The 57,671-nt window shown below is 50.7% G+C and carries 54 protein-coding genes; 9 read left to right on the top strand and 45 right to left on the bottom strand.

Going from position 1 to position 57,671, the window contains the following annotated elements:
• Positions 1-15: 15 nt before the first annotated feature.
• Together gltB and ACTRXH_RS07590 are read right to left on the bottom strand one after the other, a co-directional pair.
• Positions 16-4,623 (bottom strand): glutamate synthase large subunit, encoded by a 4,608-nt coding sequence (gene gltB, locus ACTRXH_RS07595; protein ID WP_474262090.1) that lies wholly within the window; start codon positions 4,621-4,623, stop codon positions 16-18.
• A 191-nt stretch (positions 4,624-4,814) separates the two neighbouring features.
• Entirely contained in the window at positions 4,815-5,567 is a 753-nt protein-coding gene (locus ACTRXH_RS07590; protein WP_474281463.1) for an NRDE family protein, read from the bottom strand.
• A gap of 392 nt (positions 5,568-5,959) precedes the next feature.
• Between ACTRXH_RS07590 and ACTRXH_RS07585 the strand changes: the two genes are divergently transcribed.
• From ACTRXH_RS07585 to ACTRXH_RS07575, 3 genes are read left to right on the top strand one after another with little or no spacing between them, the layout of a single operon-like run.
• The gene (locus tag ACTRXH_RS07585; RefSeq protein WP_474262092.1) at positions 5,960-7,015 is read left to right on the top strand and encodes a toxic anion resistance protein; all 1,056 of its coding nucleotides are present in this window, start codon (positions 5,960-5,962) and stop codon (positions 7,013-7,015) included.
• Positions 7,016-7,045: 30 nt separating this feature from the next.
• Entirely contained in the window at positions 7,046-7,957 is a 912-nt protein-coding gene (locus tag ACTRXH_RS07580) for a hypothetical protein (protein ID WP_474281461.1), read from the top strand.
• A 20-nt stretch (positions 7,958-7,977) separates the two neighbouring features.
• On the top strand, positions 7,978-8,940 hold the full coding sequence (locus ACTRXH_RS07575; protein WP_474262094.1) for a DUF2777 family protein: 963 nt from the start codon (positions 7,978-7,980) through the stop codon (positions 8,938-8,940).
• A gap of 35 nt (positions 8,941-8,975) precedes the next feature.
• Here ACTRXH_RS07575 and ACTRXH_RS07570 read toward each other — a convergent pair whose 3' ends face one another.
• Genes ACTRXH_RS07570 through ACTRXH_RS07555 form a run of 4 tightly spaced genes read right to left on the bottom strand, consistent with a single transcriptional unit; the run spans position 8,976 to position 12,335 of the window.
• Positions 8,976-10,460, bottom strand: a complete 1,485-nt coding sequence (locus ACTRXH_RS07570) for a PH domain-containing protein (RefSeq protein WP_474281459.1) — start codon at positions 10,458-10,460, stop codon at positions 8,976-8,978.
• Positions 10,444-10,965, bottom strand: a complete 522-nt coding sequence (locus tag ACTRXH_RS07565; RefSeq protein ID WP_474262096.1) for a PH domain-containing protein — start codon at positions 10,963-10,965, stop codon at positions 10,444-10,446. Before ACTRXH_RS07565 ends, ACTRXH_RS07570 begins: the two co-directional genes overlap by 17 nt.
• Positions 10,962-11,171, bottom strand: coding sequence for a hypothetical protein (locus ACTRXH_RS07560; protein ID WP_322525099.1), 210 nt, complete (start codon positions 11,169-11,171; stop codon positions 10,962-10,964). Before ACTRXH_RS07560 ends, ACTRXH_RS07565 begins: the two co-directional genes overlap by 4 nt.
• Before the next feature lie 24 nt (positions 11,172-11,195).
• The gene (locus tag ACTRXH_RS07555) at positions 11,196-12,335 is read right to left on the bottom strand and encodes a conserved virulence factor C family protein (RefSeq protein WP_474262097.1); all 1,140 of its coding nucleotides are present in this window, start codon (positions 12,333-12,335) and stop codon (positions 11,196-11,198) included.
• A 165-nt stretch (positions 12,336-12,500) separates the two neighbouring features.
• On the opposite strand from ACTRXH_RS07555, the gene ACTRXH_RS07550 reads away from it, so the two are divergent.
• Positions 12,501-13,226 carry a metallophosphoesterase family protein gene (locus ACTRXH_RS07550; RefSeq protein ID WP_474262098.1) on the top strand — a complete coding sequence of 242 codons (726 nt, stop codon included), beginning with the start codon at positions 12,501-12,503 and terminating at the stop codon, positions 13,224-13,226.
• A gap of 47 nt (positions 13,227-13,273) precedes the next feature.
• Here ACTRXH_RS07550 and ACTRXH_RS07545 read toward each other — a convergent pair whose 3' ends face one another.
• The 5 genes from ACTRXH_RS07545 to ilvA form a co-directional block, all read right to left on the bottom strand.
• Entirely contained in the window at positions 13,274-13,699 is a 426-nt protein-coding gene (locus tag ACTRXH_RS07545; RefSeq protein ID WP_474262099.1) for a TlpA family protein disulfide reductase, read from the bottom strand.
• Positions 13,653-14,042, bottom strand: coding sequence for a thioredoxin family protein (locus ACTRXH_RS07540; protein ID WP_474262100.1), 390 nt, complete (start codon positions 14,040-14,042; stop codon positions 13,653-13,655). The genes ACTRXH_RS07545 and ACTRXH_RS07540 overlap by 47 nt, the downstream gene beginning before the upstream one ends.
• Before the next feature lie 80 nt (positions 14,043-14,122).
• The gene (locus ACTRXH_RS07535) at positions 14,123-14,647 is read right to left on the bottom strand and encodes a type 1 glutamine amidotransferase domain-containing protein (RefSeq protein ID WP_322525104.1); all 525 of its coding nucleotides are present in this window, start codon (positions 14,645-14,647) and stop codon (positions 14,123-14,125) included.
• A 31-nt stretch (positions 14,648-14,678) separates the two neighbouring features.
• Positions 14,679-15,425, bottom strand: coding sequence for a DUF3891 family protein (locus tag ACTRXH_RS07530; RefSeq protein ID WP_474281457.1), 747 nt, complete (start codon positions 15,423-15,425; stop codon positions 14,679-14,681).
• Between the two features lie 38 nt (positions 15,426-15,463).
• A complete protein-coding gene (gene ilvA, locus ACTRXH_RS07525) occupies positions 15,464-16,711 on the bottom strand; it encodes a threonine ammonia-lyase IlvA (RefSeq protein WP_474262104.1) in 1,248 nt (415 codons plus the stop codon).
• Between the two features lie 287 nt (positions 16,712-16,998).
• On the opposite strand from ilvA, the gene ACTRXH_RS07520 reads away from it, so the two are divergent.
• Both ACTRXH_RS07520 and ACTRXH_RS07515 read left to right on the top strand, forming a co-directional pair.
• Positions 16,999-17,307 carry a phasin family protein gene (locus tag ACTRXH_RS07520; RefSeq protein ID WP_474262105.1) on the top strand — a complete coding sequence of 103 codons (309 nt, stop codon included), beginning with the start codon at positions 16,999-17,001 and terminating at the stop codon, positions 17,305-17,307.
• A 32-nt stretch (positions 17,308-17,339) separates the two neighbouring features.
• Complete coding sequence (locus ACTRXH_RS07515) at positions 17,340-19,016, top strand: ABC1 kinase family protein (RefSeq protein ID WP_474281455.1); 1,677 nt, start codon at positions 17,340-17,342, stop codon at positions 19,014-19,016.
• Positions 19,017-19,070: 54 nt separating this feature from the next.
• On the opposite strand, the gene ACTRXH_RS07510 is transcribed toward ACTRXH_RS07515, so the two are convergent.
• From ACTRXH_RS07510 to ACTRXH_RS07500, 3 genes are read right to left on the bottom strand one after another with little or no spacing between them, the layout of a single operon-like run.
• Entirely contained in the window at positions 19,071-19,913 is an 843-nt protein-coding gene (locus tag ACTRXH_RS07510; protein WP_474281453.1) for a sulfurtransferase, read from the bottom strand.
• Between the two features lie 15 nt (positions 19,914-19,928).
• Positions 19,929-20,288 carry a DUF1798 family protein gene (locus ACTRXH_RS07505; protein ID WP_322525110.1) on the bottom strand — a complete coding sequence of 120 codons (360 nt, stop codon included), beginning with the start codon at positions 20,286-20,288 and terminating at the stop codon, positions 19,929-19,931.
• 54 nt (positions 20,289-20,342) lie between these two features.
• Positions 20,343-20,609 (bottom strand): DUF370 domain-containing protein, encoded by a 267-nt coding sequence (locus ACTRXH_RS07500; protein WP_022792233.1) that lies wholly within the window; start codon positions 20,607-20,609, stop codon positions 20,343-20,345.
• A 146-nt stretch (positions 20,610-20,755) separates the two neighbouring features.
• Here ACTRXH_RS07500 and recU point away from each other — a divergent pair, with 146 nt between their 5' ends.
• Complete coding sequence (recU, locus tag ACTRXH_RS07495; RefSeq protein WP_474262109.1) at positions 20,756-21,358, top strand: Holliday junction resolvase RecU; 603 nt, start codon at positions 20,756-20,758, stop codon at positions 21,356-21,358.
• An 87-nt stretch (positions 21,359-21,445) separates the two neighbouring features.
• The gene (locus tag ACTRXH_RS07490) at positions 21,446-23,986 is read left to right on the top strand and encodes a transglycosylase domain-containing protein (RefSeq protein WP_474281451.1); all 2,541 of its coding nucleotides are present in this window, start codon (positions 21,446-21,448) and stop codon (positions 23,984-23,986) included.
• Positions 23,987-24,022: 36 nt separating this feature from the next.
• Here ACTRXH_RS07490 and ACTRXH_RS07485 read toward each other — a convergent pair whose 3' ends face one another.
• From ACTRXH_RS07485 to ACTRXH_RS07405, 17 genes are all read right to left on the bottom strand, one after another.
• Positions 24,023-27,565 (bottom strand): dynamin family protein, encoded by a 3,543-nt coding sequence (locus ACTRXH_RS07485; RefSeq protein ID WP_474281449.1) that lies wholly within the window; start codon positions 27,563-27,565, stop codon positions 24,023-24,025.
• Between the two features lie 14 nt (positions 27,566-27,579).
• Positions 27,580-28,104, bottom strand: a complete 525-nt coding sequence (locus ACTRXH_RS07480; RefSeq protein WP_474281447.1) for a YpoC family protein — start codon at positions 28,102-28,104, stop codon at positions 27,580-27,582.
• Positions 28,098-28,760, bottom strand: coding sequence for an endonuclease III (nth, locus tag ACTRXH_RS07475; RefSeq protein ID WP_474281445.1), 663 nt, complete (start codon positions 28,758-28,760; stop codon positions 28,098-28,100). The genes ACTRXH_RS07480 and nth overlap by 7 nt, the downstream gene beginning before the upstream one ends.
• An 11-nt stretch (positions 28,761-28,771) precedes the next feature.
• Positions 28,772-29,464 carry a DnaD domain-containing protein gene (locus ACTRXH_RS07470; RefSeq protein ID WP_474281443.1) on the bottom strand — a complete coding sequence of 231 codons (693 nt, stop codon included), beginning with the start codon at positions 29,462-29,464 and terminating at the stop codon, positions 28,772-28,774.
• A 78-nt stretch (positions 29,465-29,542) separates the two neighbouring features.
• Positions 29,543-30,832, bottom strand: coding sequence for an asparagine--tRNA ligase (gene asnS, locus ACTRXH_RS07465; RefSeq protein ID WP_474281441.1), 1,290 nt, complete (start codon positions 30,830-30,832; stop codon positions 29,543-29,545).
• A 38-nt stretch (positions 30,833-30,870) separates the two neighbouring features.
• Positions 30,871-32,040: a pyridoxal phosphate-dependent aminotransferase gene (locus ACTRXH_RS07460; protein ID WP_474262116.1), complete on the bottom strand. Its 1,170-nt coding sequence runs from the start codon at positions 32,038-32,040 to the stop codon at positions 30,871-30,873.
• Between the two features lie 90 nt (positions 32,041-32,130).
• A complete protein-coding gene (locus ACTRXH_RS07455; protein ID WP_474262117.1) occupies positions 32,131-32,607 on the bottom strand; it encodes a PepSY domain-containing protein in 477 nt (158 codons plus the stop codon).
• Positions 32,608-32,618: 11 nt separating this feature from the next.
• A complete protein-coding gene (locus ACTRXH_RS07450) occupies positions 32,619-32,792 on the bottom strand; it encodes a YpmA family protein (RefSeq protein ID WP_022792243.1) in 174 nt (57 codons plus the stop codon).
• Positions 32,793-32,813: 21 nt separating this feature from the next.
• Positions 32,814-34,121, bottom strand: a complete 1,308-nt coding sequence (locus ACTRXH_RS07445; RefSeq protein ID WP_474281439.1) for an amidohydrolase — start codon at positions 34,119-34,121, stop codon at positions 32,814-32,816.
• Positions 34,122-34,135: 14 nt separating this feature from the next.
• Complete coding sequence (dinG, locus tag ACTRXH_RS07440) at positions 34,136-36,940, bottom strand: ATP-dependent DNA helicase DinG (protein WP_474281437.1); 2,805 nt, start codon at positions 36,938-36,940, stop codon at positions 34,136-34,138.
• Positions 36,941-36,961: 21 nt separating this feature from the next.
• Entirely contained in the window at positions 36,962-37,945 is a 984-nt protein-coding gene (locus ACTRXH_RS07435) for a biotin--[acetyl-CoA-carboxylase] ligase (protein ID WP_474281435.1), read from the bottom strand.
• Positions 37,938-39,095, bottom strand: coding sequence for a tRNA nucleotidyltransferase/poly(A) polymerase-related protein (locus ACTRXH_RS07430; RefSeq protein ID WP_474278934.1), 1,158 nt, complete (start codon positions 39,093-39,095; stop codon positions 37,938-37,940). Before ACTRXH_RS07430 ends, ACTRXH_RS07435 begins: the two co-directional genes overlap by 8 nt.
• Positions 39,095-40,222 (bottom strand): N-acetyl-alpha-D-glucosaminyl L-malate synthase BshA, encoded by a 1,128-nt coding sequence (bshA, locus tag ACTRXH_RS07425; protein ID WP_474278936.1) that lies wholly within the window; start codon positions 40,220-40,222, stop codon positions 39,095-39,097. Before bshA ends, ACTRXH_RS07430 begins: the two co-directional genes overlap by 1 nt.
• Positions 40,223-40,224: 2 nt before the next feature.
• Positions 40,225-40,935 carry a bacillithiol biosynthesis deacetylase BshB1 gene (bshB1, locus tag ACTRXH_RS07420; RefSeq protein ID WP_474262124.1) on the bottom strand — a complete coding sequence of 237 codons (711 nt, stop codon included), beginning with the start codon at positions 40,933-40,935 and terminating at the stop codon, positions 40,225-40,227.
• Position 40,936: 1 nt separating this feature from the next.
• Positions 40,937-41,344 (bottom strand): methylglyoxal synthase, encoded by a 408-nt coding sequence (gene mgsA / locus ACTRXH_RS07415; protein ID WP_322525126.1) that lies wholly within the window; start codon positions 41,342-41,344, stop codon positions 40,937-40,939.
• 12 nt (positions 41,345-41,356) lie between these two features.
• Complete coding sequence (gene dapB, locus ACTRXH_RS07410) at positions 41,357-42,160, bottom strand: 4-hydroxy-tetrahydrodipicolinate reductase (RefSeq protein WP_474281433.1); 804 nt, start codon at positions 42,158-42,160, stop codon at positions 41,357-41,359.
• Positions 42,157-42,498: a nucleotide pyrophosphohydrolase gene (locus ACTRXH_RS07405; RefSeq protein WP_462866500.1), complete on the bottom strand. Its 342-nt coding sequence runs from the start codon at positions 42,496-42,498 to the stop codon at positions 42,157-42,159. The genes dapB and ACTRXH_RS07405 overlap by 4 nt, the downstream gene beginning before the upstream one ends.
• A gap of 127 nt (positions 42,499-42,625) precedes the next feature.
• Between ACTRXH_RS07405 and ACTRXH_RS07400 the strand changes: the two genes are divergently transcribed.
• Positions 42,626-43,495 carry a YitT family protein gene (locus tag ACTRXH_RS07400; protein ID WP_474281431.1) on the top strand — a complete coding sequence of 290 codons (870 nt, stop codon included), beginning with the start codon at positions 42,626-42,628 and terminating at the stop codon, positions 43,493-43,495.
• Positions 43,496-43,571: 76 nt separating this feature from the next.
• Here ACTRXH_RS07400 and ACTRXH_RS07395 read toward each other — a convergent pair whose 3' ends face one another.
• The 14 genes from ACTRXH_RS07395 to aroC form a co-directional block, all read right to left on the bottom strand.
• The gene (locus ACTRXH_RS07395; RefSeq protein ID WP_322525130.1) at positions 43,572-44,249 is read right to left on the bottom strand and encodes a zinc metallopeptidase; all 678 of its coding nucleotides are present in this window, start codon (positions 44,247-44,249) and stop codon (positions 43,572-43,574) included.
• A gap of 71 nt (positions 44,250-44,320) precedes the next feature.
• A complete protein-coding gene (locus tag ACTRXH_RS07390; RefSeq protein ID WP_474281429.1) occupies positions 44,321-44,923 on the bottom strand; it encodes a DUF1405 domain-containing protein in 603 nt (200 codons plus the stop codon).
• 51 nt (positions 44,924-44,974) lie between these two features.
• Positions 44,975-46,234 (bottom strand): tetratricopeptide repeat protein, encoded by a 1,260-nt coding sequence (locus tag ACTRXH_RS07385; RefSeq protein WP_474262129.1) that lies wholly within the window; start codon positions 46,232-46,234, stop codon positions 44,975-44,977.
• A 283-nt stretch (positions 46,235-46,517) separates the two neighbouring features.
• Complete coding sequence (locus tag ACTRXH_RS07380; RefSeq protein WP_474281427.1) at positions 46,518-47,618, bottom strand: prephenate dehydrogenase; 1,101 nt, start codon at positions 47,616-47,618, stop codon at positions 46,518-46,520.
• Positions 47,619-47,699: 81 nt separating this feature from the next.
• The gene (gene hisC, locus ACTRXH_RS07375) at positions 47,700-48,800 is read right to left on the bottom strand and encodes a histidinol-phosphate transaminase (protein ID WP_474281425.1); all 1,101 of its coding nucleotides are present in this window, start codon (positions 48,798-48,800) and stop codon (positions 47,700-47,702) included.
• Positions 48,801-48,835: 35 nt separating this feature from the next.
• Positions 48,836-49,660 carry a tryptophan synthase subunit alpha gene (gene trpA, locus ACTRXH_RS07370; RefSeq protein ID WP_474281423.1) on the bottom strand — a complete coding sequence of 275 codons (825 nt, stop codon included), beginning with the start codon at positions 49,658-49,660 and terminating at the stop codon, positions 48,836-48,838.
• Positions 49,653-50,855, bottom strand: coding sequence for a tryptophan synthase subunit beta (gene trpB, locus ACTRXH_RS07365; RefSeq protein WP_474278955.1), 1,203 nt, complete (start codon positions 50,853-50,855; stop codon positions 49,653-49,655). The genes trpA and trpB overlap by 8 nt, the downstream gene beginning before the upstream one ends.
• Positions 50,833-51,498 carry a phosphoribosylanthranilate isomerase gene (locus tag ACTRXH_RS07360; RefSeq protein WP_474278957.1) on the bottom strand — a complete coding sequence of 222 codons (666 nt, stop codon included), beginning with the start codon at positions 51,496-51,498 and terminating at the stop codon, positions 50,833-50,835. The genes trpB and ACTRXH_RS07360 overlap by 23 nt, the downstream gene beginning before the upstream one ends.
• Positions 51,473-52,255, bottom strand: coding sequence for an indole-3-glycerol phosphate synthase TrpC (gene trpC / locus ACTRXH_RS07355; RefSeq protein WP_474281421.1), 783 nt, complete (start codon positions 52,253-52,255; stop codon positions 51,473-51,475). Before trpC ends, ACTRXH_RS07360 begins: the two co-directional genes overlap by 26 nt.
• Positions 52,248-53,273 carry an anthranilate phosphoribosyltransferase gene (gene trpD / locus ACTRXH_RS07350; protein WP_474262137.1) on the bottom strand — a complete coding sequence of 342 codons (1,026 nt, stop codon included), beginning with the start codon at positions 53,271-53,273 and terminating at the stop codon, positions 52,248-52,250. Before trpD ends, trpC begins: the two co-directional genes overlap by 8 nt.
• A complete protein-coding gene (trpE, locus tag ACTRXH_RS07345) occupies positions 53,266-54,774 on the bottom strand; it encodes an anthranilate synthase component I (protein ID WP_474278959.1) in 1,509 nt (502 codons plus the stop codon). The genes trpD and trpE overlap by 8 nt, the downstream gene beginning before the upstream one ends.
• Positions 54,775-55,016: 242 nt before the next feature.
• A complete protein-coding gene (gene aroH, locus ACTRXH_RS07340; RefSeq protein ID WP_474262139.1) occupies positions 55,017-55,397 on the bottom strand; it encodes a chorismate mutase in 381 nt (126 codons plus the stop codon).
• Positions 55,398-55,410: 13 nt separating this feature from the next.
• Positions 55,411-56,490, bottom strand: a complete 1,080-nt coding sequence (aroB, locus tag ACTRXH_RS07335; RefSeq protein WP_474262140.1) for a 3-dehydroquinate synthase — start codon at positions 56,488-56,490, stop codon at positions 55,411-55,413.
• A gap of 3 nt (positions 56,491-56,493) precedes the next feature.
• Positions 56,494-57,666: a chorismate synthase gene (gene aroC, locus ACTRXH_RS07330; RefSeq protein WP_474278963.1), complete on the bottom strand. Its 1,173-nt coding sequence runs from the start codon at positions 57,664-57,666 to the stop codon at positions 56,494-56,496.
• Positions 57,667-57,671 lie beyond the last annotated feature (5 nt).

The following is a 57,671-nucleotide window of genomic DNA, read 5'->3' as shown; positions in this document are numbered from 1 at the left end:
AGCCTTCCCGGACTGTTAATTTCCAGTGACTTTTTCTTTATCTTTGTCTTCTTCCGTCGTTGCTTCCTGAAAAGCTTCAAGCACAGCATCCGCTTCGCTCAAGCCGTTGTCTATTCTTTCCTGGATCGACTGCAGCATTGCCTGGTAGTCGTACGGAATAACCTTCACGAAATGTTTGCGTTCGGTCTCCCAGGCAGCCAGGATACGCTCTGCTGCTTCGCTGCCCGTCTGTTTTCCGTGCGCTTCAATCATCTGCTGGATCTCCTGCTCGTCTCTGGCAGATTCGATCACTTCAAGACCTACCATTTCGCTGTTGTATTTACTTTCAAGCGTATGGTCAGGGTCATACACGTACGCTACGCCGCCAGACATCCCTGCTGCAAAGTTTTTACCGGTAACACCGAGATTGACGACAACACCGCCGGTCATATATTCACAGCCATGGTCCCCAACGCCTTCGACTACGACTTTTGCCCCGCTGTTTCTGACACAGAAACGCTCACCGGCTACTCCGCGGATGTAAGCCTCCCCGGAAGTGGCTCCGTAAAAGGTCGTGTTTCCAATAATAATATTGTCTTCCGCATCAAATGTAGAAGTATCCGGCGGCGTGACAATCAATTTTCCGCCTGACAGTCCTTTGCCGATATAGTCGTTGGCATCGCCAATCAGGCTCATCGTCATGCCTTTAGGAATAAACGCCCCAAAGCTCTGGCCGGCCGAACCGTAGAAAGTAAATCTGATAGTGTCCTCAGGCAGACCTTCGGCACCGTACTTCTGCGTAATTTCGCTTCCGAGCATCGTCCCGGCCACACGGTTGGTATTTTGGATATCAAACTCTCCAAACACCGGTGTCTGTGATTCAAGGGCATCCTTTGCCGCATGCTTTAACAACGTTTCGTCAAGAGAGATATTCAACTCATGGTCCTGCTTAATATGGGCCACGTGCTTGGATTGATTTTTCGCTTTCGGACGGTGAAGCAGATTCGACAGATTCACCGTCTGTGCTTTTTTATTGTTTACCGAGTCTACCTGCTTCAGCACTTCGGTATGGCCAACCATATCATCAATGCTGCGGAAGCCGAGTTCTGCCATAATTTCACGAAGCTCTTCGGCCACAAAGGTCATGAAGTTTACGACGTTATCCGGTTTGCCCATGAACTTTTTACGCAGTTCAGGATTTTGTGTAGCCACACCTACCGGGCATGTATCGAGATGACACACACGCATAATGACACAGCCAAGTACCACGAGCGGTGCCGTGGAAAATGCATATTCTTCCGCACCGAGAAGAGCCGCCACCGCTACATCGCGGCCTGTCATCAGCTTGCCGTCTGTTTCCACAGAAATCCGGTTCCGCAAATTGTTCATGACAAGCGTCTGATGCGTCTCAGCGAGCCCAATTTCCCATGGCAGGCCGGCATGCTTAATGCTTGTACGGGCAGCGGCGCCCGTGCCGCCATCGTAACCGCTGATGACTACATGGTCAGCCCGGCCTTTCGCGACGCCGGCGGCAATCGTACCGACACCGGTTCCTGAAACGAGCTTCACACTGACCCGGGCGTTCGGATTCGCATTTTTCAAATCATGGATCAGCTCTGCCAAATCTTCAATCGAATAGATATCATGGTGCGGCGGCGGCGAAATCAGGCCAACACCTGCCGTCGTACCCCGCACCTCCGCAATCCACGGATATACTTTTTTGCCGGGAAGCTGTCCGCCTTCGCCAGGCTTTGCCCCCTGGGCAATTTTAATTTGTATTTCGTCGGCGTTGACCAGGTAGTGACTTGTAACACCAAAACGTCCCGAAGCTACCTGCTTGATCGCACTCCGGCGCAGGTCACCGTTTTCATCCGGCGTAAACCGCTCTGGATTTTCCCCGCCTTCGCCCGTATTTGATTTACCGCCGATGCGGTTCATGGCGATGGCAAGTGCCTCATGAGCCTCCTCGGAAATAGAGCCGAATGACATTGCTCCAGTTTTGAAGCGTTTAAAGATATTTTCTGCCGGCTCCACTTCGTCGATGCTGATCGGCTCGCGGACTCCTTTATTAAATTCAAGCAGGCCGCGGAGCGTTGTCTGCTCCTGTTCCTGTTTATCAATAGCGTCTGAATACTTTTTAAACAGCGTGAAATCGTTAGTTTTCGCGGCGTGCTGCAGCATATGGATCGTATGTGGATTGTATTGATGAGGTTCACCGTACCGTCTCCACTGCAGATCGTCCCCAGGGTCAAGCGTCATATCCAGTCCTTCGCGGTCATTGTAGGCCCGGAAGTGGCGTTCAAGAACGTCTTCTGCAATAATTTCTGTGCTTACACCACCGATTCTTGAGGACGTCCATGTAAAATAGCGGTTGATTACTTCGTCATTAATACCGACAGCCTCAAAAACCTGGGCGCCCCGGTAGCTCTGCACCGTGGAAATGCCTATTTTTGAGAGGACCTTCATGATACCCTTTGTAGCACCTTTAATATACGTGCTTACCGCTTCCACATACGAACCTTCCATCAATCCTTCTTTGATCATGTCGTCAACCGAATCAAAGACAAGGTACGGATTGATTACTTCTGCGCCGTAGCCGAGCAGCACCGCGAGATGGTGTACTTCCCGCGGCTCGGCACTTTCAAGCACCAGACTGACATCTGTACGGCGGCCCGTACGGATGAGATGGTGATGCAGCCCGCCGACCGCAAGCAGCGCCGGGATCGGAGCGTAAGTCCCGTTCACGTCACGATCGCTTAAAATAAGAATAGTCGAGCCTTCCTCAATAACCTGGTCCGCCTGCTCAAATATACGTTCAAGAGCACGTTCCATTTCATTGGCTCCCTTTGCTGCTTCAAAGACGATGGAAAGCGTAGAAGCTGCAAATCCTTCCAGTTTATTGGAGCGGAGCTTGGCTAAATCTTCGTTGTTGACAATTGGCTTTTTTAAATACAACTGCTGGGCGTGCGATGGCTTTGGATCGAGCAGGTTGCCCTGCTTTCCGATAGTCGTGCCGACAGCAGTAACTATTTCCTCGCGGATAGCGTCTATCGGCGGGTTTGTCACCTGTGCAAACAGCTGTTTGAAGTAGTTGTATAACAGCTGCGGCTTTTTGGAAAGCACTGCAAGCGGAGAGTCGTAGCCCATCGAGCTGACCGGATCTCCTGAACCTGTGGCAAGCGGCTTGACCACTTTTTCCAATTCCTCATATGTGTAGCCGAAAGCAAGCTGACGCTGCTCCAATTTTTCGAAATTAGTGTTGTAAACGTCCTGACTTTCCAGCATATCCTCTAAATCCGTCAGGTATTCGTCTGTCCATTCCTGGTATGGATGCTCGCCGGCAATTTTGTCCTTAATCTCTCCGTCAGGAACGATACGCCCTTCTTCAAGATCCACAAGCAGCATATGGCCGGGATGCAGACGCTCTTTATATAAGACGTCTTCGGGAGCAATATCAAGCACTCCCACCTCTGAAGACATAACAATCTGGTCGTCTTTAGTAACGTAATAACGGGCCGGACGCAGGCCATTTCTGTCGAGACAGGCACCGATCTGGCTTCCGTCCGTGTATGCGATGGCTGTAGGCCCGTCCCACGGCTCCATTAAGCAGCTGTGGTACTGATAAAACGCACGTCTCTTTTCATTCATAAGCGGGTTGTTCTGCCATGGCTCAGGAATCATCATCATGGCAGCATGAGGCATTTTATGTCCGGACAGCGTCAAAAATTCAAACGCGTTATCAAACATCGATGAGTCACTGCCTTCAGCATCCACAACCGGATGAACCTTCTCCATGTCGCTGCCAAACAGTTCTGATTCAAACTTCGGCTCCCTGGCATGCATCCAGTTAACATTCCCTTTAATCGTGTTGATCTCCCCGTTATGGATGAGATAACGGTTCGGGTGCGCCCGCTCCCAGCTTGGGAATGTATTCGTGGAGAAACGGGAATGCACAAGCGCGAGCGCCGTTTCAAACTGCCGGTCATTTAAATCTTTATAAAACTGGTTCAGCTGCTCTGTCGTAAGCATCCCTTTATACACAATGGTCCGTGAGGACAGACTTGCAAAATAGAAGCTGTCCTGGTCATGAAGCTTAACCCCGTGCTCATGCTCAGACCGTTTTCTGACAATATACAATTTTCGCTCAAAATCTTCTCTCGTTTTTACATTTTCCGGGCGCTTAATAAACAGCTGGCGGATGGCAGGCATAGCCGAGAGTGCCGCGTTTCCGAGCATCGAATCGTCAGAAGGCACTTCGCGCCAGCCGAGCAGCGGCAGCCCCTCTTCTTCAACCATTTTTTCAATGGCCTGTTCGCACTGGGCACGCCTGGTGTTATCTACAGGCAGAAACAGCATCCCAACCCCGTAATCGCCTTCCTCCGGCAGCGAAAAACCGAGCTCATTTTCTTTATTTTTAAAGAAACGGTGCGGAATCTGCAGAAGCATTCCCGCGCCGTCCCCGGTATTTACTTCATCTCCCTGACCGCCGCGGTGGTCCAGGTTTCTTAAAATTTGCAATCCTTTTTCAACAATGTCGTGTGATTTTTTCCCTTTAATATCCGCAAGAAAGCCGATCCCACAGTTATCCTTCTCAAACTGGGAGTCATACAAGCCTTCTTTATAATTTTTTCTAGGCAATAACATATACCCCTCTCCACCTCTCTCCATGGTGTCCAAATTTAAATTGGTTTGCATATTATATCATTTTTCTAAACATTCGACAAATTAAGATTTGAGTTTCACTAGTCATGTAAACGCTTATAAGCAGGACTGCACGATTTTATTCTTTTAGCGCTTCTTTATATTCATACGATTTAAAGAATAAATATTCACCTTTATACATGCCATTCATAATGGCCTGTACCGGTCCGGGCGTCTGTCATCCGCTCGAGCATTGTAATTTTTCCGTCTTTTCGCACAATAAACATGGTCTGACATCTCGTTTTGTATTCCGGGAGATCAATAAACATCGATGAAAGCTGTTTCTCAAGCTGTTTGTCTATCCCTGTATCAGGAAGGTCCTGGTCGTTGGCCGGCTCTGCATTTTGCATTGCTTTAAAAAAAGGGTCAGGGTCGAGCGTATTCCCTGAAGAAGCAAGCAGCATTTCCACGTGCTTTTTTGCTTTTTCGACCTTCGGCCAGGGTGTGTTCAGAGAGGCATTGCTGAGCGCGTGCACACCTGGTGAAAGGCGCTCTGCATGCGGCCCTTCTTTGTGATTATGTAAATAAAACAATTCCTTATCTGAGCCCGCGATCATATTGAAGCCTCTGTACTCGTTGCGGTCTTTTTTCACTGCTTCAAGCGCCTGCCCCGATTCGTTCCGCAAAAATCGCAGCGGCAGATGCCCGCGTGATTTTTCACCGTTTTCCATGCCCGGCCTGCGGATATTTGTCACAGCTGCGAACCGTCCGGAAAGACTGCCTCCCATCCATGTGCCGCCCTGCTGCAAATCTTTTCCCGCCACGATGCCTTCGCCTTCCCATTTATGAAGGCGTTCAGTCGGCCGTTCTAAAAATTCATCCCGGTTGGAAACCACGACAAGTGGGAACCATGGATGCATCTGATACGCAAAAGCAATTAAACACATGCCATTCGTTCCTTTCTTCTTCCTGCGGATGGTTGCCGCACGCTGGATCTGATTCGTCGTTTATCCGCTTTCGTTTTATAAATGGAGCAAATGCTTTTTCTATTGAATAGTATTTGCTGTACCTGGCAATTCTACCTGAAAAAAGCCTTCTGGCTTCTGGCGCCTGTATTATATACTGCTTCTATAATATGTTACAAAAAATTTTCAAAATTGCAAAGTAAAATGATTTATTCTGTTCACCCGGGGATTTCTTTTCTAATGGACATTTTTTTACTATTGCCCGCTCTAATGCTAAACTGTAAGTATTATACTTCCTTTTTATAAACTATTGTTAATGATCATACGATATATAAGTAAAGGCCCCGCCGAATTAACCATGAGGAGGAATCCGTATGACTGACGAACCCAATACAAATCAAGAAGATTTAACTCCCTCCAATAACGAAGGGAAAAGCAAGGAAGAAGCTGAAAAATTCATTGAACGTTTTAAAAATGAAAAAGATACAGACCAGCTCGTAAGTACTCTCGGCGGCCTCGGAGAAGCGGAGCAGCGTAAAGCCGGCGACTCCCTTGAAGCATTAAAGCGTCCAGTCCGGGAAATGATGGATCAAAAGGACAATGAGCTTCCCGATAAGCTTCATGAATTAAAAACGGTGGTCGGCGAACTTGAACCGGAATATTTAAAAGAAGGCCGCCTGCAGAAAACAATGAATAAAATTTTACGCCGCGATCCGGTCGAACAGTATGCGAAAAAATACGAAACAGTGGAATCCCAGGTGGACAATATTATTCACGGTCTCCTTGCCGGCCGGGACAAGCTGCAGGAAGACAACGTCATGCTTGAAGAATTACGGGAAACTGCCATTAAGCGCATTGAGGAACTTGAGATGCAGATTGAAACCGGGAAACAGCTGAACGCCATGCTCGAGGAAGAAATGCTTGAAGAACAGTGGCGCGATAACCCGGCCGCTATTCAAAAAGGGCAGCAAAAAGTAATATCCCGGGTGAAAAATATGACACAGGCGGTTATGGTGCTGCAGCAGTCGATTGCTTCGATCGACCTAATTGTCGATAACAATGGAAAGCTTGAAGAAGCGATTTTTAACGCCATTACCATGACGAAAAATATCGTTACCGTCACCGCTTCCATCCAGCTTGCTCTTGGCAACCAGCGGAAAGTAATCAATGCGGTGCAGAGCGTTAACGAATCTACCGAAAGTATGCTCACCAACAATGCACGCATGCTTAAGGAAAACACGGCCGATACCCTGAAGACACTCGAAGAGCCGGCGATCGCCCTTGAAACGTTCCAGCAGGCTTATCAGGACGTGTACGAAGCCATCCAGATGACAGAGCAGTCCAATGAACGTATTGTCGCCTCCAGTAAACAGTTCATTTCTGAAATGGACGAATTAAACAACCAGATGAAGCACAAATTGTTAAACTGATAGATATCAACGTATAGGACGGTGAATCACTTGGCTAACAGATGGTTCGAACATCCCTGGGTTGAACGCTTCCTGCCGGACCATATGCGACCGGTGGATGATCATATTTTCTCCGACAGCCACGGGCTGTTTATCGTGGAGGAAATGGAGGCAGCGATCGACCGGGTGATTGCCCGGGCGGATGAACTCCGTCAGTCCAAACGCCTGAAACGTGAAAACGAACTTTTTTTGTTCCGTATGAAGCTGACCGCCAGACACATCCGCATCACAAGCTTCGAAAAAGAGCGTTCCCAGGCAGCTATTCAAAAGACGGTGACAATTGACTATGTGCGGAGTACTGACGGTCACACCCCGGCTTTTTTACGTGAAGCGCTGGTCCATTACATGAAAAACGGCAAAATGCATGCCCGTAACATTGAAAAGTCGTCCTACTTTCAGCACATTTTCCGCAAGCTTGAAGTGCTCGATTACACCCTGCAGGGCCGGGCCCCCCGGGACATTCAGCTGCACACAGCCGAACCGGCTCACGCGGAGGAAGTGCCGGAAGACGAGCCAGTAAAATGGCATAAAGCACTCGACCGGTTTCATCAGCACTACGTAAAGCAAAACAGCAGCCTCCCGGCAGATATCCAGCAGGAGTTGCAGCAGATTGACAGGGAGCTTGAGGAACTGCGTTCTTCGCCTTCCCTGCAGTTTGATGTGGAGGATGAATATCTGGTCGAACGCATGCTTGGCCGTGAAATACCGGATCTAATCGAAACGTACAGGCTGCTTGAACCAAAGCACAGGGACGAGCAGCACGGTGCTCTGCTGCAGGCGCTTGAAGCGATGCGCGGGCGCCTCAGCTCGCTGCGCATGGAACAAAATGATGTGCACGCCCGTAAAATGCGCCAGCTGCTAAAGATAAACGAAAAAAGATACCGTCAGGAAAAGAAATTTTAAGGAATAAAGCGAGGTCCATTATGAAACGACAAGAAGCATTCGAGCATCAAGGCCGCCCCGTGGTTGTCGATTACGGCAGAACCGGGGCCTATTACGGTATTTTAGAGCAGACGTCCGCCGCTCCCCGGAAAATTTGGGAAGGACGTGTCCGGATTCAGCAGGCCCACCGTCTCCCGGATGTAGACAAAAAAGAAGCGGTGCATGAATTTAACCTTAAAACCATTACTGTACCGGGAACGAAAATTCAGGCTGCTGATGACCGCACTCCAGCTTCCTATGAGCACTCTGTCGTGCAGCTGCTAGAAAAAGAGATTTCTTCCCCTCTCGTACCCTACAGCGATAAAAAAGAATGGAAGCGCCTGCTGCATTCTCTTTCCGTTACGTTTACACCAGAACCAAAAGAGCCACAGGAAGAGTCTTATATTTATTATGAAATTCACCGCTCGCGTGGAAACGTATTCCTGCGGGAGGCACCGGATGGCCAGGCCCTTGACATCGAGGACTGCCCGTTTGAACTCGAAATTTCTCCGGCTGGCCTCCCCTGGCGCCGGGCGGTCCATTACTACGATATGTATTTCCGTAACGATCATGGTCAGATATTTGAGCTGCAGGAGCATGATCATGTCCGCATTCACAGTGATCAATTCCGGCCGTTTGCCATCTTTTTAAATGAGCTTGAAGACCCTTCCCGCTACAGTCTGGTTAAAAATATTCATTCCAACGGGTTCAGCAAGGACGATCTGATTGAATGCCATAACCATCTGCTGTATCAATTAATGCAAGAGCCCGAAGAAACTTCTTTTACCGGAGTGAATTTTCTCTATTTCCGAAAACAGCAGTCCGTACTTATTGTGCAGCACCATTATGAAAGGAACCTGCACGCAGAGGACGAGGACTATGTATTCGATCGTTTTGAAATTACGACCGATAAGGGCGTCCGCAACCTGTTTATTTATACAAATTCGTTTGCCCGGGGACAGTAACCGCATGGTATACAAAAAGGCTTTTGAACCTCGGTTCAAAAGCCTTTTTTTTGTGATTTGGCATCCTGATCCCATGTTTTCTGATACCAGGAAAAATAAGCAGCTTCGTCCTTTTCATCCACGTCCCTTAAGTAAACCGTCCGCCCGGTAACGCTGCTGATAACCGAAGCCGAGATCGTATACAGTCTTCGTCTCCGCTGGAAAAAGGACTGCGTGTTTTCCAAATATTGAATCCGTCGTTTAGGTACAAAATTATAAATGGCACTCCAGGCTCTTTCCCGGACAATCAGCTGCTTATCTTCCACTTTCATGCCGGAGCCTTTGTAGCATATCCAGCCCCACCAGGTGAAAAACAGCGGCACTGCTGCGGTTGCCCAGCCATACGGCACCCAGATGGCCGCCGGAATAAACAACAGCCACCAAAATACCGACGCCCGGAACATATATCTTCTTGCCGCCCGTTTTGGCAGTTTGTTTACCTTTTCCGGAATCAATGCCGTATCATCAATCTGCTCCATAAAAGTATGTAGCTGCTTCTGGTGGATCAGCGGCAGCAGCATGATCGAATTCTGTCCCCGTTCGGTGCTCCCGCCGGCGCTGTCTATATAAACCGCCCACATGCCGAGCGCCTGCCTGACCGGGTTACTGATAAAACGAATACACGTTATCCGGTGCATTTGAAGTGTAATCTGCTTTCGTTCGAGAAGTCCCCAGGTAATCTCAAGATCATTTCCGGTGCGGTTCACTTCGAAATTTCCATGCTGTACAAGCGTCCACGCCGACGAAACGAGCCAGCTGAGCAGTGCTGTCACTAACAGGCCCCCGATAATAAACCAGTAGCTGAGCTCGATCAACACGCCAATCGACTGCTCAACCCACGCATCGGGAAGAAAGTTCCCCACCTGGGAATACAGCCCGGCAAGAGCCGCAAAAATAATACCTGCCCGGCCGGAGGTGAGTCCCGCCGTGAAAATGGTACGCATCGGTACTTTCCAGGAAAACGAAGGTTCTGCCGGCTCCGCGGCTATGCCGGTCCCCGAAAAATCTTCTGATTCTTCCTCAGCTGCATGAGAGGATTTTTGAATCAGAGCCGACTGAATAATGGCTGCCTCTTCCCGGCGGATCGCCTGAATCGAAGCTTCCGCCTCTGCGCCTCCGCCTGCTGTTTCAATATTAAGACGCACAAGACCGAACATCCGCTGAATGATGCCGGCGGTGATATCTACCGATTGAACGCGCTGGCTGCGGATGAATCGTTCTTTTTTCACAAAAACCCCGTAATGGATCTGAAGCTCCCGTTCAATCAAACGGTAGCGGAAAAAGATCCATTTCATGATGCTGCTGATGACAATGAACAGCACTAAAAGCAAAAAGATCCAGTTGACTGGAAGCGGTCCGGAAGCCGTACCTCCAGCAAAGAACGTAATAATAAGCGGAAAAAGAAAATCCTTCAGCTGCCGGAAAAAAACGGTGACAATGGCCGCCGGGTGCATCCGTCTCCATTCATTCATCGTCATCATCCGTTCCCGCCAAAAAGGCGATCCGATTGCGCAGCTCCGGCGCCGTCTCTTCTTTAAGCGCTGGAATCTCATGCATGCCGGCTGCGGTGGAAATAGTCACGGTGGAGAGCGCGTACCGCTTGTATATCGGCCCCTGGGCTGTATCCACATGCTGAATACGCACCATTGGGATCAATACGTGTTTAGAGATAATCACACCGTACTGAAGCTCCACCTCTGTTTCATACACCTCGTAGCGCCAGCGCTGCCATTGCCATTTCGGCAGCACCCATGCGTACCAGGCAGAAAAAAAAACCAAAAATGCCAGAATCGCGCCAAGGGCCCACCGGACCCATTCGGACCACCCGAACCAGAAGGCAAGCACAAGTAAAGCAAAAGGGATGAAAGAAACAACGGCCATTTCAATCATCCCCTTGAAGCGCCAGACCGTCAGCGCATCTTCAGATATGCGCTGCGACGGTGCCGGTCTTGTTACATTTTCTTCCTCATGGATGCCGTCATTCATTCCTCATCCTCCACGTAAATAATCGTGACTCCTTCATCCTGCAGCACTTTCAGCACTGCATCGTTCAGTTTTTCATCGCGAAGAAGGCCGAGAGAAGCGGCCAGTTCAAGCTCTTTTAAATCACCGTTTTCTGCGTCTTCAATCAGCTCGAGCACTTCCTCCATGTTTCGTTCTTCAAGCTGCTGTCGTACTTCTGCTTTCGTCATCGTTCAGGCTCCTTCCCTTTTCATTTACGACCTGGGCTTTCGCTCCTGCTCCATTTTCTCACTCATCTGCTTCCAGATGGAGCCTTTTGCTTCTTTCCCGCCTTCAATTCGTTTCAGCGCGAGCTTAATCTGCAGATCCACTTCAAACTCCGGGTCCCCGTTGGCTTCCTTTAACGCTTCGACAGCCGAAGTGTCACCGACTTCATATAAAAACATTGCCGCACGCCAGCGCACCAGCTTGTTTTTGTCCTTCAGCGCTTCAATCATGTCCGGGATACCCGCAGGATCTCCCAGATCAGAATACGTATCTGCCGCTGTTCTTCGAACGGTGACAGATGGGTCCTGCATCGCCTTCTGCAGATCCGGCAGCACCTGGGGATCTTCAAGCATCCCTAAATACACGACCGCCAGCCGGCGGATGGCCGGTTTTTCATCTGCAAGCCCTTTTTGTATAACCGGGAGGTCTTCCATGGAAGGATCCATCTGGTCAAAGGCTGCATAGCGCTGTTTCCAGTCCGGCTCCTCCATCATATCCATCGTTACTTTTTTAAACTTTGGCTCAGTGTTTTCTGCTTCCGGAGTATTCGCAATCCGTACCAGCCGTTTCAGCCGCTCCTCCGGGTAGGCCGCAGCAATTTCCTCTGCCATATCGCTGCCGATCTGTTCCAGGTCCTGGCCGTAACGGACCCCGTAATCCTCCCATTTGCGCTGCATCACAATGTTGTCATCTTCAAGCTGGGCTTCAAAAGCAGCGGTCTGAAAACGTTCCGGCAGGCCCTGGCGTTTTTCTTCCTCGCCGGAAAGCAGCTTTATCTGCATCGGGATGTTTTTAAACATCTGGACCTGCGCCTGCACTTCCCCGAACGCTTCCTGGGGCTCCTCCGGCTCTTCATCCGGCTGCTCCACCTTTTCGCCGAACGCCTGACGCACCTGGGGCAGCAGCTGCTCCCAGTCGGCTTTAGGGTGGCGCTCGAGGGCCATGAAGTCGGCAACGTGGTAGACACCTTTTATGCCTTCGATCTCCAGCAGCTGCTGGATCGGAGCCGGTGCTTCTTCTTTATTTTCCGGTTTATAATTGCTGCTCGTTCCGGCGGGCAGCGATTCGTTAACATTCAGCTTCATCGTATGAGGACTCGGTGTTGGCTCAATGGATGTAATATGCATGATTAATCTCTCTCCTTTAAAATAACGTCCCAATTTGCACGTCTGATTATAGCACAGGAGAAGCCTCTCCTGCCAACCGGCTGTGCATTTGCATTCCAAACCAGTCCGCTGTTCTGATACACTGTAACAAAGACTATTTTCAAAAGTTATGAGGAGGTTATTACGTTGCAAATTGCACTTCTTTCAGATGTACACGGTAACGCCCGTGCATTAAAAGCTGTTTTAAACGACCTGCACGCCTTATCGGTAGACCATATGTATATGCTCGGAGACCTTGCTTTCCGCGGCCCGGAACCAAAAAATTCGATTGAAACCGTTCAATCCCTTCCTGCAAAAGTATTGAAGGGAAATGCAGACGAATGGATTGTCCGCGGCGTCCGGGAAGGAGAAGTCCCCGAGGCCAAACGCTCGATCATGAACCAGGAACGGGACTGGGCGCTCGAGCGGCTCTCTGCGAATGACGTTAAATACTTAGAAGAGCTTCCGGAATCATTTCTCGATGAATACGACGGCTTCCGTTTGTTCGCCTTTCACGCGGTACCCGGGAGCCTGTTTCCCCCGGTTCCGGTCGATAGTGAGGCTTCCGTTTTCGAGGAATCATTTTTCCAGAAGCAAGAAGCAGACATTTACGTGTACGGGCACGTGCACACTCCCTCTATTCGAAAGATTGGGGCTAAATGGGTAATCAATACAGGAAGTATCGGGCTTCCGTTCGACGGAGACCCGACACCGTCATATGTTCTTCTGACCATCGAAGACGGGGAAATAATTCCGGAAATCCGCCGGGTCCCTTATGATACGGATGAAGTTTTAGCACAATTTGACGCTAACGATTATCCGAACAGTGACCAGGTAAAACGCATTATTTCGTCTGGACGTCCGCCAAAATAACGTTTGTCCAATATATACAAAAAACCCGCCGTCCTCGGCGGGCCTTTTTATATGCTGTTAACCTTCTGCAGGCTCTGCATAATATCAATAAACGATGCTTTATCTCCGTATTGCGCTACAATCTCGCCCTGTTCATCAATAATAAACGTACTCGGTACGCCTTCGCATTTATAGCGTCTGTACGTATCCACACCTTCGTCCTGAAGCACCGGGAAACGATAATTGTTGTTTTCCACATACGTTTTAGGATCCTCTTCCCGCCGTTCGCGGCCGGTCACATTAATCGTAACAAACTGCAGCGGACTGTCTTCATTCATCTGTTCATAAAACCGGTTCTTCTGCACCAGGTCCGCAGAAGAATCAGGGCACCAGGACGCCCAGAACGTCAACAGCACCGGTTTTCCTTTCAGCTGTTCAAGCGACCATTCAACGCCGCTCGACATTTCTTTGAGTTGAAACTGAGGGGCCTGCATAGGTATCCTCCTTTTTTTCTGTTAAATCTTGTTTCAAATACGGGTGGAGCTGCTCAAGCAAATACGATCCCGACTGCATTTTATACATCCGCTCTTTTTCCTCCCCGGTGTCAAATACGATTAAACACGGGACACTCTGAATTTCGAGCTGCCGGGCCTGTACAGGGGCAGTATTGATATCCATTTCCAGAAAAGAAGCGCCGGCATACAATTTTTCTATTGGGGCAAGCATACGTTTTGCCAGCTGGCATGTACCACACGTCGGCGAAGTAAACAAAACCACCCGACGCCCTTCCTCCGCTTCGAGCATCTGCTCAAGCTGTTTGTTCGTTATTCGTTCCAATTTTGTTTCACCCGCTTTGTATCAGGACCGCAAACGGCTGCATCCTTTTAGACACAGCCGGCTGTTTTGGTCTCTTGTTTTTACTGCGTACGAAAAGCTTCGACAAGCGCCTGATTATACGCTGGAATATCCGGCGGACGCTGACTTGAAACGATATGGCCGTCTACGACGACCGGCTCGTCCGACCATACTGCCCCGGCGTTGGTCATATCGTCTTTAATACCAGGAGTGCTCGTTACGTGAACCCCCTGCAGGATGCCTGCGGAGGAAAGCACCCAGCCGGCATGGCAGATTTCACCGATGATTTTTTTATGCTCGTCCATATGCCGGACGATGGAGAGCACTTCGCTGTAGCGGCGGAGTTTATCCGGTGCCCATCCTCCAGGAACCAGGACTCCGTCATAGTCTGCCGGGTCGATATCGGCAAGTGCTGCCTCTGAGACGGCCGGCACCCCGTGTTTTCCTGTATACGATTTGCCATTTTCCTTGCCGGTAAGCAGCACTTCAGCGCCTTCTTCGCGCAGACGCATAACCGGCACCCACAACTCTAAATCTTCAAAATCGTCTTCGACAAATGCAATAATTCTTTTTCCCTGAAGTGACATTATGATTCCTCCTTTATCTTGCTTTCAGCAGCTATTCAGCAGGCTTTAATGTAACCCGCCGGCTGTCCGGCTTTACATTCCACAGATCCTTCGGTGCCTTAAGCGGCTGCTTTACACATCGCCGCTCCACTTCGACGGCAAAGGATTCCGTGAAAGGGAATGGCTGTAGAGCTATCGTCTCTTCGTCTTCCCAGCGGGCATGAATCGTTTCATGATCAAGGGAGGCAAAGGTCTGACGGAAGCCGTCCCGGAACCAGGGGACCTCCTTCTCTTTGGACGCCCCCGGCGTATTCATGCAAATATAAAGAGACAGGTCATCAAAAAACTGAAGCAGATGAAAATGTTCAGCTGCCATCAGGAAATTCCACTGGTAGCCGACAATCAGGCGCTGCTGACGGGCAATCTCCTCCTGCATAAAGGCAATTTCCTCCGGCACCTCGGAGTCTTTAAAAAACGAGCCGTAGTGGCTGCTGATCAAATACGCCTGGTACGGATCCTCTTCTTCAAGAGCATTGATGGTGTTCCGGTAGGCGCCGAGCTTCGGCGGGACCGGATAATTGACAAAGGATACCGGCCACCCGTTTTCATCAAGTACCGGTTCTTCGTCAAGCGTTTTCCAGGCATCGTCATGGCGGGCTGTAGCCTGAAGCGCCGAAGACCAGGACGCCTGTTCTTTAAACGTTGTATGGTGCCAGTACTTCATGCAGTCTCCGGAAAGAGCCGCATGCTCCTGCTGCATCATAACCTCCACCCAGCCGTTCCGATTCTCGCTGATCATAGTATCCGCTCCCTTTCTGCCCATGTGTACCGTCTTAATTAGATAAGGAAATTAAACAGCGTTTCTTCTTTGTTGATTTCAGTATATTTGATGCCGCGGTCTCTCATTCTCGTAAGCAGCTTATCGTAGTCCGAGGGATAGGTCACTTCAATGCCGACAAGCGCCGGGCCGTTGGATTTATTGTTTTTCTTGTTGTATTCAAAGCGGGTAATGTCATCGTCCGGGCCGAGCACATCATGTAAAAATTCCCGGAGAGCGCCGGCACGCTGCGGAAAATTCACAATAAAATAATGCTGCAGTCCTTCATAAATCAATGATTTTTCCCTCATTTCTTCCATGCGGCCGATATCATTATTCCCTCCGCTCACGATGCAGACGACCGTTTTTCCTTTAATTTCTTCTTTGTGAAAATCAAGAGCCGCAATTGACAAGGCTCCGGCCGGTTCAGCTACGACGGCATTTTCATTGTACAGCTCCAGAATCGTCGTACATATCTTGCCCTCAGGCACGAGCGTAATGCTGTTAAGCAGATCCTTGCAGACGTCATACGTCAGTTCCCCGACCCGCTTCACAGCAGCTCCGTCAACAAACTTGTCGATGTAGTCGAGCGAGACAACGCCCTGATTTTCAATGGATGCTTTCATGCTGGGAGCTCCGGCCGGCTCGCAGCCAATGATCTTCGTTGAAGGAGAAATGGAGTTCACGTATGTGCCAACGCCGGATACGAGGCCGCCTCCGCCGACGCAGGAAAATAAATAATCGATCGGCTCTTCAATATCGTTCATAATTTCCATCCCGACCGTTCCCTGACCAGCGATCACTTTTTCGTTATTAAACGGATGCACAAATTCCATCTCATGCGCTTCGCCGTAAGCGTTTGCTTCGTAATAGGCATCGTCAAACGTGTCGCCTGTAAGTACTACTTCCACGTAGTCCTTCCCAAATAACTTCACCTGCGAAATTTTCTGGCGCGGAGTCGTGTTCGGCATAAAAATATGGCCTTTCACTTTCAGCTCCTGGCAGGAATAGGCCACGCCCTGAGCGTGATTTCCTGCGCTTGCACATACGACGCCGTTTTCAAGCTTTTCCTTCGGAATACTGCTCATCATATAATACGCCCCGCGGATTTTAAATGAGCGCACCACCTGGAGGTCCTCCCGCTTTAAATAAATATTGGCCCCGTAACGTTCAGAAAGCACCTGGTTTTTCTGCAATGGGGTATGCGTGACCACGTCTTTCAGTGTTTGATTTGCTATGATAATGTCTTCAATGTGTATATTCCCCATACAAGCAACGTTCCTTTCTACTTAGCGTGCGTCCACTTCAAGCGTGAATGCCCGGTTAACATGATTAGTGTAAATGCTCGAAAGCGGCGGAGAACGTCTCCGCCGCTTTTTGATCCCGTTCAAACCCTTACTATTATAACATGAATATGCATACTGAAAAGCCGTGCGTTTTCCTCTTTTGTGCGAAGGGTACATAAATGATAATCCCGGCAGTTCTTTACCCGCCCTATTCTTTGGTATAATGTTAGCAGTACACTTTTTCACAAAATACAAAGGGGGATTTTTTCATGAACGACATGCTGAAAAAAGGATTTTTTCTAGGACTCGGAGCGGCTTCATACGGACGGGAAAAGGTTCAAACATATCTCGATGACCTCGTCACCAAGGGGAAAATAACCCCCCGGGAAGCAGACGAATGGAAAGAGGAAATGATTCAACGGGGATCGGCTCAAAGCGACTCCTGGAACAGCCAGGCGAAAAACTCCTTCGAAAACCGGGCGGAAAGCATGGGTATCGCCACTAAACGTGATATTGACCGTCTCGAGCAAAAGCTCGATGCCATTGAAAAGGCGATGAACAGACCAGACGACGAATAACCGCCAATTCTAATTAAAGGAAGGAACGCTTCATGGCTATAACAAAAAGTATCCGGCACGCAAATCGATACAGAAAGATTGCTACTACGCTTGCGAAACACGGCTTCGGATATATTTTGCAGGAAGTGGGACTTTTTCACATTCTTTCTCTTCCTAAGCGGATTATGTCGGATCCCAATGACTGGAACACGCAGTCTATCGGGGTCCGTCTTCGCCTTGTCGTAGAGGAGCTCGGTCCTGCGTTCATCAAACTCGGGCAGCTTGTAAGCACCCGGAAGGATATTTTCCCCCCGTCCGTCGTTGATGAACTTGCAAAACTGCAGGATCACGTACCTCCATTTCCATATGAGACGGCCAAGTCGGTGATCGAGCACGATCTGCATGAACCTCTCGGCAATATTTATTCCTATTTTGACGAAACCCCCATAGCCGCAGCTTCCATTGGCCAGGTACATAAAGCAGTCCTCCGTGACGGCCGGGAGGTGGTCGTGAAAATCAGCCGGCCGCACATCAAAGAGATTATCGAACAGGATATCGATATTCTGCGGGATCTGGCACGACTCCTCACCCAGCGGTTTCAATGGGCCCAATTCTATCAGCTTCAGGATATTGTCGAAGAATACGTATCTGCAATACGGGATGAATTTGACTACTTTACCGAAGCCCGCAATGTGGAAAAAATGGCCCGGACCCTTCAGCATTTTGAATCTGTACAGGTCCCCGAAGTATACGAAGCCTGGTCCTCCCGGAGGGTCTTGACTATCGAATACATCGATGGCTATAAGCTTTCCGAGCTTAATTACTCCACCGTCGAATTTGATAAAAAGAAGCTCGCTCATCATCTGGTGGATTCCTTTCTGCACCAGGTGCTGCGCACCGGTTTTTTTCACAGCGACCCCCACCCCGGGAACCTGCTTTTTAAAGAAGGAAACATTGTCGCCTATATCGATTTCGGCCAGGTCGGCCGTTTAAGTAAAAGCATGCGCAGGCAGTTCGTTAACTATGTTATTGCCTTGACGAGGCGGAATACCCGGGACGTAGCGGCAGCAATTTATGAAATGGCCGACTTTCCGGAAGATATGGAAACAGAAATTTTTGAAGAAGATGTGGAATACCTTTTATCCAAATATTATGAAACGCCATTTAAGGAAATAGAAATTGGTGCAGCTATCAATGATGTATTTTCCACCTCGCACCGCTATGGCATCAGCATCCATAAAGAATTTACGATGCTTGCGAAAGCTATTATTACCATTGAATCCATTGCCACCGAGCTTGATCCGGACTTAAGCATCGTCGAAATTGCCGAACCGTACGGCCGGATGCTCGTTAAAGAACGGCTGAACCCGCGGGACCGGATCGAGGATGTTTTCCGAGAGGGCAAAGAGCAGTTTGGCTATATCCGCGAGCTGCCAAAAGAGATTCGCTCCGCATTGAAAAAAATCAATGATGATGAACTCGGTGTCGATATACGCATGCCCCGCATTAATATTTTAATGAACAAGCTTGACCGTATCGGCAACCGTCTGAGCTTCAGCGTTATACTGCTCGCTTTCAGTATCGTGATGGTGGGCCTTATCGTCGGATCAACGTTTGGAGATAACAATTCGATTCTCGTTCAGCTCCCCGTCATCGAGATCAGCTTTATCGTGTCGTTCTTTCTCTTCATCTGGCTGCTGTATGCAATTTTCCGCTCAGGCCGATTTTGACCTCCGATACAAAGCAAAGCTGCCGGCTTCTGCCGGCAGCTTTTTTGTGTTCCTTTATAACTTGTTCGGCTCTTTTTCGATCGGAAGGTCCGGATAGGAAATCCAGTCGCTCCAGCTCCCGTTATAAAGACGCACCTGCTCGAGTCCGGCTTCTCTCATGCCGAGCACATTGACACAGGCCGTAATACCGGAGCCGCAGTAAGAAATAATTTCATCAAATCCCTCGAGTCCCTGAAAATGGTCACGCAGCTCACTCTGCGACTTCCATGTGCCGTCTTCGCGAAGCACATCCTTCCAGAAATAATGATAAGCACCCGGAATGTGGCCGGAAACGGCGTCCACTTCTTCGTTTTCCCCGGCGTAGCGCTCATAGCTTCTCGCATCCACCAGCGCTACATGTTCATTCCGCAGCTGCTGCTTTACTTCTTCAAGGTGAACCAGCTGATTCGGCTCACGGTCGATTTTCATCTGCTTCATGAGCGGCGTCGGGATTTCCTTTGTTGTCGGAAATCCCTCCTCCATCCAGTGGGAATAAGAACGGTCGAGGACATATGTATTCGTGTGGCCCGCATACTGCATCAGCCACCAAAACCTGGCTGCCCCCATGCCTCCCTGATCATCATAAGCTACAACGGTCGTCTGCATGTCTATGCCCCGTTCCGAGAGAACCTGAGCGAAAAAGTCCATATCCGGCAGCGGGTGACGTCCCCCGTGGGTCCCTGCCTGGGCGGACAAATGCTTTTCCACATCAATAAAGACAGCACCCGGAATATGATGTTTAACGTATGCTTCATGCCCCGCTGCTGCATCTTTCAGTTCAAACCGGCAGTCCACCACCCGGACATGTTCATCGCGGCGGTTTTCATCCAGCCATTCAGAAGAAATTAGAAAGCCCAACTTACTCTCCCCTTTCTAGGATTCCTGTGTTAACTGTGTTTGAATGCTGTTTAGAATAAACTCTACGGCCTGCAGCGTTTCCTTGAACTGTTTTTCTTTCGTTGTCCGCTGGTAAGCCTGGAGAGAGGCATTCATGATATTATCATATGTGTCTTCCATCTGGGATTCATGCAGGTACGGGTAGCTTGTCGTCTGCACCCAGGCAGAAGCTTCCTCTTTCCATATATCTGCTTCCCCTTTTACCTTGTCGACAAACGGTTTTACCTCCTCATAAAAATCGGGGCGGTCCTCCCGTTCCTGTACTTCGTAAAAAATCTGCTCTGCTTCATCCATGCGCCGTTTCATCTGGTCACAGCTTTCAAAAAGCCCGGGCATCGAAAAACCCCCTTCGATACAAAGAACGCTTCCCTTTACAGGAAAGCGAATATTTTAGGATGTGCTTTCTTCCTGATCCTGCTGATTGCTCACCCGCTGGGCTACTGTTTCCGGCTGAATGGCCGACAGAAGCACGTGGTCGCTGTCCGACAGGATAATGCTTCTGGTTTTCCGTCCATTCGTCACGTCGATGAGCATCTTTCTTTCGCGTGCCTCCTGGATCAAACGTTTTGTCGGGGCAGAATCAGAGCTCACAATTGAAATTACCCGTTCTGCCATCACCATATTGCCAAAGCCGATATTGATCGGTGTATCGCTCATGCTATCCCCTTCCTTTCTCGTTCTTTTCTATCCTAACACGAATAACCGAGGCTTTGTCTATCATTCTAAGCGCGGCATACGTAATATCCTGCTGAAATTATGGTAAAATAGCAGCAGGCAGTAAATTTCAGCAAAGGAAGATTATCATGGCTTACCGCTACCCAAACGGAAAAGTATACCGTCCGAAAAAAAATGCTTCCTCCCCCCAGGGCCCTCCTGCGGAAAAAAGCTTTGCCAACCGCGGGATGACACTTGAGGAAGACATTAATGAGTCCAACGAATATTACATCGCACACGACATCGGCATCATACATAAAAAACCGACGCCCGTACAGATTGTCGATGTTCATTACCCGAAACGAAGCGCAGCGCGCATCACCGAAGCATATTTCAAGCAGGCCTCCACCACGGACTATAACGGTGTTTTTTCCGGGCGCTACATCGATTTTGAAGCAAAAGAAACACGAAACAAAACAGCTTTTCCCCTGCAGAATTTTCATGACCACCAGGCGGATCATATGCACAAAGTTCAAAAGCAGGACGGCATCGCATTTGTTCTTCTTCGTTTTGCCGTACATGGGGAGACGTATTTATATGACGCTTCCCATTTTCTTCACTGGTATTACGGCCAGACGAAGCGGAAATCTATTCCCTACCAGGAGATCCAGACGCACGGCCATCCCATTCCGCTCGGTCTTCAACCAAGACTGGACTACTTGAAGATCGTGAAAGACGTTTATTTTCATTGAATGCACTTGTAACAAAACAAAAAATTGGACGTCTAATGCCTGGGCACACAGAACTAGATGCTATGTACAACGAAAGGACGAACGTCAATGAGCGACAATTACCGGTCCCGCCAGGAAAAGCGGACGGCCGACCAGAAAAATCCTAAAAAGAAACAGAAGAAAAACCGCAAACGTCCGCTCTGGCAGACATTCATCATCTGGGCGCTTTCCCTCATGCTTGTCTTCATGACTGTCGGCGTCATCATTGTCGCTTACATGATCAATCAGGCCCCGGAACTGGATGCGGAGGCGATGGTATTATCAGAAGCGGCTACTGTATATGACCAGAACGATGAAGAAATTGCCCAGCTGCAAAACAGCAGTAACCGTGAACTCGCCGACATTGAAGAAATGCCCGACTACGCGAAGGAAGCATTTATCGCTGTCGAGGACGAGCGTTTTTACAGCCATTTTGGCATCGACGTCCAGCGGATTTTCGGCGCATTATGGGCAAACGTGACTGACGGCTTCGGCTCCCAGGGAGCAAGCACGATCACCCAGCAGGTCGTGAAAAATGCGTTTCTTTCACCAGATAAAAACATATCACGTAAAGTCCAGGAACAGTATTTAGCCATCAAGCTTGAACAGCAGTACAGTAAGGATGAAATTCTTGAAATGTACGTCAACCTGATCTATTTCAATCAGGGAGCCTACGGCATCACCCAGGCCGGCCAGACCTATTTTGGAAAAGAGGATCCAGGCGAGCTCACTATCGCAGACGCTGCGCTGCTTGCAGCCATCCCCCGCCGGCCTTCGTACTACGACCCGGTTCAAAACCCGGAAAACGCCGAGGACCGCAGAAATCAGATTATTTCCATGATGAATGAGCAGGGCTACATTACGGACGAAGAAGCCGAAGAGGCTTCAAGCACTCCGGTGGACGAGCAGCTTAACTACCAGCCGCCGGAGAACGGAGTTGCCTATGACTCGTTTATGTCTTACGTGCAAAATGAGCTCGAAGACTTTGACGGTATTGAGCCGTCAGATATATATACCGCCGGGCTGAAAGTATACACAACGCTTGACACCGAAGCCCAGGAGCAGGCTGAAGAGCTCATTCAAGGTCAGGACGCCGTTGACAGCTTTCCAGACAATGAAGAGTTTCAAATTGGGTTTACGCTGCTTGACACTCAGACCGGGGCGGTAAAAGCCATTGTTGGAAACAGGCAGAATCCGGATACTGCAATGAGCTATAATTTCGCTACCGACCCTAATCAGCCTGGGTCGACCATTAAGCCCGTCCTGGACTATGGGCCGGCCATTGAAAACATGCAGTGGTCCACGTACCATCAGATCGAAGATGAAGAATACCAGTATCCGGACACAGACACCGACGTGCGAAACTATACCCGGGACTACCGGGGCAGCGTGAGCATGCGCGAAGCACTGACGGATTCCCTGAATGTCCCTGCAGTAAAGACGCTTGAGGAAGTCGGCCTTGATAACGCCAAATCGTTTGCAAACGGGCTCGGGCTCGGCCTTGAGGACGTCTACTACGGTTCAGCTCTCGGCGGCCTGGAGCAGGGGGTTTCCTCTGAACAGATGGCCGGCGCATACGCAGCTTTCGGAAACGAAGGAGTTTATAACGATCCCCATTCCATCCGGCGGATTGAGTTTCCGGATGGACGAACGATTGACTTTGAACCGGAGCAGGAGCAGGCAATGGAGGATTATACTGCCTACATGATCACAGATATGCTTAAAGATGTCGTTTCCGATGGTACTGGCACGGGTGCCCAGATTGACGGGCTTCCGCTCGCCGGTAAAACCGGAACCACTAATTTCACCGAGGACGAAATGGGCACCCTGAATATCCCTGACGGTGGCGTCCCTGATGTGTGGTTTAACGGCTACACTACGAACTATACAGCTTCTGTCTGGGCCGGCTTTGAAACCCGGTCGGAAAACAATTATCTTGTCGACGGACAGACTGATGCTGCCAAAGATGTTTTCCGCGAGGTAATGCAGCAGGTCAGCAGCGGCATTGACACTCCCGACTTTGAACAGCCCGACTCTGTAGTATCAGTACGGTTAAATGAAGAGACCGGGGAGCGAGCTACGTCTAACACTCCCGACGCTGACACGATTACCGAGCTGTTTGTAGAAGGCGAAGTGGACGCCCAGGTCACTGAACCGTCCTCTGACAGCGGATCGGATGACAGCGGGCCATCAGACAGCGAAGAACCTTCTGGCGACAGTGACTCTGAGGAAACAAACGACAATCAGAATGAGTCTGAACCAGCAGAGGAACCAGCAGAAGAAACGGATGAAAATGAAGAAAATACTGAAGAAGCTCCGGGAGAGGAGACAGAGCAAAACACGGAAGAAAATGATGAAACCGAAGAAGCTCCGGCAGATGAAGATTCCGGCGCCTCCGGGGAAGGCCGCGAAGAAGAAACAGATACCAGCGGAGACGAGCCTGCAGAATCCGAATCAGACAACGGCGGGGGAAGCGACAGCGGTGAAAATACCGAAGATGAGGGCTCCGGGAACACAGAGCCGGAAACAGAGACCCCAGATGAAGAAGAGCCTGCTGATACGGAAGACAGCACCTCTGCACCGGAACAGGAATCCGAAACAAACGAATAACAAAAACCGCACGCCTTTTCGGCCGTGCGGTTTTTGTTATACCTGAACATGGTCCTCTTTTCTCGTTAACGGGGCAAGTTTCTCCCATTCTGTCTCCAATACGGAATAATAGCTCTTGTCGTACCACGTAGACAGCCGATCGAATTCTTTGTCGAGCGCCTTCCTGTGTTCGGCATAAATATAGTCAGACGCCGCTTTAACACCGTTCTCTATTTTTTCTTCAAGCTCCTGTGCTACTTCTTTCGTTATCTCCGTAGCAGCGCTCTGGACATTTTCCCCATATGCCTCTTTCAGAGTTTTTATTTCCTGATGAACAAAGAAGTCCTTCGCCGAGCGGAAGTACGTTTCAAATGCTTTAGCATCCACCTCTAAGTCAAGCGTCTTTTCTGGTTTTGGAATAAAGGAGCGGCCGGCGTCAGGAACCTGAAACATCGGGAAGTCCGCCTGAACCTCTCTGTACTGTTCTTCAGTCTCCTGCTTCAGCTGCCGTTTCATTAATTCCTCCAGACGGATGAACGCCGTTTCTCTCTCCTGCCCTGCCTGCACCAGTATCTCTTCTTTAATTTCCGTCAGCCGTCCCGTCAGCTGCCTGCGCTGTTCTTTTCGTGAGGAGCCATCTATAGTGACGGGATTCACCACTTTATTAAAGTAGTCCTGATAGAATAAATACAGACGCTTGCGCACATGAATCAGCCGCTCTTCGGTGTCTGAAACGAGTTCTTTCCGCAACCGTTCCATATGAAAGCGTTCCGGCACTTCTTCATACTGCCCGAGCTTTTGTTTAAGCCTGTCTGCTTCAGCAGCAACGCTTGTCGCATCATGCTTTTGCACCTGCAGGGCCCGCCCAAGCTGTTCTTTTAAATTCAGCGCCTGTTCAACAACATACTGCTGCTGCACGACAAGGAGTTCCTGCCAAATTTGTCCGGATAAATAATTTTCAAAGGCTGAAAACATGTCGTCTTCTCCGCCCTGCTGCTTTTCCTGCAAACCGCGCTGGCTTGACACAGGAAGCAGAAACGGCTCTTCAAATCCATTCTGCCGGAGCTGGCCGCGCACATGGTTAACAACCTGACGGCGCTCGTTATCATCTTTTGCCAGATCAGCGGCATTGATCAGAAAGTACAGCTTATTTTGTTCAAATTCTTCATTCGCCCGGGAAAGCTGCTGAATGAAACGTTCATCGGCATCCGAGAACGCATGATTAAAGTATGTGACATAAAAAATGGCGTCCGACTGGCGCAGGTGGTCAAATGCGACATTGGTGTGGCGTCCGTGGATCGAATTCACGCCCGGCGTATCGGTTAAGACGAGTCCCCGGTTCGTCCAGTAGCTCTCGTAATAAAGCGTCACCTGTTTGACAAGACACGCCTTCTGCTCATCTGCCACCCAGGAGCCCCAGTCCTCCATCCCAATCGTGCGGGTCTCCCCGAGCGAGGAATGGTGTTTTTTAATGCTTTCCTGAAGCGTGAACATATACTGGCTGTATGTTTCCATCCGTGCGTCCCGGGTACGGTTCGGCTTTCTCCATTTCTGAATGGAGGCAAGCGTGTACACTTCTCCGAGCTCTTTCGACACGGCCTGGATTTCCTCATCAAGAAACGCTTCATCCTTCAGCTGCAGAATAACCGTACCGTGTGTGTAATCCTTCTCCGGAGCACGCACAATATTTACGGCTGCTGTGGTAGGATGCGGCGACACAGGAAGTGCCGGAGCACCGAGAAGCGCGTTGATAAAGCTCGACTTGCCGGCACTGAAAGCGCCAAAAACCGAAACGTGAAGTTCCTGGTTGTGCAGATTTTCGCATAAACGCTTTAGATGCTTCTTTTCTTCTTCGATTAACGAGGATTCGGATGGTTCGGCGGCGAAGGCTTCCACCATCTGGATTTCTTCACTGTACGAAGGAAGCTCCTTTTGCCCGCTAGAAGCACTCTCCTGCTCTTCCACCGCTTCATCCTCCCTGGAAATAGAAATCTCCGGGACATCGGACGGTGCCTCTTCACTCATCATTTGCCGGATTTCCTGTTCCCATTCCCGCCGGGCAGAGACGCTTTCCATTTGACGCTCCACCTGGGCAATTTCCTGCTCCAGACGTTCCTTTTCCTCTTTCCAGTCATTCTGAAGTTCATTTAATTTCGTCTGCTCTGCTTCTGTCAAAGCCGGTCCAGCGGCTGAGGTAAGTACGCGCTCTTTTTCTTCAAGCAGCGGCTCTGCCTGATCCTTGAACCGCCGGGTAATTACGCCGGCCAGCTGGTCGGTCACTTGAAACACATACTGCCTGCCGGTCTCACCTTCCGGAATAAAGGCCTCGAGATCGGCGCGTTCAAGCTGAACGTCAATGTTTTGCACCTGGTCAATGTAATCGGCACTGTGGGAAGAAGCATCCTGCTTTTCCGGCTGCAGCAGTTCTCGCACGTGGAACGTCAAAGACGCTTTAATATTTTCATTTATATCTGCAAGCAGCGCATCAGCTCGTTCGTTACGGGCTTCTTCCGTTTTTCTTTTTTTATTAAACAGAGATCCTGCTTTGAAGCCTGGCTGCCAGCTTTCAAGCCAGTCCCTGGCTTTATCCACAGTGGACGCTGGAAACAAATGAGCCTGATCGAGCGTTCGCTTCCATTCCCTGAACCAGCTGCTCCATCTTTCTTCACTGTCCGGCTGAGCACTTTCGTCAATCAGCTGTGCAGGCACGCCGGCATGCTCCGCCCGCTCCTGCCAGTCTTCGAGGGCTGTCTGCTGTTCCTCCCTAAGCCTGTCACGGATTCGTGACAGCAGGGTCTGGCGCATCCGTTCCTCACTTCTTTCGAGCAGTTCGCTGCCGTGGTACAAAAGGCTGCGCACATGAGAAGAGAATGTCTGCAGCTCATTATCCGGGTGCTTTTCATCGCGCATCGAAATATAATACGTGGCAAGCACGTGCACCTGGTTTCGCTCAAGCGTGGCGGCAATCTGATTGCGGTAGGACCGCAGCGTGATTTCTTCTTCCCGGTGTTTGTCCATCTGATTGACAACAAAAATGATCGGCTTGCCTTCCGCTGTCAGCTGCTGTAAAAAACGGATGTTTGTTTCCGACTGGGCATGGTTGTAATCCGTTACGTAAATAACAGCATCGGTTGACAGCAGTCTCTCCATTGTCACTGCCTGGTGCAGCGGATCCGTCGAGTCCACCCCCGGCGTATCCACCATCCGGCTGTAAGACCCTAAAAACGGCAGCGGGGCCTGCATTCGGATCGAGCGAATGTCCGCCCCGTCCCTGCCCCACTTTTGCACCTGCCCCCACGGAATATCGGCTTCCCAGGTTTTAGTTTGGCCTTCACTCGTTACAACCTCGAGACCAAGCTCCCCGTTTTCAATCGATATAATATTGGCGCTTGTTGGAATCGGACTCGCGGGCAGCAGATCGTTTTGAAGCAGGCCATTCAATACAGTCGACTTGCCGGCCGAAAAATGCCCGCAAAACGCAACTTCAAAATAAGGATGCTCAATTTTTTCCTGCACGTCTTCAAGCATCGCGGTTTCTGCCGGATCCAAATGCATGTCTGTCTGCAGCCATTGTTGTTCCCAACCGCTTGTATTAGCCATATTTTACTCCTTTATCATTCGTGATTTCGGGATCGTTTTGCCAGCGCTTCTTTTTTCTTCACTTCTGTATACAGCTCCTTCAGCTGCAGATAGGAATGAAAATAATTCGGATACTCAAGCAGAAAACCGAGCCTTTCCTCCACGTTGATCGGCTTATGGGCAAGCTTCCTGCTTTCTGCGATCAATTCTTCCGGCTCTGCAGAAGGCACGGGCCGTTCGTTCATCCAAAACAGCGTACACAGCCAGTGGGCGAGCCCGAGTCTCATGTACGGAGCGGCCTTTTCCTTGTCTCTTTCGTCCCAGCATTCATCTAAAAAAGGCAGATGCTCTTCCCACCACTGCATAAATGTTTTAATGTGCTGGTTAATGTTTTCCTGCCACGGAGGCGTACCGGCGATGCCGTTTTCATAGGTAATCTCATACCAGAACGGGTAGCGCAGAGCCGCGGTCTTTCGATCTGTATTTTCATCTACCTCGATCTGCGTTACAGTATAAAAAATTTCATGCTGAAATGACGCCGGAATTTGTATTTTTACCATGCTGCACCTTCTTTCCGCATCCGTTTCTGTCCTTCCCTGCAGTAGTCAAGCACCGGACAGGACGGACACTGGGGGGACTGGGACTTACAGTGGTAGCGGCCGAAAAAAATAAGCTGATGGTGCATCTGGGACCATTTTTCTTTTGGCAGCCGTTTCATCAGCGTCTGCTCCACCTGGGTGACGCTGTCTTTCCATCTGCATATGCCTAAACGCTTGGACACCCGCTCAACATGCGTATCCACCGCAATAGCCGGCACCCCGAATGCTACTGACGCTACTACATTCGCTGTTTTTCTGCCGACACCGGCAAGCTCGACCAGCTCTTCCTGCGTTTCTGGCACGCGCCCGTCATGGCGTTCGAGCAGAGACGCCGAAAGCTTTTTTAAATTTTTCGCTTTATTGCGATAAAGTCCAATCGAACGAATAGCCTGTTCAATATCCTCAAGCGGTGCCTCAGCAAAGTCTTCCGGGGAGCTGTATTGTTCAAACAACCCGGGAGTTACCTTATTCACCAGGGCATCAGTTGCCTGGGCGGAAAGCACGACTGCTACCAGCAGTTCAAAGGGATTGCGGTGATTCAGTTCACACTCTGCTTCCGGAAACATGTGCTCGATCCGTTCAATCACAACCTGTAAATTTTTATTCGTTAATGCCATTTTTTTCTCCTCTACTCTTCATCCAGCCAGTTAATATTGGGATATTCCGGCAGCTTTTCCGACTGGGCCGCCTGTGTGCGACGTCCACCCTTTTGTTTAAACTGTTCGGTCTGCGCTTTAGCATCTTCTTTAGTCTGAATGCCTTTGCGCTTCCATTCGTGCAGCATCCGGTCCATGTAGCGAAGGCTGAATTTTTGATTCATGACCGCTTCTTTCAGCGCGATCTGGATCATATCCGGCGAGTAATGATCCTGATCGAGCCAGACGTTAATCGTTTCCCACTCCATGGGGGAAAGCGGGCGGGAAAATTCCTGCTCAATGTTTTGAAACAGATGCTGCTCTTCAACCTGATCCCCTTGCCCGGACGGTACCTCCGCTGTAAGGGCCTGACGGAAAAAAGGATAGAGGGAGTACGCTTCCTGCCGGATTTCATCGCGTTCAGATTCATCAATCTGCAGCAGATTCCGCTTTATCATCGAGCGCAGGCAGCCGGCGCATTCATTTTCATCCATACTCATTTTTTCAGACAGCTCTTTCGGCGTTGGAAGCGGCACGCTGTTCTGGCCAAAACGGTATATATGCAAAAGCATCATTGCTTCTGTTTCATTCAGCCCCACCTGCTCGTATTTATCCAGAATAATTACTGGAATGGAAAGGTGGCCGTGCATGAGTGCTTCTATTTCTTTTTCTTTATCTTTATTCATCTGTTTGTCCTCCCTTTCACCCGGCCGGCTGTCGGCAAAGTGCATAAAGGAAAACCCCCGGAACGGGGGCTTTTTCTCTTATGGATACAGCCTGTTTAACAAACGCGGAAACGGTATCGTTTCCCGGACGTGTTCGGTGCCGGCAATCCAGCCGACCGTCCTCTCCAGACCGAGACCGAATCCGGAGTGCGGCACGGTGCCGTATTTTCTTAAGTCCAGATACCAGCCGTAGGCTTCTTCCGATAAGTTGTGTTCTTCGTACCGCTGCTTCATAAGCTGCGGGTCATCGATGCGCTGACTGCCGCCGATAATCTCCCCGTAGCCTTCCGGAGCAATCAGGTCGGCACAGAGTGCGGTTTCCGGATAGTCCGGGTCGGGCTTCATGTAAAAAGCTTTGATTTCGAGCGGGTAATTAGTAATAAATACCGGCTTTTGAAACTGCTCCGCTATATACGTTTCATGCGGAGCACCAAAATCTTCGCCCCAGCTTACTTCATAGCCCGCTTCCTGCAGCATTTCGACTGCTTTATCGTACGTAATGCGCGGAAACGGTGCCTGGATGGCTTCGAGTTTGGAGGTGTCACGCTCAAGCACAGTAAGCTCCTGGCGGCAGTTGGTAAGCACCGCCTGCACGACATGGGAGACATACTGCTCCTGGATTTCGAGGCTTTCACTATGGTCGCAGAAAGCCATTTCCGGCTCAATCATCCAGAATTCAATCAAGTGCCGGCGGGTTTTTGATTTTTCCGCCCGAAATGTCGGGCCAAATGAAAACACGCGCTGAAAAGCGAGAGCCGCCGCTTCCATATACAGCTGACCGGACTGGGAGAGGTATGCATCTTCATCAAAGTATTTCGTATGAAAAAGCGATGTCGTCCCCTCCGCCGAGCTGCCGGTCAGAATAGGCGGATCCACCTTAATAAACTGATTCTCCCGGAAAAAAGCGTAGGTCGCCTGAATGATTTCATCGCGTATACGCAAAAGCGCGTGCTGCTTACGTGAGCGCATCCACAGATGCCGGTGGTCCATTAAAAATTCTGTTCCGTGCTCTTTCGGCGTGATCGGGTAAGGCTCCGCCTCCTGGATAACCTCAAATCCGGTTACCTGAAGCTCCACCCCGGTCGGCGAACGATCATCCTCCTTCACTGTGCCGTCCACATAAAGCGAGCTTTCCTGCGGAAGATTCTTGGCCTCGGTGAACAGCTCTTCGCCGACATCATTTTTTACGATGACTCCCTGCACGAAGCCGGTGCCGTCCCGCAGCTGTAAAAAGGCAATTTTGCCACTCGACCGCTTATTGGCCAGCCACGCGCCAAATCTTACTTCCTGGCCGATATATTGATTCAAACGTTCAATGGTTACTTTCACGTTAGTCCCTCCGGTTCGTCCTGTTTATGCTGATCGAATTATTTTTCTGTGAAACGGCGGATTCTCGCCACCGCTTCTTCAAGCTGATCCAGAGAAGTAGCGTAGGAGAGCCGGACGTTTTGCGGAGAACCAAATCCGCTGCCCGGAACGACCGCCACGTTTTCCTCCTCAAGCAGAGCCTTTACCCATTCATCCACATCCTTATACGAAGCAGCTGCCTCTTTGACGTTCGGGAACAGATAAAAGGCCCCTTCCGGTTTCACGCAGGTGATTCCCGGAATCGAAACGAGCTTGTCATAAATAGTATTCAGCCGTTCGCTGAATGCCTGGCGCATCGTTTCTACAGCACCGTCATCCTTCGTATAGGCAGCGATAGCCCCGTACTGGGCGTTCGTTGTCGGGTTGGACGTTGAATGGCTCGCAAGGCTCGTCATTGCCTTCACAATAGCACGATTACCGGCTGCATAGCCGATTCTCCATCCGGTCATCGAATGGGATTTGGAGACGCCGTTGACGACAATGGTCTGCTCTTTTAATTCCGGGGAAAGTTCTGCGATGGATGTGTGCTGCTTGTCCCCGTAAATCAGCTTTTCATAAATTTCGTCGGAAACAATCAGCAGACCCTCTGCTCTGGCGGCTTCACCGAGCGCATGCAGCTCCTCCCGGCTGTACATGGTACCGGTCGGGTTGCTCGGGGAGTTAATAATGACGGCCTTCGTTTTATTCGTTACCGCCCCGCGCAGCTGCTCCGGAAGAATCTTAAACTGGTTTTCCTCCCTGCCATCCACAAATACCGGGCGTCCGCCGGCAAGCTTGACCTGCTCCGGATAGCTGACCCAGTAGGGCGTTGGAATAATTACTTCATCCTCCGGATCGAGAATGGTTTGAAACAACGTGAACAAAATGTGCTTGGCGCCAGTACCGACAATGATTTCCTCGCGGCTATACTCCAGCCCCTGGTCCTGCTTAAACTTTTGAATGACCGCATCCTTCAGTTCCGGCAGGCCGCCGGAAGGAGTGTATTTTGTTTTTCCTTCCTGCATGGAGCGAACAGCCGCATCGATTACGTACTGCGGAGTATTAAAATCCGGCTCACCGGCGCCGAGGCCGATAACATCCTGGCCGGCTGCCTTTAGTTCGTTGGCTTTGGCGGTAATCGCCAGGGTTGACGAAGGGGTAATTTCTTTCACTCGTTGGGACAATTCCATACTCTTTCCTCCTCAATAGTTTCCGTGCTCAATCTATCCATAGTTAGTGTAAAGAAAAGCGAAAAGGAGTTCAAGCGTGGTTTACGCCGCTTAAGGGCGGTCCAGGCTGAAGCTTTTCACAAATTCTCCTGTTTCCATATCAATGTACACATAATGCTGCTGGTTTTCTGTCCGGTATTTGCCTTCATATATTGGACGGTTGTCTTCGTAGCCGGGGGTCACTGTTCGCACGGCGTCAATTCCCTCTTGTTCCGCTATACGCTCCTCAGCCTCCTGAATACTCAGCGTATCAGCCGCCGCCAGGCGTTCGAGCAGTTCCCCGTCGTGGTAAAACAGCCAGTCCCTGCTGCCGTCGTTGGTTTCGACGCGCGCTGTTTTCACCGGCTGTTTGCCGTTATATATAAACGTATTCTGTACTTCGGCGACGTTGTTTTCTTCAAGCGCCAGTGCTTCTGCCCGTTCCCTGTCGTCAGCAAGAGGCGCACGGGCCTGAAAGTAACCGGTCACAAGCCCCAGAACAACCAGAAAGACAATTAAAAAAGCCGCAAGCGTGATCCAGTTTTTCACGACATATCCCCCTATGTGCGGTAAATGGTAAACACCATCTGCTCCTCGTTTTCCTTATCAAGAGAAAGGCCGAACATTAATTCCTCCTGCTTTAACGTGCGATTCAGTGTATCAACAATTTTATACAGATCTGACGACGCTTCGATTTTAACCGACGCGACGACTTCAAGCTGTTCGTTTCCCATCGTTTCACCTCACCCGGCGTACTATAAGTACGCTTCATTTAATTTGCGGTAATGGCGGTTGGCCTCGGCGTTAATTTTTTCTTCATCGAGCGTCAGAAGTTCGCCGTCTTTCATCAGCTGCCTGCCGTTCACAAAGCTGTCCGTCACGTCCCGGCCGGAAGCTGCGTACACCAGATGCGATAAAATATTATCGTATGGCTGAAGCGCAAATGATTCACTGTCAATCAGAATAAAGTCCGCCGCGGCTCCTGGTTCCAGCCTGCCGCTGTCGCTAAATCCCATCGAAGCGGCTCCATTTTCGGTTGCCATCTTCCAGACCGCTTCCGTTTCAATCGAACTCGGATCCTGAAAGGCGACCTTCTGCATCAAAGCGCCCAGGCGAAGCTCCTCAAACATATCGAGGTTGTTGTTTGACACAGCGCTGTCCGTACCGATCGTAATCCGCAGACCACGCTTTTGCATTTCGGGAATGCGGGCGATGCCCGATCCAAGCTTGGCGTTGCTCATCGGATTATAGGAGATGGTCACTTCTGGTACGCTCATATCGTCAAGATCTTCATCGGTCGCATGCACGACATGCGTAAGCATCGCCGGACGTGTGTAAAATCCGATTTCTTTTAGCTTTTTAGCCGGGGTCATCCCGTAGTCGCGCCGGTAATCAGCCACTTCTTTGGCCGTTTCCTCAAGGTGAATGCCAAGCGGCAGGTCGTATTGGTGACCGGCGTCGACAATTTTTTCCAAAAACTCCGGGGTGCACGTATACGGGGCGTGTGGGAAAAGCATGCCCGTAACCCGGCCGCTTGTATCCTGCTCCCATTCCTTTAAGTCGCGGGCTGCTGCTTCCAGCTTTTCGCTCTGCTCCTCCGGAGTGCCAATACTCATCATGCCCTTGGAAATCATGGATTTAATGCCGGAGCTTTTCACGAGCTCATACGTATTCTGCATGCCCATATGATACATATCAAGAAACCCGGTTGTTCCGGTGCGGATCATTTCCGCAATAGCGAGACCTGTACCAGCCTTCGCTGTTTCGTTGCTGAACAGGCGCTCCCGCGGCCAGACGTGGTTGTTCAGCCATTCCTGGAGCACTACATCGTCCGAAACGCCGCGCATCATTGTCATCGGTGTATGGCCATGGGTGTTATAAAGACCAGGGCTGAGCCACTTCCCCCGTCCATCCAGAATATCGGCGCCGTTCTCTTTCTCCGGATAGTTTCCAGGCTCTACTTGAACGATTTTACCGTCCTTGACTTCAATATAGCTCTCGACTGCCTGAACGCCCCGTGCATTCGGGATTGGGTAAACGTGCTCGATTACAAAGTGTTCCATATCCGTACTCCTTTTTAACGTTTTTTTGCTTCTTCAAAAAAGTCAGCGATACGGTCCAGCACCGCATCCATCGGTTCATAATACGTATTCGTCCGGGGAATCGAGTCAATAAACGACGAGCCGTAGGAAGCCTCCATAATCCGCTTATCAAGTACTGTTACCACGCCCCGGTCCTCGGAATGACGGATCAGCCGGCCAAAGCCCTGCTTGAATCGGAGTACAGCGTGCGGCAGCGCTTCTGCGTAAAACGATCGTTTCCCCTGACGCTGCATTTTGTCCGACACAGCTTCATAAACAGGATCCGTGGGCGGAGAGAAAGGCAGACGCACAATGATCACGTGCTGCAGCTTTTCCCCGGGGATGTCGACACCCTCCCAGAACGCATTGGTTCCAAGCAAAAGTGCATTGTCCTGCTGCTGAAACAGCTTGGTCAGCTTGGCGTGGGTGCCGCTCGTAATCCCCTGTCCGATGACGCTCAGCGTCGATTCCTCGGTCCATTCTTTCAGCTGGTGATACACCTGTTTAAGCATGTTAAAGGAAGTAAACAGAACCATCGTTTTTCCTTCCGTAATGTTGACAGCGTGAAAAATATATTCGGCCGCTTCCTGCGCAAAATCAGCATGTTTATCATTCACCCCGGAAATGTCTTTTGGAACGAGCAGCTGCGTCTGGGAAGCATAATGATAAGGGGAAGCAATCAGGCTTGTGTGCGGCAGAAAATCATCCAGCCCCATTTTTGATTTCATGTATTCAAATGAACCGTTGACCGCAAGAGAGCCGGAGGTAAGCACGACGCTTGCTTTTTTCATGAACAGCTGTTCACTCAGCTCCGAGGCTACCTCCACCGGACGGGCGTAAATGTACGCAGCATTTTTGGCGCCGCTCTGCTCTGCTTCCACCCAGTAAACATGTTCGGGTTCCCGTTCAAACAGCAGGTGGAACAGATTGTCCCCCAGGCTGTCCAGCTGCCCCAGGTAAGAGTTTAGTTCGGCAAGTTCATTTACAAAGTTTTTGGAAGAAGGCTGCGTTTCCCATGCTTGTTCGAACGTTTCCCACGCCTTAAATTCCTGTTCCAGAAGCGTAAGGAAACGGCGTCCGGCTTCTTCCACCTGCTCCCACACGGGGCCGGATTCCCCGCCGGGTGTGAAGCGCTGGCTGTACCGGCCCACTTCCGAACGCCGCCGCCCGGAAGCCGTGCGGCACCAGCGTGTGAGCAGACGAAAGAGCTCGTCGCATTCATACATCAGCACCGCATGATTGTCCTCGCGTTCGTGGTACCAGCCCGGCTCAAAAACGATGCCGGCTTCTTCCCCAAACCAGATGAGCGGGCGCACGACGCTCTGTTTTGTATCCAGGCCGAACCTGCGGAGCAGCCGGTTTGCTTTTGTGTAGTGAACGGATCTGCCTGCATATTTCCCCGCCGTTTCCGGCAGGTGATGCGCTTCATCAATGACCACGTATGGATAGGATGAAAATAAATTTTTACCCTGGTACATATCGCTCAAAAGCATCGCATGATTGGTGACGACGATATCGGCATATTCGGCTTTACGGCGGGCACGTGCATAAAAACAGTACGCCTCCCACCCTCTTTGCGCGTGCTCATCCTGATAATGATTCTGGCGGAGGCTTTCCCAGAGAGCATTTCTGCGGCCGCCGGCCATATTAATTTCATCAAGATCCCCGTGCCGGGTTTGTGTCAGCCATATTAACACCTGGCCGAGGCCGAGTGCTTCTTCGAGCGAAAACTGGCGGTGCTGCAGCCATTTTTCAAGTCGCTGCAAAGAAATGTAGTTGCCGCGGCCTTTTAAAACAGCCACAGAAACCTGGTCGTCGATCAGCCGCTCAAGCAGTGGGAGATCTTCATTCATCAGCTGCTCCTGCAGCGTGAGTGTCTGCGTGGAAATTAATATTTTTTGATTGTATGTACGGTGATATTTTACGGCTGGAAGCAGATAGGCGAGCGTTTTCCCAAGACCGGTGCCCGCTTCTATAACAGCGTGGGAGCGTTCCTCAAACGAGGCATAGACCATTTCTGCCATCTCCAGCTGCCCCGGACGCTCTTCAAAACGATCCCATCCCCGGCTTTTAGCATGACTTCCGCTCAGGGTCTCCTGCAGTGATACGTTTCTCTGCTCCGGCTTTTCTGCCGGAAGCTCTTTGCGGAACACAATGCCGTGGTTTTCCTCTAAATCATACGGCAGCTGCTGCGGGGCCTTTGCAATACAGCGCTCAATATACTGGTGAAGGTCACTGTGCAAGAAGGCAGCCAGCCGGTCCAGGCGGTGAAGCACGTCCTTTGGAAGCAAGGCTAGCCTTTTACGGATGGATATCCAAAGCTCTGCAGTGACGAGGGCATCGCTGTCCGCCCGGTGCGGACGGTCGTGGTCAAGATCCAGCCACGATGTGATCTGGGAAAGCCGAAAGCCCGGCGCTTCCGGATAAGCAAGTCTCGCACACTCTACTGTGTCCACGACTGGTCCCTGAAACAGCGGAAACCCGGCTTCCTGCATGCCTGCATTGATAAATGCCAGATCAAACTGCACATTATGACCGACAAAGGCAGCGTTCTCAAGCCAGGCGGTTAACGTGGGAGCCACCTCATAAAACTCCGGGGCCTGCTCTACGTCCTGCTCCCGAATACCGGTAAACTGCTGGATAAAAGGAGGGATCGGCATATGCGGCTGAATAAAGGTGGAAAGAGTGTCGAGCACTTCTTCGTCCTCCATAAGCACTGCGCCGATTTCAATAATTTTTGCTCCTTTTCTTGGAGAAGTGCCGGTTGTTTCTACATCTATGACTACATATTTTTGTCCCATCTGCCTGCCTCCTTTCTTCCGCTATTCCGGCGGGGGAACGTCCAGAATTTCGCCGCTGTGCACCGTCTGTATGCTTCCATCTGTTTTTTGCACCTCCAGGGCCCCCTCTTCGGTTATACGAAGAGCTGTGCCCTCCACTGTCTGGCGGGACGTTTCCACCTGAATAAAGCTCCCCAGCGTATCTGTTTTTTGGGACCAGGCAGCTTTGACTGCACCGAATCCATTCGTTAAGTATTCATTATACCAGGACTCATAGCTTTTTAAGATAGATGCAATAATCTGCGGACGACTCTGCCGGACTCCTGCATACTGTCGGATGGAAGCGGCTTTATCCGCAAGCTCTCCGGTAAAATCCTCGTCCGCCTGGTTTATATTAATACCCATGCCGACAATTACTGTCTGTACCTCATCCATGTCTGCCTGCATCTCCGTCAGTATACCTGCCAGCTTCTTTTTATGAATGCGGATATCGTTCGGCCATTTAATCGCAGTCGGAGCCGGAAGATAGCTATCAAGCGCCTCGGCAAGAGCTACCGCCGACAGCAGCGTGAGCTGCGGAGCGTAGCGGGGAGGCACCTGCGGGCGGAGCAGAAGACTCATCCAGATGCCCTGTTCCGGACTACTCTGCCACGTGCGTCCAAGCCTCCCCCGTCCCTGCACCTGTTCATTCGCGACGGCAATAAGTCCTTCCCCGGCTCCTTTTTCAGCCTGCTCCCTCACAATTTCCTGGGTGGAGGTGACAGTATCGTTATAAATAATCGTACGGCCGAGACGTTCAGTTGTAAGATGAAGCATAATTTCTTCTGTACCAACCCGGTCGGGAAAACGCACCAGCCGGTAACCGCGCCGGGATGCCGCTTCAATTTCATATCCATTTTTCCGCAGCTCTTCGATCTGCTTCCACACAGCGGTACGGGACACCTGCAGTTCATCGCTGATTTCCTGACCGGATACCGGACGGTCCCGGTGGGCCATCAACAGCTGCAGCAATCGATTTTTATTCATCGTTCATTTCCTCCAAATAGGCTAACAGCTTTTGTTCACTATTTTCTACCTTTTCATTCACGACTGCCTGCTCTAAAAAGGCGATCGTCTTTCCGATTCTCGCCGTGTCCTTATAACCCGGCATCGAGGCGATTGACTTCGGCGGAAGGGCGAGATCCTGCCTGGAATGAATCGGAAGAGCTTCCCATTTCTTTCTCCATTCTGTGCAGGAAAGCCCCTGGTAAGTAAAATTTTTCCACTTTTTGAGCTTCTCCAGATCTGCCACCTGCGTTGGACCAAAATAATACAGCCACTGCAGCCACGTATCGGGAGAAGCCCGGACATCAACTCGTTCCAGCAGCCAGCGGCACTGCTTCCGTACCTGATTGGAAAACCGCCATCCATTCAGCATATCCAGACTTTTTTGACCGTACAGGGCATACAGCAGAGCCGCCCATGAAGCTTTCGTGCCCGCTGGAAACTGTACAAGCGTGGAGTGGTGAAAAAATGGAGAGGCCGTCCGAACCGGTTCCGGAAAATGTGAAAACAAACGCAGCTCTCGCATGCCTTCGAGGGCGCTCAGCCGTTTCTGCCCTTCAAGCAGCTTGGTTATTTCATCGCGTATTCGTTCCACGGCGGTATACGCAAGCCCTGCTGCAGCTGCCTCCGCTGCCCGCTCAGCTTCCAGATCCAGTGAAAAACCGAGAACCGCCCTAAAACGGAACGCCCGTATCACCCGGAGCGGGTCGTCGGAAAAGGCGCGTTCAGCTGAGGCCGGGGTGCGAAGCACCTGCCTCTGGATATCCTTCTTCCCGTTAAACGGGTCGATCACCTTGCCGTCTGTATCTGCTGCCATCGCGTTGCATGTGAAATCCCGCTGCTGCAGATCCTCTTCGATTGTTTCCGCCCCTTCCCGGAACGGAGTCACTTCCACGATACTATTTCCGCTCTTCACAAGAAGCGTCCCGAATTTTTCCGACGGCTTCACAGCGTTCGGAAAAACAAACGAAAGCTCTTCAACGGTCGCAGCCGCTGCTATATCTATATCGCTCGGCGCCCGTTTCATCAGGCGGTCGCGTACAGCTCCGCCTACAATATAGGCAGTAATGCCGTTTTGCTGTAACCTCTTAATAACAAGCAGCGCCTCTTGCCACGTCTGCTGCTCGTTCATTACTTGCCCTCCACGGTCCGTCGGTATACTTCTTCGTACTGGGCTACGATGCGGGCGGAGGAGAAATATTCTTCCACCACGTCGAGCGAGCGCTGTTTAAACCTTTTCATTCTATCCGGATCCGTCAGTAGCCCGACCGCCTGCTGGGCAGCCAGTTCCACTGCTCCAAGCGGGACAACATAGCCGGTTTCATTATGAAAGACCACCTCAGGAATACCTCCGACATCTGTACCAATGACCGGCACACCGCAGGCCATCGCTTCAAGCGCAGCCAGGCCGAAGCTTTCTTTTTCCGAAAGCAGCAGCATCAGATCGGCAACGTGCAAATAGTCGGCTACCTCCCGCTGGTTGCCTAAAAACAGCACGTCCTGATCGACGCCGAGCCTTTTCGCCTCCGCCCAAGCCTTTTCCCGGTCCGGTCCATCCCCAAGCATGACCAGCTTACAGGAAACCTCTGCCTGCACTGCAGCAAATGTCCGCACGACGTCTACGACCCGTTTCACCGGCCGGAAATTGGAGACGTGCAGAAGCACCTTTTCGTCTTCGTCGATGTTGTATGCTTTTTTTAAATCCTTTTTGTCGACTTTCGGCCCATACACCCGTTCGTCCACGAAATTGTAAATCGTATGAATATCGCGGTCGACTTCAAGCATCTGCCTGGTCTGCTCCACCAGAGCGTCTGATACTGCTGTCACTTCATCCGAGCGCTGAATGGCGTAGCGGATAATATCACGAAGCGAGGAGTCATGGCCAAGCACAGTGATATCTGTGCCGTGAAGCGTTGTTACTACTTTTACAGGATGATCGGTCATGTCCCTCGCTAAAATCGCACAGACAGCGTGAGGCACGGCGTAATGCACATGCAGGACATCGAGCTCCTCCCGGTTGACAACTTCCGCCATTTTGCTTGCAAGTGTTAATGAGTACGGCGGGTACTGGAATACTTCGTATTGGTTTACTGAGACTTCATGGTAATAAATATTCGGTGAGGTTTCGGTTAAACGATAAGGGATCGCCGAGGTGATGAAATGAATTTCATGGCCCCGCTCAGCAAGCAGCTTGCCGAGCTCAGTCGCGATCACTCCCGATCCTCCCACCGTCGGGTAGCACGTTATTCCAATTTTCACGCTTAGTCACTTCCTTGTCTTTTGGGCACCTGTTGAAAAAGCATCGGAGTTTCGGCGATAAACCCTTCCGCGTAAGTCACTCCCGTTTCTTTGCCGAATAGTCGATCTCTTGCCTTTATTGTTTCGAGGTACCCGTCTGTAAGCGGTGTGCTTACGGCCTCTTCCCCTGGGTTAAACTGGCTTTTATACGCCTTTAATGCCGCTTCTTTATCGCCGGCGGCCGGGGTGATGTCCACATAAAAGGAAGGCCGGTGGTAGCCGTTGATCATATAGTAGTACATGTTTGGCACTTTGTGGGCATTTTCGTCCACACCAGGGTACAGCTTGACCCCGGCATCAAAGACGGCCCGCTTAACAATACTTCCGGCATCACCGTGATCCGGATGCCGGTCGATGTAGTACGGGGCAAAAATCGTGTCAGGCTGGATGCGGCGGATCAGCTGCACAAGCTGGGTGTACTCTTCCTGGGTTACTGCAGTAAGCATACGGTCCCTCCAGGTAAGCTGGAGCCGTCCTGCACCGAGGATCTCTGCTGCCTGCTCTGCTTCCTGCTGTCTGGTTTCCACGGTACCGTTGGAGGAAAGATCTCCCTCTGTCAGGGAAAGCATATAGACATTGTCGGTTTTACTGTGCAGCGCTACCGTCCCGCCCATTCCGATTTCGATATCATCAGGGTGGGCCCCGACGGTTAACAATGTTCGTTTATGTGTCATATTAATCTGTGGACTCCTTTAAAATATCCCGGAAGGCAAACAATCCGTGTTCAAGGCCTTTAATCAGCACTTCAGCTGCGGCCATATTCGTTGCAAGCGGCACCCCGTGCACGTCGGCGAGCCTCATAAGCGCAGTGATATCAGGCTCATGCGGCTGCGCGGTCAATGGGTCCCGGAAAAAAAGCACCAAATCCACCTGCTGTTCTGCAATCTTTGCCCCAATCTGCTGATCGCCGCCCAGCGGCCCGGACTGGTACTGTTTGACGTTCAGGCCGACCTCTTCATTCAGTCTCCCCCCGGTCGTTCCTGTTGCTGAAAGGGTGTGACGCTCGAGGATATGCCTATACGCTTCGGCAAACCGGATCAGATCGTCTTTTTTCTTATCATGGGCAATCAGTGCGATATTCATAAAAGTTCCCCTTTACTCCAGAATGTTTTCGAGGCCGTACACGAGTTCCTTCATCGTGACTACCTGCTCAATCGCAAATTTGACCCCTGGCATAAATGACGCCCGGTTGATCGAATCGTGCCGGATCGTAAGCGTCTGGCCTTCGCCGCCAAACATTACCTGCTGATGTGCCACGAGGCCCGGAAGGCGCGTACTGTGAATCCTCATGCCGTCGAGCTCTGCTCCGCGCGCCCCCGGCATCGTTTCTTTTTCCTCCGGGTGCCCCTGCGTTTTTTTGGTGCGGTTTTCCTGAATCAGCTTTGCTGTTTTCACTGCGGTGCCGGACGGGGCGTCAAGCTTTCGGTCATGGTGCAATTCAGTAATTTCAACATCCGGGAAGTAGGCTGCAGCCATTTGCGACATTTTCATCATCAGAACAGCGCCGATAGCAAAGTTTGGTACAATAAGCACTCCCCGCTGCTGCTCTTTTGCTTTCTGACGCAGGCGCTCGAGGTCTTCATCGGTAAAGCCGGTAGTACCAACGACCGGTGCAAGACCGTAGTCGAGTGCTTTCTCTGTATGTATCTTTCCAATTTCCGGCGTGGTCAGATCTACAAACACTTCTGCTTCGACTTCGCCGAGGCACTGGTCAACGTCCGTATAGACGCGGGCCCCGGATTTTGGCATGCCTTCGATTTCCGACAACAGCGAGCCTTCGTATTTATGGTCCACCACAGCGGCGAGCTGCAGGTGCTCCGCTGCTTCAATCATATGTACAGCTTCCTTACCCATGTTTCCTCTCGGTCCGGCAACGATAACGCGGATTGATTCAGTCATTTGTCATTCTCCTTTTTCGTCCATCTATCCTGGTCTCTTGTTTCAAACTTTTCCATTACGATACGAAACGCTTCATCCAAATCAATATCAAGCGAATTGGCAAAGCAGATGAGCACAAACAGCAGATCACCCATTTCCTTTTCCAGTGATTTATGCTCTTCGCTTTCTTTCTTCGGCTTTTCACCGTAATAGTGATTAATTTCTCTGGCAAGCTCTCCCGTTTCTTCGGTCATTCTTGCAAGCATGGCGAGCGGACTGAAATAACCTTCTTCAAACTGGCCGATGAAGGCATCCACTTTCTCCTGCATTTCTTTCATCGTCATTGGTTCCCCGGCCATTCCGGCGTCCTCCTTTCAATCGTATAAAAATCCATTCGGTTTGACAAACATAGATTGCCTCCTGCCCCAGGCTTTACTATAATGTAACGGTTGATACAAGCTTTCCGGCCGGAGAGGAGGAACCATCGTGAACATTTGGATACATACACGCAATATCTTTTTTGTCGTGCTCGGCTCTGCTATTATGAGTTTTGGACTTGTCTATTTTAACATGCAAAACCAGCTAGCGGATGGCGGCTTTACTGGTATTACCCTAATTCTTTATAATTTATTCAATATCAATCCTGCCTTCAGCAACCTCGTGCTGAACATTCCCGTCCTGATTCTGGGCTGGCGCCTGCTCGGCCGGCACGTCTTCGTCTATACGTTAATAAGCACGGCGGCAGTCAGCTTGTTTTTATGGCTGTTCCAGGAGGTTGAGCTTCTCCATCTGCCGCTCCAGGATGATCTTGTTCTTGTTGCCCTGTTCGCCGGCGTTTTTGTCGGCTCCGGCCTCGGCATTGTTTTCCGGTACGGCGGCACCACCGGAGGAGCTGACATTATCGCCAAGCTTGCGAGTAACGTATTCGGCTGGACAATGGGACGCTCGCTGTTTATGTTTGATGCTGTTGTAATAACCGCTTCCCTCCTGTATTTAGACTACCGGGAAGCGATGTACACACTCGTGTTTGTGTTCGTGGCTGCCCGCGTCATTGACTTCATTCAGCAGGGGGCGTACTCCGGAAAAGCCGCTATGATCATTTCCGACCAGGCTCCGGAAGTAGCTGACGCCATTCTACAGGAGATGAACCGCGGAGCGACTATACTAAACGGTAAGGGCAGCTTCACCCGTCAGGAAAAAGAGATTCTCTACTGCGTCGTTGGCAAAAACGAGCTGATGCGTCTGAAGCACCTTGTTGAACGGGTGGACCCCCACGCCTTTGTTACGGTTAACGATGTCCAGGATGTTATCGGTGAGGGATTCACTCTCGATGAAAACAAAAAACCACTGCAATAAGGTATCTTAGTGCCGCATTTTTATCAGCTTTCACACATAAAAACACCTGCACCGGTCATCGGGCAGGTGTTTTTTACTATTCTTCGCTCGTCATGAGAAACATGGCGATAAAACGACCCAGTTCCAGCACGGCTACCAGAGCGGCTGCAACGTACGTTAATGCAGCAGCATCGAGCACTTTTTTCGTTTCTCGCTCTTCATTGTTGCTGATAATACCAGTTGCAACGATCTGATTCATCGCGCGGCTGCTCGCATTGAATTCCACCGGAAGGGTGACAACCTGGAACAGAACAGCGGCCGAGAAAAACACGATGCCGGCCAAAAACATGCCGGTCGACTGCAGTAAAATACCGGCAAGGATTAAAAAGAAGGAAAGGTTGGAGCCAGTCGAAGCCACTGGAGCCAGTGAGGAACGGAATCGTAAAAACGCATAGTTTTCCGCATCCTGAATCGCGTGCCCCACCTCGTGGGAAGCGATCGCCTGCGCCGCTACTGTCGAATTGTAATAGTTATCCTCCGACAAGCGGACGACTTTTTTCGATGGATCATAATGATCCGTTAATTTTCCTTTAGTTGGCTCTACGCGTACGTTATAGATGCCGTTTTCCTCCAGGATTTTCTTTGCCACAGAGGCACCTGTCATCCCGGACGAATTGCTTACATTCGAATATTTTTTGTATGCTTTTTTCACTTTGGACTGTGCCCAAAGCGGAATGAGGATAAGCGCTGCTAAATATAACAGAAGCATTCCCATTTTTTCTCATCCCTCCATTTATATATACTTATATTGTATGCAGACGGGGGTATAATGTCAAAGATTCCGCTCTATTCCTCCATGAGCCGAAGCTCTGTCCGGCCGGGTCTGAGTCTCCACCAGAGCAGAACCCCCGCAGAAATAATACTCAGCCAGAACGTCCCGTAGCCTATCAGGGAAATATACGGCTCAAGCGACGCTGAGACCCAGGGATACATTCCAAAAACGTAGTCAATCACATCATTATGTAATGTCCATACCGCTGCTGCTCCTATATGCCAAAGCTTCACCCGGTAGTAAGGCAGATACAAAAAAGCCTGCAGTGCCATGCCGGCGTGAGAGGCAATAAGCATGTAGTGCTGCCAGCTGAGTGTCTCTCCGGCCACGCCGGAAAACACGTTCATCCCTACCGCCCAAAGCCCGTACTTTACAAGCGTTATAAAAGCGAATGCTTCCGCCAGTCCGCTCCTCCTGCCGATAATGTACAGCCCGAGAACGATCGTAAAAACCAGGCTTGCCGTCGGACTGTCCGGGACGAAGGGCAGAAACACAGCCGGCGTCTGCTGCAGCTGCTGACCGTACCAAATGTAGCCGTAGATAGTGCCGAGCGCGTTAATGATAAAAAGAGGGATTAACACGTAAGGTGTTCCAAACCATCCAAGTAGCTGTTTCACGATATCATCCGCCTCGTTCAATATGTAGGAAAAGACACCAGATTCGTGTCTTTATTCACTCATGCGAAGGTCTTCAAGCAAAAGCTGAAGCTCTGTATTGTCCGGCTGCAGGGCTGAAGCCTGCTCCAGGTGCTTCAGCGCATTCTCCCGGTAGCCGAGTTCAAGCAGCAGACGACCGTACTCTTCAAGGAATACTTCGTTTTCCTGATATACGCTGTACACTTCTTCATATTTTTCTTTCGCTTCGGCGGGTTCGTCCTGGAGGTTTTTAGCGCGGGCATAATACCACTGAAAACGCACATCCGGCTCTCCCATTTCGTATAAATGATCAATCAGGTCAATCATCGCCTCCGGCTCTTCCTGCTCCATCCACATGCTGAGAAGCGCATTCGCTGCTTCAAGATGTGCCGGATTTAAAGCAAGTGCCTCCTTGAGATGTTTTTCTCCTTCTTCTTCATTGCCAAGCGCCATATACAGCTTTCCGGCCTCAGTATATAAATTTTCATTGTATTCATCTTCTTTAATGCCAGCCTTTGCTGCTTCCAGAGCTTTTTCATGGTCTTCGAGCCCTTCGTAGCTTCGCACGAGATATGGATAGAGTGCCACAAAATCTTTATCCATGTTGCGGAGCTCTTCGAATTTCTCTGCAGCCAGCTGATAATCGCTGACCTGAAGCGCCGTATAGCCGTATCCAAACAGAGCGTGAAGCTCAGTATGTTCTTTCAGTCCAGCCTCGTAGTAACTCAGCGCATCCTCAAACGAACCGGTCACGCTGTATGCTTCAGCGAGACGAAGGCTCAGGCTGCCATCCGGAAACTTAAACCCGGCGCCTTCAGCCTGCTTCAAATAAGGAATGCTTTTAGCGTAGTCCCCCCGGGATAAATAGTAATCTCCAACGGCGGCAAGCAGCACCGGCTCTTCAGGACTCAGCTTCAGGGCATCGAGCAGCTTTTGCTCCGCTACTTCATCGAGCCCCTGCATCTGGTACAAATCAGCTAGCAGCAGCTGCGCCCGCAGATATTCTTCGTCTGACTCCTTCACCTCGAGCAGCCATTCAATCGCTTCATCTTCATCGTCCATATCAATCGCATTCTCGGCTGCTGTCGTCAGCAGTGCCCCCTCATCGGGATAGCGTCCGAGCAGGTCTTCAATCAGCGGCTGGGCCTTATCTGAGCGGCCCAGCTCCTGATACATTTCCACTATATCGTATTTTTCCTGATCGTTCGCAGAGTGGCTGTATTTCTCCATCTCTTCGAGCCCTTTTTCCGTATCGCCGTTTCTTATCGTTTCGAGGATCGTTTCTAAATTCACGCCGTCAACAACCTTTCTTCCAGGTAAATCTCGTTTAGCACTGTGTAATTATAGCAAACATTGCCCGCTGTGACGAACAGAAAACCTCCCCTCGCCCATTATGATAACGTTTACAAAAACAAAAAAAACACCTGATGTCTACTCATCAGGTGTGCCGCCACATCGGCTAGTTTTAAGATAAAGAGTATGGATAGGAGTGGAGAGAAACCATACGCTAATATTAGTATAACGTAATTGTAAGCGTTGTCAATGCTTCTCTCCTATTTTTCATTCTTTTTTTCCGTTAACCGATGTAGGATTCATAATCGTGCTTTTCGAGCTGCTGCATGCCGGCCCGCCGGTCTTCTTCCGTACGGAAGGTCAGCTGCAGCACGCCCATGATGTCCTCTCTCGTTTCAAGGATCCGTATATTAATAATACTGATGCCGGTACGTCCAAGAATTCCGGTTACGTCCGAGATAACGCCGGGGTGGTCCGGCACATCGACAAACAGATCATAAATGGATGGTATGGCTCCCTGCTTTTTTGCAGGCAGACCGTCACGATAAGATTTTGCATGCTCAAAAAACTGATATATCTGCTCTTTATCCCCCGCAGCAAGCATTTGTTCAATGGCACTCATCTGCTGCTTCCAGTCTTCCATCAGCTGCCGCATCACGTCATTGTTTTTCAGAAGAATATCGGTCCACATTTCCGGACTGGCTGAAGCGATTCTCGTAATATCCCGGAACCCGCCGGCTGCAAGCTTTGTCACCCAGGCCTGTTCGTCCTCCATTCCCTTCACCTGATGCACGAGTGCCGATGCTACGATATGCGGAAAATGGCTGATGACGCCCGTCAGCAGATCATGCTGCTCATAGGAAAGCTCTATAAACTTTGCCTGCGTGCCCTGAAGCCAATCTTTGATTTCACCAATTTTTTCAGAGGACCCAGGACCATTTGGCACCAGCACGTAGTAGGCGTTTTCAAACAGACGGACCCGGGCGGCATGGACACCGCTTTTATGTGATCCGGCCATTGGGTGGCCCCCGATAAAATGAACGTTCTTTTCTGCAAGAACGTCTGCCTGCTCGCAGATCGATGTTTTTGTGCTTCCGACATCAGTAATGATGGCCCCGGGCTTTAGAGACATTCCGGCGAGCTGCACGAGCAATTTCTCCGTGGTGGCAACCGGAGTGGCAAGCACCACCAGGTCTGCTTCCTTTACAGCCTTTTCCAGGTCCGGAATTGCCTCGTCAATAACACTCAAGGATACCGCGAGCTTTGTCTGGGCTTTATCTACATCTGTTCCTGTAATATAAACACCGGGATGTTCCTGTTTGATGGCGAGGGCAATTGACCCTCCGATCAGTCCCAGCCCGATAACTGCTGCTTTTTTCTGCATCTGTTTCCCTCCAGGCCTCTCTTTGTTTCCATACATAAAAACACCCGGCCCCGAGCGGAGCCGGATTCCAGGTGTTGTCCGCTAAAGCCTGGCCTGCTGATGTTCAAGCACTTCACTCAGCGTCTGGCGGAAAGCTTCGTTCTGCTCTTCGGTCCCTATCGTTACACGGATCGATTCCGGATAGCCGAGGGCTTCTCCTGAACGGATGATAATTCCCTTTTTCAGCATTTCGTCAAAAACTACGCTTCCCGCAACTCCTGTATGAATCAGCAGAAAATTGGTCTGGGAAGGCACATAGTCCAGTCCGTGCTCTTCGCAGAAAAACGTCATTTTATCGAGTTCGGTTTTATTTTCCTCCCGGCACTTTTCAATAAAGGTGCGGTCCTTCAAGGCGGCCGTTGCCGCCCGCTGGGCCACAGCTGTCACGTTGAACGGGGGCCGGACCGGATCCAGGGACTGAATCAGTTCTTCGTGGCTCACGCCATAGCCAACCCGGAGTGATGCCAGGCCGTAAGCTTTTGAAAAGGTACGCAAAAGAAGAAGGTTCGGGTATTCCTGCAGCAGCTTCAGCGTATCCGGATAATCGTTTGCGGTCACATATTCAATGTAAGCTTCATCCGAAACAACCAGTACGTTTTCCGGCACCCGGTCAAGGAATGCCACAAACGCTTCATCATTAATATAGGCTCCGGACGGATTGTTCGGATTACATACCCAGACAATACGTGTCTGTTCATCAATCGCTTCAAGCATAGCTTCCAGCTGATGTTCCCCGTCCACTGCCGGAATTTCACGGATTTCTGCTCCTTCAATGGCTGCATTATGCTTGTACTGCGAAAAGGAAGGTACTGCCATAACGGTATTTGTGTCCGGGCCTAGCATGGCCCGGCAGAGCATTAAAATAACTTCATCGGAGCCGGCTCCAAACAGCAGCTGTTTTTCTCCAACATTCAGCTCTTCGGCCACTGCCTGACGCAGCTCAGTTGCATAACCATCCGGATAAATTTCCGGATCGGCGGCCGCTTCCTCGATTGCCTGTTTAGCCTGTGGCGGAGCACCGTATGGATTTTCATTGGAAGCCATTTTATGGACGGTAGTCAGTCCGAGCTCCCGTTTCACTTCTTCAATTGGTTTCCCCGGCTGGTAAGGCGTCATGCCTTTGATTTGTTTTTTAATATACAACTTTGTCACCTCGTCTTTGTATGCTGATTACTATCTTACGACGAAATTAGCTCGGAGACAAAGGTTTTAATTTCGTTCAGCGCCTGCTCGCGCTCTGTTTTTTCGGCCGAAACGAGTGCCTCCTGCTGTTCTTCGACGATTTTCATAATCGCACTGCCGACGACAACGCCGTCGCTCACACCGTCAAGCAGCTCCACCTGCCGGCGGTTGGATATGCCAAAGCCGACAGCAACCGGCACCGTGCTTGCTTCTTTCACTTTGCGGATAAACGCATAGGCTTCGTCCGGGAAGGCATCCCTCGTACCAGTTACGCCAAGACTTGAAACGCAGTACAGAAAACCCTGGGCCTGGGAGGCAATTTTTTCAATGCGGTGGGCAGATGTCGGTGCCACGAGTGAAATGACCGACAGTTCCTTCTCCCTGGCAAGCTCACTGATAAAACTGCTCTCTTCCATGGGAAGATCCGGAATCAGCACCCCGTTTGCCCCGGCAGATGCCGCTTCTTTGACAAACGTCTCTTCTCCCATGCGCAGCACCGGATTCACATAGGAAAACACGACCACCGGAATTGTCAGTCCACGTTCTCTCATCGTCCGAATCATGCGCAGAGCCCCTTTCAGGCTCATACCACCTTTAAGGGCGCGTTGGGCTGAACGCTGCAGCAGAGGACCGTCAGCCAGTGGATCAGAATACGGGATGCCGAGCTCTAAAATGTGGGCGCCTGCCTCCTGAAGCGAAAGAGCAATCGAAATCGTCGCTTCTTCATGCGGGTCCCCTGCCATAATAAATGGCACGAACAGAGGGTATGGAGCCTGCGCTGCCGCTTCTTCTACTGTTAGCATATTTGTTGCTTTATTCATCACTGCTCTCCCCTTCCATACGACGGCGGATCGTTTCAACGTCTTTATCTCCACGACCCGAGAGGCAGATAACGATTCGTTCACTTCTGTCCATCTGTTTGGCTTTTTCAAACGCCAGGTAAAGGGCATGGGAGGTTTCAATCGCCGGAAGAATGCCTTCTTTCTTTGTTAAGAGCGAAAGTGCTTCCAGGGATTCTTCGTCTGTCACACCCGTGTATTCCACGCGGCCGCTTTCAGCCAGATGGGCGTGCTCCGGTCCAATGCCCGGATAATCCAGTCCAGCGGAAATGGAATACGGCTCAATAATCTGTCCGTTCTCATCCTGGATTAAATACGTCAGCGACCCGTGGATCACCCCGCGGGTGCCTTTCGTAATGGTTGCTGCGTGCATAGCTGTATGCACGCCCATGCCGGCAGCCTCCGCGCCATAAAGCTTTACGTCGTCTTCAAGAAACGGATAAAACATGCCAATCGCATTGCTTCCGCCTCCCACGCATGCTGCAATCGCATCCGGAAGAGCCCCGCACCGCGTCTGCATCTGCCGTTTGGTTTCATCTCCAATAATCCGCTGATAGTTCCGGACAATCATTGGATAAGGATGCGGGCCAACGACCGAACCGATCAGATAAAACGTATCTTCCACGTTTGTTACCCAGTAGCGGATGGCTTCATTGGTGGCGTCCTTTAAAGTTTTGTTTCCGGACGAGGCCGGCAGCACTTCCGCTCCCAGCAGCTCCATACGGAAAACATTCAGTTCCTGCCGTTCCATATCCTCTTCGCCCATAAACACCTTGCACTCCAGCCCAAACTTAGCACAGACGGTCGCTGTCGCCACACCGTGCTGGCCGGCGCCTGTTTCTGCAACAATTTTTGATTTCCCCATCCGTCTGGCCAGAAGTACCTGGCCGATGGCATTATTTAATTTATGGGCACCGGTATGAAGCAGGTCCTCCCGCTTCAAATAAATTTCCGCTCCACCCAGATGCTCCGTCAGGTGGCCCGCGAACGTCAGCGGGGTTTCCCTGCCGGCATATTCACGCAGAATGTCCTGGTACTCCTCGTGAAAGGATTCATCCTCCCAGGCCGCATTAAATGCTTCTTCAAGTTCCTCCAGTGCATACATGAGCGTTTCCGGCACATACTTTCCGCCGTAATCCCCGTACCGTCCGTGTTCATCGGGATATATCTGCTGCATAGCTATTCAACCTCTTCTCTAATTGTTCTAATAAGCCGGCATCCTTTACTCCGTCTTTTTCGAGTCCGCTGGAAATATCAATGCCCGCCGGATGATAAGCAAGTAGGTCTTCAACATTTTCCGGGCGGACTCCTCCTGCAATAAATAACGGAAGTCGATGGGCTTTTCCGGCTTTAATATAGCCGGGCACGTGCTCCCAGGCGAAGGATTCGCCTGAGCCTCCAAACCGGCCATCGACTTTGGCGTCGATGATAAAACCATCAACGTAATCCGCATAGGCATCGATCTGCTGATGAGTGTATTCTCCATGCGGCAGGGCTTTCCAAACATCCTTCCCTGTACGGTGGCGGATCACCGCCGCTTCTTCCGGCGGTTCCTCGCCGTGCAGCTGAATCACGTCCGCCTGTATTTCTTCAACGGTCGCAATCACTTTTCGCACCGGTGCATTCACAAATAGGGCTGTTATCTTTTTACCGTGCAGCGGATGAGTCTGCAGCCATTCGCGAACGGCTCCCGGCTCTACCTCCCGTTTCCCCGGGGCAAATACAAACCCTGCAAAAGCGGCAGAGGAAGAAGCTGCAAGCCGCACATCATTTTCGGAATGCAGGCCGCACATTTTAAACATCGGCGTCTGTGGAGGCATGGTCGCTCACTCCCCGCAGTTTTAGTAACGCTTCACGTACATCCGGCTGTCTCATAAGTGATTCTCCGACGAGCGCCGCTTCTGCCCCGAGCAGCTGTACATAATCGAGGTCTTCGTTTGTACGGATACCGCTTTCGCTCACAAGCACACTGCCTTCCGGTATGAACGAAGCTGCTTTTCCTGTCTGCCCGAGTTCTGTATGGAACGTATGGAGATCACGGTTATTAATACCGATAATTTCCGGCGTAAACTGATGGAGAAGTTCGTGCAGTTTTTCAGGCGAATGTGCTTCTACAAGCACCTCCATCCCGAGCTCGTAGGCCTGCTGGTATAATTCGTGCAGCTTTTCCGGGGCAATGGCCTCTGCGATCAGTAAAATAGCATCTGCCCCCATCGCCGCACTTTCCTCCACCTGTCTGGCATCGATAATAAAGTCCTTTCGCAGTACAGGCAGAGCGGAGATTTTTTTGACCGCTGTCAGATAGCTGCCGCTCCCCTGGAAATACGTTTCATCCGTCAGCACCGATAGAGCAGCGGCGCCTCCCCGTTCATAGCCAAGAGCGATGGCTTCCGGATCAAAATCACTCCGTATCAGCCCTTTGGAGGGCGAAGCTTTTTTGACTTCCGCAATAATCTGTACGTTCGGCGGATCTTGCTGCAGTGCTTTTTTCAGCGAATAAAAAGGCACGTCCGGACGCTCGCCCACCGTAATCCGGGAAAGTTCTTCCTGTTTAGTTTGCAATATTTTTTCAAGCATACGTTGAATTAACCTCATTTCCCCGCAGGCGCTGCAGCTGCTGTTCGGCTTTGCCTCCGCGGATGACTTCTTCCGCAAGCTGCACGCCGTCTGCGATTGTTTCTGCACGGCCGGCAGCGTAAAATGCAGCACCCATGTTTAATAGTAAAATGTCTTTTGCAGCACCGGTTTCTGAGCCGTTAAAAATATTTTCGATCAGCACTGCGCTTTCTTCTGCTGTTTCCACCTGCACCTCTTCGACGGGAGACCTCTTCAGCCCTGCCTCTTCAGGTGTAATTTCATATTTCATAATTTCACCATTCCGAAGCTCCGTAATGTACGTACTGTCTGAAATCGTCATTTCATCAAGTCCGTCTCTGCCGGTAACAAATAAAGCCCTGCTTGCACCCAGGTTTTTCAGTACGTAGGCCATCTTCTCCCCGTATTCCCGGTCAAACACACCGACCACCTGAATATCAGCGTTTGCCGGATTTGTTAACGGACCGAGCACGTTAAAGATTGTACGAAAACCCAGTTCTTTTCTCGGGGTGACTGCATGCTTCATCGCTACGTGGTACAGCGGGGCAAACAGAAAGGCCAGCCCTTTTTCCTGCAGGGCTTTTACCGCCTCATCAGGTCCTGACTGTACGGGCACCTGCAGTGTTTCAAGCACATCGGCGCTGCCGCTTTTGGATGATACCGAGCGGTTGCCGTGCTTAGCCACTTTAATACCCGCTCCGCTTAACGCAATCGCAGAGGCGGTGGAAATATTGTACGTTGAACTTACGTCGCCGCCAGTGCCGCAAGTATCGAGAAGAGAAGGCTCCTCATGCTCTAAAGACAGCGCGTGGCGGCGCATACTGCGGACAAAGCCGGTCAGCTCTTCCACCGTTTCGCCCCGAAACCGCATAATGGTAATAAGGCCGGCAATCTGGCTCGGCGTAGCCTCTCCCTGCATAATAAAGTCCATTGCCTGTTCTGCTTCCTGTTCTTTCAGTGTATGCCCCTCAATACATTTATTCAACAGTGCCTTAAGCATGAATATTCTCTCCCTTCTCATCGGTGAACATTGCCTCGGCAGCGGCTACTGTACGAAGAAGAGCTGCTGCTTTATTCTGCGTTTCTTCGTATTCCGATGCCGGGTCCGAATCGGCAACGATACCGGCACCGGCCTGGACCTTTGCCGTCTGATTTTCCACAAGCATAGTCCGGATGGCAATACAGGAGTCAATGTTGCCGTCAAAGCCCATATAGCAGACAGCCCCGGCATACATACCGCGCCTTGTCGGCTCGAGCTCCTTTAAAATTTCCATCGCACGGATTTTCGGCGCTCCGGAAACGGTTCCGGCCGGGAAAGCGGACTGAAGAGCCGCAACCGGGGAAACAAACGGGGAAAGTCTTCCTGTCACTTTGGAAATAATATGCATGACGTGTGAGAAGCGGACTGTTTCAAGCAGCACCGGCGTTTCCACCGTGCCGTAGGAAGCAATCCGGCCAACATCATTTCTGGCCAGGTCAACGAGCATAAAGTGTTCCGCCCGCTCTTTTTCATCGGCAAGCAGCTCTTCTTCGAGTGCTTTATCTTCTGTGTCAGTCTTTCCCCGCTTGCGGGTCCCGGCAATCGGATGAATTTCCACGTGGCCGTCGAGCACCTGCACGAGTCGTTCCGGAGAACTTCCTACCACTTCTGTTTCCCCGAGACGCAGATAAAACAAATACGGCGACGGGTTGATCATGCGGAGCACCCGGTAAAGGTCAAAGCCGCTTACCGTTGTCGGAAGCTCAAAGCGCTGGGATAGCACTGTTTGAAATACATCTCCGGCTACAATATATTCTTTAATTTTCTCCACTGCCTCCATGAAGTCTTCCTTCGAATAATTGGATTGAACCCGGCTGAAGTCCACTGCTGTGTTTTTTTCCAGTGGCGGATACATGGCGGAGCCGGAATTCCCGTTCTGCAAACTCTTTTGAAGCTTTCCCACTGTTGCCTTTGCTTCGTCAAAACGTTTCTCAGGCTCTTTATCTGTATGTTCATCGTAATAAATGATTGTCAGCTCTTTATTCGTCTGATCGAGCGCCATAATCGTGCGGCAGTACACAAAGTGTATACGTGATTCCGGGGCGCTCTCCGGGGCAAGCTTTGGCTCGAACAATTCCACGGCATCGTACGAGAGAGCCCCAACAGCTCCGCCTTTAAATGGGAGATCCACCTCCGGGAGCGAAGGATCAATATAGTCTGTCGCCTGCTGCATGCAGGCCTCCAGATCAGAAGCTGTAAGTATGAGGGTGCCGTCCGTTTTCTCGAGACGAAACTCCCCTCCCTGCTCTACAATCCGGTAGGAAGGATGAAGCCCGACAAACGAGTAACGGGACCACGGAGAGGCTTCGTCTTTACTTTCAAGCAGATATACCGCATCTTCCTGAAAGTGGCGAAACACATCAATGGGGGTGAGGGTGTCGGAAAAGTAATGCTCCATATAGGGAATTGTGCGGTGGAACGCACATTCGTCAGTGAATGCTTGCTTCGTTGTTTTGGTCACGGTTTTTCCTCCTTTGATCGGAAAAGCATGCCAGAACACGAGAAAAACCTCTCTGCGGACAGAGAGGCATGATAGAAGAGAACCCTGCCTATAACTTCGCAGGATTTTTTGGTTAAATGTATTGTCAGGTATCTTCTATTCTCTGCTATTCTGCCTCTGCTCTTCTAACTCTCTATGCTGCCTCCGATGGCAGCGCTCATCTATACCTTAACTGTCGATGCTCTAAACTTATACTTATCCTACTAGGAATCCTTTTGCTTTGTCAAACCCAGGTCCGGGCGAAGCGCCACCGCTTCGTTCAAAAAGATATGCTTCACATCTTTTGCAGGTACATTCACGTCCGCAGTCATCATTACGCGGATGCACCGCTCCAGGCTCCCGGGCACCGGGATTTCCTGTGCACACATTACCGGTACAAACTCCCAACCAGGAATCTCCCTCGCTGCTTTTGCCGGAAAAGCAGCGTTAAGATCAGAAGTGACCGTAAACCAAATATGCGAGACCTGGTCCGCGGTAATGTGATTTTCCGCAATCATCTCCTCAAGTACCCGGCCGGTTTCCTCCCAGATCTCTTCTGCGCGGTTTTGTTTTACCGTTGTTGCTCCCCGTACACCTCGTATCACTGTTGTCACCTGCCTATTTGTAATAGCGATCGAGCAGCTGCCTGATCGTGTTTTCTTCCACTTTTGCTGTCAGCGGTTTCCCCGGCTTCTCAAGCAGCACGTAATGGATATCCCCGTGGGAAGCTTTTTTATCTCTTTTCATCGATTCCACTAATGTGTCCGCCGAAAGCCCGCCCGGGGCGTCCACCGGATAACCCAGCGATTGGAGCCATGCTTTTTCTTTCTCCAGCTCCCAGTCGCCTGCGCTCTCGTTATTACTTACCGCAAGAGCAAACCACAGGCCGGCGGCCACTCCTTCTCCGTGAGTAATGCGTCCGTAGCCCATTTCTTTCTCCAGGGCGTGGCCAAGGGTGTGCCCAAGATTTAAAAAAGCCCGCACTCCCTGCTCGCGTTCGTCTTCTTCGACAATACGCGCTTTAACTTCAATCGACCGTTTAATCCACGAAGCAACCTCCGGTGACTTCATGTCCTCCACGCTCTGTACACGGGCTTTCAAATCCTGTAAAAAGGCCTCCCCGTCAAGGTAGGCGTGCTTGATCATTTCGGCAAAGCCGGAGCGCCACTCCGCGTCGGGCAGAGTATGCAGCGTCGCAGTATCATATATGACAGCCAGAGGCGGATGGAAAGCGCCGGCCAGATTTTTGCCTGCTTTCAGGTTAATACCCGTCTTTCCACCTACGCTGCTGTCCTGGGCAAGAAGAGTAGTCGGCAGTTGAATATAGTCTACACCCCGCATGTATCCGGCTGCCGCAAAGCCGGTCAAATCACCGGCCACTCCGCCGCCGAGCGCCACAAAGACCGCCTTCCTGTCCATTTCGTTTTCTGCCGCGAATTCCCACAGCCGGGAAAGCTCTTCCACCGATTTAGACTGCTCACCTGAAGGCATCACATAGGTGCTTACGGGCAGCAGCCTGGCGAGCTGGCCTTCTGTCTCTTCCCGGTAGAGAGTGTCCACGGCCTTGTCTACGACGAGGAGAAAGCGGCTCTTGCCTGCCGTAGTTTCCTTTAAAAGATCTGCAAGCTGATAGCGCAGTCCTTCACCGATTATGACCGGGTAACTTCTTTTCTCCGCCTGTATCTGAACAGTTTCCATTAGTTAAAAATCCTTGGCTTCCTGTACATACTCTTCAAAGTTCCGGCGGATACGGTCCACATTATCTGTACCGAACATATCCAAGAAGGAAACGGCTACTTCAAACGCCACAACGTTTTCCATTACAACCGAAGCAGCAGGCACTGCACAGCTGTCCGAGCGCTCAATGCTCGCTTTAAACGGTTCTTTGGAATCAATATCTACGCTTTGCAATGGCTTATAGAGGGTCGGAATCGGCTTCATCACGCCCTGGATAACTACCGGCATACCGTTGGTCATCCCGCCTTCAAATCCGCCAAGGTTGTTGGTGCTCCGGTAATAGCCGTTCTTTTCGTCCCAGACAATTTCATCATGCACCTGGCTTCCCGGCCGGTTTGCCGCTTCAAAGCCGATACCTACTTCAGCCCCTTTAAAAGCGTTAATGCTTGCAACCGCACCGACGATTTTGCCGTCAAGCTTGTGATCATACTGCACGTGACTGCCGAGACCCACCGGCAGGCCTTCCACTACGGTCTGTACGACGCCGCCGATCGAATCGCCATCTGCCTTCGCCTTGTCGATCGCTTCCATCATTTGTTTTTCCGCCTCTGGATCAAGACAGCGGACCGGAGAGGCTTCTGATTTTTCCTGAAGCTCCTGCATGGAGGAATAAGACGTCTCTGCTGAATGGATACCGCCTATCGTAAGAACCTGGCCGCCTACTTCTATTCCGAAGGTTTTGAGAACTTTTTTCGCAAGCGCCCCTGCCATTACCCGCGCAGTTGTTTCTCTTGCCGAGGAACGCTCGAGCACGTTTCTCATGTCCCGGTGCCCGTATTTAATAGCCCCGTTCAGGTCTGCATGCCCGGGACGGGGACGTGTAATTTTCCGCTTCACTTTTTCCGCTTCCTCTTCGGAGAGCGGTTCGGTGCCCATAATCTTTTCCCAGTGCACGAAATCGTCATTTTCGACGACCATCGTAATCGGCGCTCCGGTAGTTTTTCCGTGCCGGACCCCGCTTAAAAACTTAACTTTATCTTTTTCAATCTGCATTCTGCGGCCCCGGCCATATCCGCCCTGGCGTCTGGCAAGCTCCTGGTTGATATCTTCTTCAAGAAGCTCCATCTGCGCCGGGACTCCCTCAACTATCGTTGTCTGCTGTGGTCCATGTGATTCTCCTGCGGTTAAAAATCTCATATGCG

The organism is Marinococcus sp. LNHM5E3-2.1, from assembly GCF_056034365.1.
The sequence above is the reverse complement of the archived record's forward strand: the minus strand, read 5'-3'. Positions and strand labels throughout refer to the sequence as shown.

Coding starts and splice junctions, on each gene's coding strand:
- gltB (WP_474262090.1), bottom strand. CDS start 4,623: ATGTTATTGCCTAGAAAAAATTATAAAGAAGGCTTGTATGACTCCCAG.
- ACTRXH_RS07590 (WP_474281463.1), bottom strand. CDS start 5,567: ATGTGTTTAATTGCTTTTGCGTATCAGATGCATCCATGGTTCCCACTT.
- ACTRXH_RS07585 (WP_474262092.1), top strand. CDS start 5,960: ATGACTGACGAACCCAATACAAATCAAGAAGATTTAACTCCCTCCAAT.
- ACTRXH_RS07575 (WP_474262094.1), top strand. CDS start 7,978: ATGAAACGACAAGAAGCATTCGAGCATCAAGGCCGCCCCGTGGTTGTC.
- ACTRXH_RS07570 (WP_474281459.1), bottom strand. CDS start 10,460: ATGATGACGATGAATGAATGGAGACGGATGCACCCGGCGGCCATTGTC.
- ACTRXH_RS07565 (WP_474262096.1), bottom strand. CDS start 10,965: ATGAATGACGGCATCCATGAGGAAGAAAATGTAACAAGACCGGCACCG.
- ACTRXH_RS07560 (WP_322525099.1), bottom strand. CDS start 11,171: ATGACGAAAGCAGAAGTACGACAGCAGCTTGAAGAACGAAACATGGAG.
- ACTRXH_RS07555 (WP_474262097.1), bottom strand. CDS start 12,335: ATGCATATTACATCCATTGAGCCAACACCGAGTCCTCATACGATGAAG.
- ACTRXH_RS07545 (WP_474262099.1), bottom strand. CDS start 13,699: ATGCAGGCCCCTCAGTTTCAACTCAAAGAAATGTCGAGCGGCGTTGAA.
- ACTRXH_RS07535 (WP_322525104.1), bottom strand. CDS start 14,647: ATGTCACTTCAGGGAAAAAGAATTATTGCATTTGTCGAAGACGATTTT.
- ACTRXH_RS07530 (WP_474281457.1), bottom strand. CDS start 15,425: ATGATCAGCGAGAATCGGAACGGCTGGGTGGAGGTTATGATGCAGCAG.
- ilvA (WP_474262104.1), bottom strand. CDS start 16,711: ATGGGGAATATACACATTGAAGACATTATCATAGCAAATCAAACACTG.
- ACTRXH_RS07520 (WP_474262105.1), top strand. CDS start 16,999: ATGAACGACATGCTGAAAAAAGGATTTTTTCTAGGACTCGGAGCGGCT.
- ACTRXH_RS07515 (WP_474281455.1), top strand. CDS start 17,340: ATGGCTATAACAAAAAGTATCCGGCACGCAAATCGATACAGAAAGATT.
- ACTRXH_RS07505 (WP_322525110.1), bottom strand. CDS start 20,288: ATGCCCGGGCTTTTTGAAAGCTGTGACCAGATGAAACGGCGCATGGAT.
- ACTRXH_RS07500 (WP_022792233.1), bottom strand. CDS start 20,609: ATGAGCGATACACCGATCAATATCGGCTTTGGCAATATGGTGATGGCA.
- recU (WP_474262109.1), top strand. CDS start 20,756: ATGGCTTACCGCTACCCAAACGGAAAAGTATACCGTCCGAAAAAAAAT.
- ACTRXH_RS07490 (WP_474281451.1), top strand. CDS start 21,446: ATGAGCGACAATTACCGGTCCCGCCAGGAAAAGCGGACGGCCGACCAG.
- ACTRXH_RS07485 (WP_474281449.1), bottom strand. CDS start 27,565: ATGGCTAATACAAGCGGTTGGGAACAACAATGGCTGCAGACAGACATG.
- ACTRXH_RS07480 (WP_474281447.1), bottom strand. CDS start 28,104: ATGGTAAAAATACAAATTCCGGCGTCATTTCAGCATGAAATTTTTTAT.
- nth (WP_474281445.1), bottom strand. CDS start 28,760: ATGGCATTAACGAATAAAAATTTACAGGTTGTGATTGAACGGATCGAG.
- ACTRXH_RS07470 (WP_474281443.1), bottom strand. CDS start 29,464: ATGAATAAAGATAAAGAAAAAGAAATAGAAGCACTCATGCACGGCCAC.
- ACTRXH_RS07460 (WP_474262116.1), bottom strand. CDS start 32,040: ATGGAATTGTCCCAACGAGTGAAAGAAATTACCCCTTCGTCAACCCTG.
- ACTRXH_RS07450 (WP_022792243.1), bottom strand. CDS start 32,792: ATGGGAAACGAACAGCTTGAAGTCGTCGCGTCGGTTAAAATCGAAGCG.
- ACTRXH_RS07445 (WP_474281439.1), bottom strand. CDS start 34,121: ATGGAACACTTTGTAATCGAGCACGTTTACCCAATCCCGAATGCACGG.
- dinG (WP_474281437.1), bottom strand. CDS start 36,940: ATGGGACAAAAATATGTAGTCATAGATGTAGAAACAACCGGCACTTCT.
- ACTRXH_RS07435 (WP_474281435.1), bottom strand. CDS start 37,945: ATGAATAAAAATCGATTGCTGCAGCTGTTGATGGCCCACCGGGACCGT.
- ACTRXH_RS07430 (WP_474278934.1), bottom strand. CDS start 39,095: ATGAACGAGCAGCAGACGTGGCAAGAGGCGCTGCTTGTTATTAAGAGG.
- bshB1 (WP_474262124.1), bottom strand. CDS start 40,935: ATGACACATAAACGAACATTGTTAACCGTCGGGGCCCACCCTGATGAT.
- mgsA (WP_322525126.1), bottom strand. CDS start 41,344: ATGAATATCGCACTGATTGCCCATGATAAGAAAAAAGACGATCTGATC.
- dapB (WP_474281433.1), bottom strand. CDS start 42,160: ATGACTGAATCAATCCGCGTTATCGTTGCCGGACCGAGAGGAAACATG.
- ACTRXH_RS07405 (WP_462866500.1), bottom strand. CDS start 42,498: ATGGCCGGGGAACCAATGACGATGAAAGAAATGCAGGAGAAAGTGGAT.
- ACTRXH_RS07395 (WP_322525130.1), bottom strand. CDS start 44,249: ATGGGAATGCTTCTGTTATATTTAGCAGCGCTTATCCTCATTCCGCTT.
- ACTRXH_RS07380 (WP_474281427.1), bottom strand. CDS start 47,618: ATGCAGAAAAAAGCAGCAGTTATCGGGCTGGGACTGATCGGAGGGTCA.
- trpA (WP_474281423.1), bottom strand. CDS start 49,660: ATGAATAAAGCAACAAATATGCTAACAGTAGAAGAAGCGGCAGCGCAG.
- trpB (WP_474278955.1), bottom strand. CDS start 50,855: ATGCAGCAGATATATCCCGATGAACACGGACGGTACGGGGATTACGGC.
- ACTRXH_RS07360 (WP_474278957.1), bottom strand. CDS start 51,498: ATGCCTCCACAGACGCCGATGTTTAAAATGTGCGGCCTGCATTCCGAA.
- trpC (WP_474281421.1), bottom strand. CDS start 52,255: ATGCTTGAAAAAATATTGCAAACTAAACAGGAAGAACTTTCCCGGATT.
- trpD (WP_474262137.1), bottom strand. CDS start 53,273: ATGCTTAAGGCACTGTTGAATAAATGTATTGAGGGGCATACACTGAAA.
- aroB (WP_474262140.1), bottom strand. CDS start 56,490: ATGGAAACTGTTCAGATACAGGCGGAGAAAAGAAGTTACCCGGTCATA.
- aroC (WP_474278963.1), bottom strand. CDS start 57,666: ATGAGATTTTTAACCGCAGGAGAATCACATGGACCACAGCAGACAACG.